Origin of the sequence: Evansella vedderi (assembly GCF_030813435.1) — a bacterium.
GTDB classification, from domain to species: Bacteria; Bacillota; Bacilli; order Bacillales; family Salisediminibacteriaceae; genus Evansella; species Evansella vedderi.
Genome location: NZ_JAUSUG010000027.1, coordinates 1 through 57,671 on the forward strand (window position 1 = coordinate 1; position 57,671 = coordinate 57,671).

General features: G+C 41.3%; 53 protein-coding genes (1 of these 53 running past the window's edge). 19 read left to right on the plus strand and 34 right to left on the minus strand.

Features of this window, described 5'->3' with window-relative positions; all coding sequences use genetic code 11:
• Window positions 1-58 precede the first annotated feature (58 nt).
• Together J2S74_RS23570 and J2S74_RS23575 are read right to left on the minus strand one after the other, a co-directional pair.
• Entirely contained in the window at window positions 59-1,042 is a 984-nt protein-coding gene (locus J2S74_RS23570; RefSeq protein WP_307331000.1) for a hypothetical protein, read from the minus strand.
• The gene (locus J2S74_RS23575; protein ID WP_307331003.1) at window positions 1,026-1,538 is read right to left on the minus strand and encodes an RNA polymerase sigma factor; all 513 of its coding nucleotides are present in this window, start codon (window positions 1,536-1,538) and stop codon (window positions 1,026-1,028) included. Before J2S74_RS23575 ends, J2S74_RS23570 begins: the two co-directional genes overlap by 17 nt.
• A gap of 322 nt (window positions 1,539-1,860) precedes the next feature.
• On the opposite strand from J2S74_RS23575, the gene J2S74_RS23580 reads away from it, so the two are divergent.
• Window positions 1,861-2,376, plus strand: a complete 516-nt coding sequence (locus J2S74_RS23580) for a DUF2529 family protein (protein ID WP_307331005.1) — start codon at window positions 1,861-1,863, stop codon at window positions 2,374-2,376.
• Window positions 2,377-2,629: 253 nt separating this feature from the next.
• On the opposite strand, the gene pyrG is transcribed toward J2S74_RS23580, so the two are convergent.
• From pyrG to J2S74_RS23630, 10 genes are all read right to left on the minus strand, one after another.
• Complete coding sequence (pyrG, locus tag J2S74_RS23585; RefSeq protein WP_307331008.1) at window positions 2,630-4,243, minus strand: CTP synthase; 1,614 nt, start codon at window positions 4,241-4,243, stop codon at window positions 2,630-2,632.
• Window positions 4,244-4,639: 396 nt separating this feature from the next.
• On the minus strand, window positions 4,640-5,146 hold the full coding sequence (rpoE, locus tag J2S74_RS23590; protein ID WP_307331010.1) for a DNA-directed RNA polymerase subunit delta: 507 nt from the start codon (window positions 5,144-5,146) through the stop codon (window positions 4,640-4,642).
• 463 nt (window positions 5,147-5,609) lie between these two features.
• A complete protein-coding gene (gene icmF, locus J2S74_RS23595) occupies window positions 5,610-8,864 on the minus strand; it encodes a fused isobutyryl-CoA mutase/GTPase IcmF (RefSeq protein WP_307331012.1) in 3,255 nt (1,084 codons plus the stop codon).
• Entirely contained in the window at window positions 8,864-9,568 is a 705-nt protein-coding gene (locus J2S74_RS23600) for a TetR/AcrR family transcriptional regulator (RefSeq protein ID WP_307331014.1), read from the minus strand. The genes icmF and J2S74_RS23600 overlap by 1 nt, the downstream gene beginning before the upstream one ends.
• Window positions 9,569-9,570: 2 nt before the next feature.
• On the minus strand, window positions 9,571-10,542 hold the full coding sequence (meaB, locus tag J2S74_RS23605; protein ID WP_307331016.1) for a methylmalonyl Co-A mutase-associated GTPase MeaB: 972 nt from the start codon (window positions 10,540-10,542) through the stop codon (window positions 9,571-9,573).
• An 87-nt stretch (window positions 10,543-10,629) separates the two neighbouring features.
• Window positions 10,630-11,772, minus strand: coding sequence for an acyl-CoA dehydrogenase (locus J2S74_RS23610; RefSeq protein ID WP_307331018.1), 1,143 nt, complete (start codon window positions 11,770-11,772; stop codon window positions 10,630-10,632).
• 294 nt (window positions 11,773-12,066) lie between these two features.
• Complete coding sequence (locus J2S74_RS23615) at window positions 12,067-13,209, minus strand: acyl-CoA dehydrogenase (RefSeq protein ID WP_307331126.1); 1,143 nt, start codon at window positions 13,207-13,209, stop codon at window positions 12,067-12,069.
• Window positions 13,210-13,422: 213 nt separating this feature from the next.
• Window positions 13,423-14,274: a 3-hydroxybutyryl-CoA dehydrogenase gene (locus J2S74_RS23620; protein WP_307331020.1), complete on the minus strand. Its 852-nt coding sequence runs from the start codon at window positions 14,272-14,274 to the stop codon at window positions 13,423-13,425.
• 426 nt (window positions 14,275-14,700) lie between these two features.
• Window positions 14,701-15,879 carry an acetyl-CoA C-acetyltransferase gene (locus J2S74_RS23625; RefSeq protein WP_307331022.1) on the minus strand — a complete coding sequence of 393 codons (1,179 nt, stop codon included), beginning with the start codon at window positions 15,877-15,879 and terminating at the stop codon, window positions 14,701-14,703.
• A gap of 218 nt (window positions 15,880-16,097) precedes the next feature.
• The gene (locus tag J2S74_RS23630) at window positions 16,098-18,176 is read right to left on the minus strand and encodes a (Fe-S)-binding protein (RefSeq protein ID WP_307331127.1); all 2,079 of its coding nucleotides are present in this window, start codon (window positions 18,174-18,176) and stop codon (window positions 16,098-16,100) included.
• 497 nt (window positions 18,177-18,673) lie between these two features.
• Between J2S74_RS23630 and cls the strand changes: the two genes are divergently transcribed.
• Entirely contained in the window at window positions 18,674-19,870 is a 1,197-nt protein-coding gene (gene cls / locus J2S74_RS23635; protein ID WP_307331024.1) for a cardiolipin synthase, read from the plus strand.
• Between the two features lie 442 nt (window positions 19,871-20,312).
• Window positions 20,313-22,265: a heavy metal translocating P-type ATPase gene (locus J2S74_RS23640; RefSeq protein WP_307331025.1), complete on the plus strand. Its 1,953-nt coding sequence runs from the start codon at window positions 20,313-20,315 to the stop codon at window positions 22,263-22,265.
• A gap of 258 nt (window positions 22,266-22,523) precedes the next feature.
• On the opposite strand, the gene J2S74_RS23645 is transcribed toward J2S74_RS23640, so the two are convergent.
• A complete protein-coding gene (locus J2S74_RS23645; RefSeq protein WP_307331026.1) occupies window positions 22,524-23,318 on the minus strand; it encodes an alpha/beta fold hydrolase in 795 nt (264 codons plus the stop codon).
• Window positions 23,319-23,397: 79 nt separating this feature from the next.
• On the minus strand, window positions 23,398-24,363 hold the full coding sequence (locus J2S74_RS23650) for a nuclease-related domain-containing protein (protein WP_307331130.1): 966 nt from the start codon (window positions 24,361-24,363) through the stop codon (window positions 23,398-23,400).
• A gap of 84 nt (window positions 24,364-24,447) precedes the next feature.
• Here J2S74_RS23650 and J2S74_RS23655 point away from each other — a divergent pair, with 84 nt between their 5' ends.
• Window positions 24,448-24,618 (plus strand): hypothetical protein, encoded by a 171-nt coding sequence (locus J2S74_RS23655; RefSeq protein WP_307331027.1) that lies wholly within the window; start codon window positions 24,448-24,450, stop codon window positions 24,616-24,618.
• A 102-nt stretch (window positions 24,619-24,720) separates the two neighbouring features.
• On the opposite strand, the gene argS is transcribed toward J2S74_RS23655, so the two are convergent.
• The 3 genes from argS to speE form a co-directional block, all read right to left on the minus strand.
• A complete protein-coding gene (argS, locus tag J2S74_RS23660) occupies window positions 24,721-26,391 on the minus strand; it encodes an arginine--tRNA ligase (protein WP_307331030.1) in 1,671 nt (556 codons plus the stop codon).
• Window position 26,392: 1 nt separating this feature from the next.
• Entirely contained in the window at window positions 26,393-26,836 is a 444-nt protein-coding gene (locus J2S74_RS23665) for a YwiB family protein (RefSeq protein ID WP_307331033.1), read from the minus strand.
• Window positions 26,837-27,039: 203 nt separating this feature from the next.
• Window positions 27,040-27,867 (minus strand): spermidine synthase, encoded by an 828-nt coding sequence (speE, locus tag J2S74_RS23670; RefSeq protein WP_307331036.1) that lies wholly within the window; start codon window positions 27,865-27,867, stop codon window positions 27,040-27,042.
• A 245-nt stretch (window positions 27,868-28,112) separates the two neighbouring features.
• Here speE and J2S74_RS23675 point away from each other — a divergent pair, with 245 nt between their 5' ends.
• Complete coding sequence (locus J2S74_RS23675; RefSeq protein WP_370876058.1) at window positions 28,113-30,194, plus strand: transglycosylase domain-containing protein; 2,082 nt, start codon at window positions 28,113-28,115, stop codon at window positions 30,192-30,194.
• A gap of 335 nt (window positions 30,195-30,529) precedes the next feature.
• On the opposite strand, the gene J2S74_RS23680 is transcribed toward J2S74_RS23675, so the two are convergent.
• Window positions 30,530-31,057 (minus strand): YwhD family protein, encoded by a 528-nt coding sequence (locus J2S74_RS23680; RefSeq protein WP_370876059.1) that lies wholly within the window; start codon window positions 31,055-31,057, stop codon window positions 30,530-30,532.
• A 394-nt stretch (window positions 31,058-31,451) separates the two neighbouring features.
• Here J2S74_RS23680 and thmT point away from each other — a divergent pair, with 394 nt between their 5' ends.
• Window positions 31,452-31,637 (plus strand): 2-hydroxymuconate tautomerase, encoded by a 186-nt coding sequence (thmT, locus tag J2S74_RS23685; protein ID WP_307331041.1) that lies wholly within the window; start codon window positions 31,452-31,454, stop codon window positions 31,635-31,637.
• Window positions 31,638-31,954: 317 nt separating this feature from the next.
• On the opposite strand, the gene J2S74_RS23690 is transcribed toward thmT, so the two are convergent.
• From J2S74_RS23690 to J2S74_RS23705, 4 genes are all read right to left on the minus strand, one after another.
• A complete protein-coding gene (locus J2S74_RS23690; RefSeq protein ID WP_307331044.1) occupies window positions 31,955-32,146 on the minus strand; it encodes a hypothetical protein in 192 nt (63 codons plus the stop codon).
• A 120-nt stretch (window positions 32,147-32,266) separates the two neighbouring features.
• Window positions 32,267-32,773: a YwgA family protein gene (locus J2S74_RS23695; protein WP_307331047.1), complete on the minus strand. Its 507-nt coding sequence runs from the start codon at window positions 32,771-32,773 to the stop codon at window positions 32,267-32,269.
• Between the two features lie 3 nt (window positions 32,774-32,776).
• Entirely contained in the window at window positions 32,777-34,084 is a 1,308-nt protein-coding gene (locus tag J2S74_RS23700) for an HD domain-containing protein (RefSeq protein WP_307331049.1), read from the minus strand.
• 279 nt (window positions 34,085-34,363) lie between these two features.
• Complete coding sequence (locus tag J2S74_RS23705) at window positions 34,364-34,600, minus strand: YuzB family protein (protein ID WP_307331052.1); 237 nt, start codon at window positions 34,598-34,600, stop codon at window positions 34,364-34,366.
• Between the two features lie 221 nt (window positions 34,601-34,821).
• On the opposite strand from J2S74_RS23705, the gene J2S74_RS23710 reads away from it, so the two are divergent.
• Complete coding sequence (locus J2S74_RS23710; protein ID WP_307331054.1) at window positions 34,822-35,640, plus strand: lipoate--protein ligase family protein; 819 nt, start codon at window positions 34,822-34,824, stop codon at window positions 35,638-35,640.
• A gap of 45 nt (window positions 35,641-35,685) precedes the next feature.
• On the opposite strand, the gene J2S74_RS23715 is transcribed toward J2S74_RS23710, so the two are convergent.
• Window positions 35,686-36,564 (minus strand): polysaccharide deacetylase family protein, encoded by an 879-nt coding sequence (locus J2S74_RS23715; protein WP_307331056.1) that lies wholly within the window; start codon window positions 36,562-36,564, stop codon window positions 35,686-35,688.
• A 301-nt stretch (window positions 36,565-36,865) separates the two neighbouring features.
• Window positions 36,866-37,843 (minus strand): phosphate acetyltransferase, encoded by a 978-nt coding sequence (pta, locus tag J2S74_RS23720; protein WP_307331135.1) that lies wholly within the window; start codon window positions 37,841-37,843, stop codon window positions 36,866-36,868.
• Between the two features lie 274 nt (window positions 37,844-38,117).
• On the opposite strand from pta, the gene J2S74_RS23725 reads away from it, so the two are divergent.
• The 4 genes from J2S74_RS23725 (at window position 38,118) to gerQ (ending at window position 42,358) form a co-directional block, all read left to right on the plus strand.
• Window positions 38,118-40,046: an oxidoreductase gene (locus J2S74_RS23725; protein ID WP_307331058.1), complete on the plus strand. Its 1,929-nt coding sequence runs from the start codon at window positions 38,118-38,120 to the stop codon at window positions 40,044-40,046.
• A 129-nt stretch (window positions 40,047-40,175) separates the two neighbouring features.
• Entirely contained in the window at window positions 40,176-40,919 is a 744-nt protein-coding gene (gene hemQ, locus J2S74_RS23730) for a hydrogen peroxide-dependent heme synthase (protein ID WP_307331060.1), read from the plus strand.
• 337 nt (window positions 40,920-41,256) lie between these two features.
• Window positions 41,257-41,688 (plus strand): cell wall hydrolase, encoded by a 432-nt coding sequence (locus tag J2S74_RS23735; protein WP_307331061.1) that lies wholly within the window; start codon window positions 41,257-41,259, stop codon window positions 41,686-41,688.
• Window positions 41,689-41,779: 91 nt separating this feature from the next.
• Entirely contained in the window at window positions 41,780-42,358 is a 579-nt protein-coding gene (gerQ, locus tag J2S74_RS23740) for a spore coat protein GerQ (RefSeq protein WP_307331063.1), read from the plus strand.
• 62 nt (window positions 42,359-42,420) lie between these two features.
• Here gerQ and J2S74_RS23745 read toward each other — a convergent pair whose 3' ends face one another.
• A complete protein-coding gene (locus tag J2S74_RS23745; RefSeq protein WP_307331066.1) occupies window positions 42,421-42,792 on the minus strand; it encodes a DUF423 domain-containing protein in 372 nt (123 codons plus the stop codon).
• Between the two features lie 93 nt (window positions 42,793-42,885).
• Window positions 42,886-43,212 carry a hypothetical protein gene (locus tag J2S74_RS23750; RefSeq protein ID WP_307331069.1) on the minus strand — a complete coding sequence of 109 codons (327 nt, stop codon included), beginning with the start codon at window positions 43,210-43,212 and terminating at the stop codon, window positions 42,886-42,888.
• A gap of 218 nt (window positions 43,213-43,430) precedes the next feature.
• On the opposite strand from J2S74_RS23750, the gene J2S74_RS23755 reads away from it, so the two are divergent.
• Window positions 43,431-44,057 (plus strand): GNAT family N-acetyltransferase, encoded by a 627-nt coding sequence (locus tag J2S74_RS23755; protein ID WP_307331071.1) that lies wholly within the window; start codon window positions 43,431-43,433, stop codon window positions 44,055-44,057.
• 84 nt (window positions 44,058-44,141) lie between these two features.
• Here J2S74_RS23755 and J2S74_RS23760 read toward each other — a convergent pair whose 3' ends face one another.
• From J2S74_RS23760 to J2S74_RS23785, 6 genes are all read right to left on the minus strand, one after another.
• Window positions 44,142-44,441, minus strand: a complete 300-nt coding sequence (locus J2S74_RS23760) for a YwdI family protein (RefSeq protein WP_307331073.1) — start codon at window positions 44,439-44,441, stop codon at window positions 44,142-44,144.
• 168 nt (window positions 44,442-44,609) lie between these two features.
• Window positions 44,610-46,391, minus strand: a complete 1,782-nt coding sequence (locus J2S74_RS23765; protein WP_307331076.1) for a M3 family oligoendopeptidase — start codon at window positions 46,389-46,391, stop codon at window positions 44,610-44,612.
• Window positions 46,375-47,079, minus strand: a complete 705-nt coding sequence (locus J2S74_RS23770; RefSeq protein ID WP_307331079.1) for an NAD(P)H-binding protein — start codon at window positions 47,077-47,079, stop codon at window positions 46,375-46,377. Before J2S74_RS23770 ends, J2S74_RS23765 begins: the two co-directional genes overlap by 17 nt.
• Before the next feature lie 169 nt (window positions 47,080-47,248).
• Window positions 47,249-48,121 carry an NAD(P)-dependent oxidoreductase gene (locus J2S74_RS23775; protein ID WP_307331082.1) on the minus strand — a complete coding sequence of 291 codons (873 nt, stop codon included), beginning with the start codon at window positions 48,119-48,121 and terminating at the stop codon, window positions 47,249-47,251.
• Window positions 48,122-48,139: 18 nt separating this feature from the next.
• On the minus strand, window positions 48,140-48,817 hold the full coding sequence (locus tag J2S74_RS23780) for a uracil-DNA glycosylase (protein ID WP_307331086.1): 678 nt from the start codon (window positions 48,815-48,817) through the stop codon (window positions 48,140-48,142).
• Window positions 48,818-48,832: 15 nt separating this feature from the next.
• Window positions 48,833-49,510: a DNA alkylation repair protein gene (locus J2S74_RS23785; RefSeq protein WP_307331089.1), complete on the minus strand. Its 678-nt coding sequence runs from the start codon at window positions 49,508-49,510 to the stop codon at window positions 48,833-48,835.
• Window positions 49,511-49,620: 110 nt separating this feature from the next.
• On the opposite strand from J2S74_RS23785, the gene J2S74_RS23790 reads away from it, so the two are divergent.
• Window positions 49,621-49,983, plus strand: coding sequence for a response regulator (locus tag J2S74_RS23790; RefSeq protein WP_307331091.1), 363 nt, complete (start codon window positions 49,621-49,623; stop codon window positions 49,981-49,983).
• A 168-nt stretch (window positions 49,984-50,151) separates the two neighbouring features.
• On the opposite strand, the gene J2S74_RS23795 is transcribed toward J2S74_RS23790, so the two are convergent.
• Complete coding sequence (locus tag J2S74_RS23795; RefSeq protein WP_307331093.1) at window positions 50,152-51,093, minus strand: carbohydrate kinase family protein; 942 nt, start codon at window positions 51,091-51,093, stop codon at window positions 50,152-50,154.
• Between the two features lie 180 nt (window positions 51,094-51,273).
• Here J2S74_RS23795 and J2S74_RS23800 point away from each other — a divergent pair, with 180 nt between their 5' ends.
• From J2S74_RS23800 to bshB2, 3 genes are all read left to right on the plus strand, one after another.
• Window positions 51,274-52,212, plus strand: coding sequence for an ATP-grasp domain-containing protein (locus tag J2S74_RS23800; protein WP_307331096.1), 939 nt, complete (start codon window positions 51,274-51,276; stop codon window positions 52,210-52,212).
• 82 nt (window positions 52,213-52,294) lie between these two features.
• Window positions 52,295-52,645, plus strand: coding sequence for a YojF family protein (locus tag J2S74_RS23805; protein ID WP_307331098.1), 351 nt, complete (start codon window positions 52,295-52,297; stop codon window positions 52,643-52,645).
• Window positions 52,646-52,686: 41 nt separating this feature from the next.
• Window positions 52,687-53,352 (plus strand): bacillithiol biosynthesis deacetylase BshB2, encoded by a 666-nt coding sequence (gene bshB2, locus J2S74_RS23810; RefSeq protein ID WP_307331101.1) that lies wholly within the window; start codon window positions 52,687-52,689, stop codon window positions 53,350-53,352.
• A gap of 112 nt (window positions 53,353-53,464) precedes the next feature.
• Here bshB2 and J2S74_RS23815 read toward each other — a convergent pair whose 3' ends face one another.
• Window positions 53,465-53,980, minus strand: coding sequence for a hypothetical protein (locus J2S74_RS23815; RefSeq protein ID WP_307331104.1), 516 nt, complete (start codon window positions 53,978-53,980; stop codon window positions 53,465-53,467).
• A 475-nt stretch (window positions 53,981-54,455) separates the two neighbouring features.
• Between J2S74_RS23815 and J2S74_RS23820 the strand changes: the two genes are divergently transcribed.
• The 3 genes from J2S74_RS23820 to J2S74_RS23830 all read left to right on the plus strand — a co-directional run.
• Window positions 54,456-55,688: an aminopeptidase gene (locus tag J2S74_RS23820; RefSeq protein ID WP_307331108.1), complete on the plus strand. Its 1,233-nt coding sequence runs from the start codon at window positions 54,456-54,458 to the stop codon at window positions 55,686-55,688.
• Between the two features lie 244 nt (window positions 55,689-55,932).
• Entirely contained in the window at window positions 55,933-57,309 is a 1,377-nt protein-coding gene (locus J2S74_RS23825; RefSeq protein WP_503128594.1) for an alanine/glycine:cation symporter family protein, read from the plus strand.
• Between the two features lie 264 nt (window positions 57,310-57,573).
• On the plus strand, window positions 57,574-57,671 hold the start of the coding sequence (locus tag J2S74_RS23830; RefSeq protein WP_370876062.1) for a YjiH family protein. The gene runs 1,264 nt beyond the window's last position; the window shows 98 of its 1,362 coding nt (coding positions 1-98); the start codon lies at window positions 57,574-57,576; its stop codon lies off the right edge, out of view.

Consider the following 57,671-nt stretch of genomic DNA (forward strand, 5'->3'; position numbering starts at 1 on the left):
ATCCATTGTAAAGGATTTTTTTGTTGTATAACCATTAAAAAATCGAAGATTTTAAGTATTATGAATCATCTGATTTAATTAATGCAATGCTAGTGATTTCATACATTTCAATAATATAAGTTAAATACTCTTCTTCCCATTTAAAGAGGTTGGCAGCACTAAATGCGTCAGAATAAAGGAATTCCATTCCAAAATGCTCTTCTATTACCCATTCCCCAGGATCTACAGCTTGAACTACATCCATATGCTCATTAACTTGTATTCTAAAAGTAAAGGTGTGGACGTCATTATCATCAATATTGTGAATTAGCATTTCTATCGGTTTACTATTGTAGGTCATTATTTCTATGTTAGAAATAGAGTCTATATAGTTAACCGGTACTTCCACATTTTCATGTCCAAAGAACGACAAGGCTTCACCGATAGTATCAAAGGATAATACTTCCTCCTCTGTCTCATCACGATCAGCTTCAAATAGTGGTACAAAACTATTCCATAATGCTTCATTATATTGATAAATCACTTCAGAATCGGCTGGCCAAACATATGAAAATCCACCTTCATACCCTAGTCGGAAAAGTGATATTACTCCGTCTACTTGTTCTACTCGAAGTTCGATTCCAGGATATCCTGGTATGGTGTTGTCTTTTAACGTTTTTTCCGGAGCATTTAATATATCCTTTAACTCACTTAAGAATTGTGGTTGATTAAGAACAATTGCCTCTGAATTAGATCCTTCTAGATTCCAGTCTATTTCTGTCCCTTCCATAACATAAACAACCTCAATGTCGTCTGTAATCAATTCATCCCCCTCATCAACTGCTGGACCTAAAAAATGATTACCAAACCACTGATACGTTAAGAGGAAGCCAATAAACAGGGCTGCCATTAATGCCATTGGAACGCCCAATAGCTTTCTGGAACTTTTCTCCTTACTTCTGCTATATAACTGTGCCTTTGCTTGATGGTACGTCTTCATTTTTGCCTCATCGTCTCGCTGGACGTGACGCAATTGTTTTAGCTGCTCATCTAAGTGGCCCATTTGCTTCCACCTCCCCTTTCATTTGAAGACGAAGCTTTTCCATTGCTCGATGTGTCATCATTTTCACTTTCCCTTCTGACCATCCAAGGATTTCTGCCGTCTCCTTTACTGAGAGTTCTTGAATTTTCCGTAGAATAATCACTTCTTTATGTGAACGCTTGAGAGTTGAAATCTGTTTATATAATTCTTTGATTGTTTCGTCCGTTGTTACTTGCAGCTCAATAGTTTCCGTTGAAGTCACCTGAGAGAATTTTTCAAAGGGCCATAGGAATACAGGCCGTTGTTTCCGCAAATAGTCAATCGTACAGTTCCGAGCTATGCTGATCAACCAGGTGGAAAATTTAGAATCCCCCTCGAATTGATCTAAATTTCTATACATTTTCACGAACGTTTCTTGCGTTAAATCCTCTGCCGTTTCCTTTTCTCCGACCATAAGAAAGATATAGGAATAAATGCGGTCACTGTATTCAAAATAAAGCTCATCAAATTTTTCCATCGATTTCGTCTCCCTCCTTTCTTAACCAATAAGACGAGTGCAAGCCAAAAAGGTAACGTTTTTTTAGGAAAAGGCTGTTTTTAAAAAAATGTTGTTTTTAGAAGAATATAATGTGGCTTGGATACGTCACAGGCGGACGCTTTCCACTTCTCCAAACATTAAAAAAAGTAACTAAGCTTGCGAAAACAACCTTTGAAAAATAGCACTGGCATTTATCTTAATACTTTCATAGTAACTTATAATGGTGGTGATTTGCTGTTGTTTTTCTTTTTGTGTAAAACTATAGGAAGGAAATTACTCAATGGGAAAGGTCGAAATACATATGAAAATATTTCAAACGCAGTTGCAAGGGTTGATTAATAAGTTGGGAGATCATGAAGATGTTATGGAGGATGCAGCACGGGTGATGGCCCAAAGCATTATCAGTGACGGACATCTGTGGATTTTTGCAGAAAAGGATATGAGAGGGGTCTTGTATCAAGCAACTGAGGGGGCTGATAGCTTGCCTTCTGTAGAGGCTGCTACGAAAGAAAGCTCCTTTTCACCAATGGATTGTTTGTTGGTCTTCTCTTCAGATCTGGGAAGCACAGTAGTTTCTGAATTGATAAAGCGTGCACAGGATAATGGTGTTCAAGTAATTGGGGTTTCAAGTACTGGTGATGACGATGGGGTGGTAATGTGCAGTTTTCATATCCCAACCGGTATTAAAAGGGGATTGGTACCAACGGATGACGGCGGTCGTATGGGAGAACCACATCTATTGATGGCCCTGCATATTTATTACTCGTTGTTTTTTACGGTAAAAGAAATTTTAGAGGAATATGAACTTGGTATCTGAACGGGATACCAAGTTTTTTTGCTTTGGCAAAATTTCTGTGAAAGTTGTAGTACACATATTCTTCCTAATAGGGTGTTGCGCTATTTTTAGGGAGGATTGCGCGATTATTGGGTTTGATTGCACCTTTAGAGGGGGTTATTGCGCCAAAACAGTCCTTGGTTGCGTCTAAAATTCAATAAAAGCCCATTTTATCTATTTTAAACTAAAATAAAGCTCCCTTTCCATAAATAAAGGGAGCTGAATAATTATTCAATTAGCTTTCTTCACTACGTCTGTGTAAGCTTGCACGAATAAATTCGCGGAACAACGGCTGTGGACGTGTTGGTCGTGACACAAATTCTGGATGGAATTGAGAGGCCACGAAGAATGGGTGGTCTTCTACTTCCACAATTTCCACTAGGCGGCCATCTGGGCTTGTCCCAGAGAATATGAAGCCTGCGTTTTCCATTTGCTCGCGGTATTCATTGTTAAATTCATAACGGTGGCGGTGACGTTCATAAACTAGCGTATCTCCATATGCTCTAGCAGCAAGGGATTCCTCCTTCAGCTTACATGGGTATAAACCTAAACGGAGGGTACCACCGAAATCTTCTACATCCTTTTGTTCTGGCAGTAAGTCAATAATTGGGTACTTCGTATCAGGGTTTAACTCAGAAGAGTTGGCACCTTCTAATCCAAGTACGTTACGAGCGTACTCAATGGATGCAAGCTGCATTCCTAAACAGATACCGAGCATTGGCACTTTGTTTACACGGGCATATTCAATGGCAGCAATTTTTCCTTCAATACCACGGTCACCGAAGCCTCCCGGTATTAAAATTCCATCTGCCTCACTAAGTAATTCTGCAGCATTCTCACGAGTGACATCTTCCGCATGAATCCAGTCGATTTCAATATCAGAGTCGAAATGATAGCCTGCATGTCTCATTGCTTCCGCAACAGATAAATAGGCATCCTGTAGGGCAACGTATTTACCTACAAGGGCAATTTTCGTTACTTTAGAAAGGTTTTTCACCTTATTCACTAAGGAAATCCACTCTGTCATGTCCGCATCTTTACACTCAAGGCCAAGGTGGTTACATACGTAATCATCTAAATCTTGATCTTGCAGGGCTAATGGTACTTCATACAAAGTCTCTGCGTCACGTGCTTCGATTACCGCTTCCTTCTCGATGTCACAGAAAAGGGCGATTTTATCCTTCATATCTTCAGGAACTGGGCGCTCCGTACGGACAACGATGACATTCGGTTGAATACCAAGGCTACGTAACTCTTTCACGCTGTGTTGCGTTGGCTTTGACTTCATTTCTCCTGCAGCACCTAAGTAAGGAATTAAAGTACAGTGAATGTACATAACATTTTCAGCACCAACATCGCTCTTAATTTGGCGAATGGCCTCTAAGAAAGGTAAGCTCTCGATGTCCCCTACCGTTCCTCCGATTTCCGTAATAACCACATCTGGGTGTCCTTCTTTTCCAGCGCGGAAAACACGATCTTTAATTTCATTCGTGATGTGAGGGATAACTTGAACCGTTCCGCCGAGATAATCACCGCGGCGCTCTTTTTTAAGAACAGAAGAATAAACCTTCCCTGTCGTTATATTACTGAATTTTCCAAGATTGATATCAATGAAGCGCTCGTAGTGACCTAAATCTAAATCTGTCTCCGCCCCGTCATCTGTTACGAAAACTTCACCGTGCTGATAAGGACTCATTGTCCCTGGATCCACATTAATGTATGGATCGAACTTTTGAATCGTCACCTTCAGTCCACGATTTTTTAATAAACGACCTAAAGAGGCAGCTGTAATCCCTTTTCCTAAAGAGGACACAACCCCTCCTGTGACGAAAATATACTTTGTTGCCATGTTTGGTACCTCACTTTATTGGATTTTAATTTAGGTAATGAATGGATTATGGAAAAATTAGTTGAGAAAGTTCCTATTTTCTATGCTGAAATTAATTTTCCCTTTTCATACATTTAAAACCGGTTCATTCTTATTTTTTGCTTAAAAGGGGCGTATAAATGGAAAAATTATTATGACAAAAAATTGGATGCACTTTTCCCATTGGAGTCGTTGCCTTCCACTTCTCCAACCTTTTTAAAAGAGCATTAAATTTTACGAATACAGCCAAAATAAAAAAACAACAGGGCTCCCCAAAAATTGAGGGGCACTGTTGTTTATATATCCATACTATTATTTATTAATTGTGAAGCCCAAAAATGATTTTAACGAGAACTAGTTAAAAAGTCAAGATCCGAATTATAGGATATCCTCTTCTTCCGGTTCTTCTTCTATATCATCATCGAATTCTTCCTCATCTAGATCTTCGTCATCATCAGTTTCAAAATCTTCATCCTCTTCGTTTGCGATCTCGTCTAATTCATCCTCAAGATCTTCAAACTCATCGAAGTCTTCCTCTTCATCATCAAAGAAATCATCGTCATCATCATCTTCGCTGCGTTTTTTCTTACGAGTTTTGTTTGCTTGAGAAAGTTCTTCCTCCGTCTTATCAAACGGATACCAAGAGCGGAGCCCCCAACGGTTGTCACCAATATTTACGAAGCGCCCATCCATGGACATTTCCGTGTAAAGGTGTGCAATTCGTTCCTTTACTGCTTCCTCTGACATACCTTTTGCTGCAGCGACTTCCTTAAGAAGGGAATGATAGTCAGCAGGTGTTTTATTGGATTCTGCTAAAATTTCATAGGCAATTTCTAACATTGCCATTTCCTGAAGTTGCGACTCACTGTATTGTTTGATGCTCACAACTGGCACTTCCTTTCAGTGAAAAGTTTCTATTTAATAGGAGGTTAAAACGTTTTTATAGAAAAAACGATTGGCCTCCTTTAGGAACAGTTCATTAAGTCAATTGATAACAGGTTGTACAAAATGAACATTGTTTAACCTCGTATTCCGTTACCGTTCCTCAGTTAGCAAACCTATTATGTACCATTGAATTCATACCTTTCATTATAAACACATCTACTATAATTATGCCAGTAGATTCCAAAAAATCCTGTAAGTTTTTCCTCATCCAGTCTATTTTAGTATTATTTTGAACAACTTACCAAGGAATTGCGACCTAAAGACTTGTTCCCTTAACCATTGCGGAACCCACATTAAAACGACTTTTCCAACAAAAAAACGATAATTAAAGGAAAGGCGGGTTTAAGCCTTTCCATAGACTGGACTAATAAATATGCACTAACAATCTAATCCATACAAACCTTTACAGATTACGTCGGTATTGTCCCCCTACTTTATAGAGGGTATCCGTAATTTGGCCGAGGCTTGCTACCCGAACGGTTTCCATTAGCTCTTCGAAGAGGTTGCCTCCAGACAACGCTACCTCGCGCAAACGTTCCAATGCTGCAGGAGCCTCCAGAGCGTGCTTTTCTTGGAACTGGCGTAAAGAATGAATTTGTTCTTCCTTTTCTTCTTTTGTGGCTCGGGCAAGTTCCATTTCGAACTCCTCATCAGATGGAGGATTCGGGTTCAAGTAAGTATTTACCCCGATTATAGGTAGCTCTCCACTATGTTTTTTCGTTTCATATAAGAGAGACTCCTCTTGAATTTTGCCGCGCTGGTATTGGGTTTCCATTGCTCCAAGAACACCTCCACGATCATTCATCCGCTCAAGCTCCAACAAAACAGCCTCTTCCACAAGGTCTGTCAGTTCTTCCACTATAAAGGAACCTTGCTGTGGATTCTCGTTCTTCGCTAAACCTAACTCCTTCGTAATGATCATTTGAATAGCCATAGCACGGCGAACGCTTTCCTCCGTTGGTGTTGTAACAGCCTCATCATAAGCATTCGTATGAAGAGAGTTACAGTTATCGTAAATGGCTAATAACGCCTGCAGCGTTGTACGAATGTCATTGAAGTCCACCTCTTGGGCGTGTAACGAGCGCCCTGACGTTTGTATGTGATACTTCAGCTTCTGACTTCTCTCATTTGCACCGTATTTTTCCCGCATGGCCACAGCCCAAATTCTCCTAGCTACACGTCCAATTACTGTGTATTCCGGATCCAGACCGTTACTGAAGAAGAAGGAAAGATTTGGTGCAAAGTCATCCACATTCATACCACGACTTAAATAGTACTCTACGTAAGTAAAGCCGTTGGCCAAGGTGAAGGCAAGCTGACTAATGGGATTGGCACCCGCTTCGGCAATATGATAGCCGCTAATGGATACGGAATAATAGTTACGAACTTTGTTATCAATGAAATACTGCTGAATATCCCCCATCATCCTCAAGGCAAATTCTGTAGAAAAGATACACGTATTTTGCCCTTGATCCTCCTTCAAGATATCCGCTTGAACCGTTCCCCGTACAGTGGACAAAGTCCGGGCTCGAATGGCCGCCCGCTCCTCTTCATTTGGTTCCCGTCCATTCTGCAGAACAAAGGCGTCCAATTGCTGATCGATGGCTGTGTTCATAAACATGGCCAAGATGATCGGTGCCGGTCCGTTGATGGTCATGGAAACGGATGTGGATGGGGCACATAAATCAAAGCCGTCATACAAAAGCTTCATGTCATCCAATGTACAAATACTTACGCCACTTTCCCCTACTTTACCGTATATGTCCGGGCGGTATCCAGGATCTTCCCCGTACAAAGTAACGGAGTCAAAGGCAGTACTTAAACGTTTTGCTTCATCATCCTTGGATAAATAGTGGAAACGGCGATTTGTCCTCTTCGGACCACCTTCTCCCGCAAATTGACGTTTCGGACCTTCCCCCTTACGCTTGAATGGAAAAACTCCCGCTGTGTATGGAAATTCGCCTGGAACGTTCTCTTTGCGAATCCAGCGAACAATCTCCCCATAGTCAGCGAATTTCGGTAACGATACCTTAGGAATGTCTAACCCCGATAGACTGCGAGTCTTCAATTCGGTCACGATTTCCTTATCACGAATTTTCATCACAAATTGGTCTTGAGCATAAGCACCCTTCTTTTTCTCCCAGTTGTCGAGAGTGCGCTTCGTTTCCTCCTGCAAGGACCCTGTGTAATGCTCCTTCAACTCTAGTAAACTGCTTCTATCACCGTTAATCCCCTGCTCTTCTAAAGCCTCCAGAGTCCCTTCAATTTGAAAAACTCGGCGGGCCCTCTGTACTTCTTCCAAGGTTTCCTTATGGTAGTTTCGGATCGTTTGAGAAATTTCCCGTAAATATTGTATCTGCTCTGGAGGAATTATGACCTTCTTCAAGGTGATTTCTTCTCCTTTACCTAAGTCCGTTTCCCAGCCTTTATCTGGATAACGCCCATTCATTATCTGCATCAACTCATAGAAAAGACGATTCGTTCCAGGGTCATTAAACTGACTGGCAATGGTGCCATACACAGGCATTTCCTCCGGTTGCTTCTCAAACAACGTATGGCTCCGTTGATAGGCTTTACGAACTTCACGTAAAGCATCCTCTGAGCCTTTACGCTCAAATTTATTAATAGCAATCAAATCTGCAAAATCTATCATATCGATTTTTTCCAGCTGTGACGGAGCCCCGAATTCGCTCGTCATCACATACATGGACACGTCAGCCACATCGGTGATGGCAGCATCCCCCTGACCTATTCCGCTTGTTTCCACAATGATCAAGTCATATCCCGAACGCTTCACCACCCTGATCGCTTCCTCAACAGCCTTGGAAAGCTCCTGGCGGCTGTCCCGTGTGGCTAAAGAACGCATATACACCCGAGGAGAATGGATAGCGTTCATTCTAATTCTATCTCCTAACAGGGCACCACCTGTTTTTTTCTTCGTAGGATCGACAGACAAAATAGCTAATGTCTTATCCTCAAACGCCCGCAAATAACGGCGAACTAATTCGTCAGTCAACGAACTCTTCCCTGCACCACCAGTTCCTGTAATCCCTAATACAGGAACGTCTGGTAAACTTGGGCCTGCCACCTCCCTTTCAAATAATGCAGATGCTTCCTCTGAAACTTCCTCCGCAAAGGCTCTTTTTTCCGCAATACTAATGAGGCGTGCCACCGCTCCCATTTCTTTTTCGGCCACAGCCTCCGTTGTCACACCCTTTACATCGTCTAAAGGAAAATCACAAAGCTGAATCATTTCATCGATCATCCCTTGAAGGCCTTGCTGACGGCCATCCTCAGGAGAATAGATTCTGCAAATCCCATATTCTTGCAGTTCTTTTATTTCTGGAGGGATAATAACCCCGCCCCCACCGCCAAAAATTTTAACGTGAGACGCCCCTCGCTCCTGAAGTAAATCATAAAGATATTTAAAGTACTCCACATGGCCACCTTGATAAGAGGAGATGGCTACCCCTTGCACATCCTCTTGAATGACAGCCTGTACTACCTCATCCACAGAACGATTATGTCCTAGGTGAATCACCTCTGCACCGGACGCCTGCAGCATTCGCCGCATAATATTGATGGAGGCATCATGCCCATCAAAAAGACTTGAAGCCGTTACAAAACGGACTGGGTTTCTTGGTTTATATTTACTCATTAGGCTCTTCCCTCCGTATTCACTGACGTCTGTAAGCCAGCCCCTTGCTTAATTTCCCATTTCCCTTCAACACCCTCCGTTCCTCGAACACGAAAGCCGTGAAAAAGCTGGGAAATTTGCATTTTACAATAAGTATCAATGTCGTATTCCTTTTGGACGATCCAACGGCGGAACGTCCACATATGACCGGCAACTAATATGTTATGGCATGCTAAGGCTAGCCCTTCCTCTGTCAGCTGCAGTAAACCTTCTTCCATGCACACCCTTAATTCTTTTTCAAACATGGACTTCATCTTCAATTCTTTACCTAACACATAATTTAGGGCATCATCAGGGAGTGATTTCGTTTCCTGATACATAACAAGCACCTCATTTTGCATATCATCCACTACGCGAATATAGGAATCTATTACTTGATGAAGCCGATCTAAACCTTGTAGATTGGTATCCATGAGCCGCTCCCATTTCTCCACGACTTCGTCATAGACGGCATCGCAAACAAGATACAATATATCTTCCTTTGATCCAATGTATTCATATAACGTTCCGATACTAAAACCTGAAGCTTGTGCCACTTCCCTAGTGGTCGTACCGTGATAGCCCTTTTTATTAAAAAGCTTAACGGCAGCACTCACAATTTGTTCCCGGCGCTTTCTCACAAGCTGCTGGTCCTTCACCATAGACGGAACCTGTTTCTTTTTCACAATCAGCCCTCTCCTCTCTCCTCCGTGTTTCCCTTCCTCCACTGACAAAAAATAACCTCCGCAAGCCCATAAGGGTCTATTTCTAGAAGTCTTTCGTACGGGTCACTAGCATTCATCTCCAATGCTTTTTCAACTATTGGTCGCACTTCTTCTGTAAAACGTTCGTGTAATCGACGCATCACTTCCAGCTCTTTTTGACTGAGCCTTCGTTCCAGCCTTTTCCCCGTGGATACTAGGTAATCATAATGATCGCGAATCCCAGTAACAACAGCTGCCATCCCCTTTTTTTCCGTAGATATGGTCTGTAAAATGGGCGGCTCCCATTTTCGCCCTTCACTAGTAATATGGAGTAAATCTTGAAGCTCCCCCTTCAGCTGCTCCACTCCGGGGAGATCTGCCTTATTTATCACAAACAGATCGGCAATTTCCATAATCCCCGCCTTAAAGGCTTGTATGAGGTCACCACCAGACGGATAAAGGACGAGGGCCACCGTATCTGCCGTCTTCATAATATCCAACTCTGACTGCCCTACACCAACCGTTTCTACTACTACGAGATCAAAGCCCGCTGCGTCCATTAAGCGAACAACATCTTGACACGCTTCCGACAAGCCTCCTAAGCTGCCCCTCGTACCCATACTCCTGATAAAAATATGATCATCCTCTTCCAAATCCCGCATACGAATCCGGTCCCCTAAGAGAGCCCCTCCAGAAAAGGGACTGGTTGGATCCACCGCAATAATTGCCACCGATCTCCCCTGATTACGCCATTCTTTGACGAGACCATTCACCAATGAGCTCTTTCCCGCTCCAGGTGACCCGGTAATTCCAACGATTTGCCCCTTTCCAGCATGAGGATAAAGGCGGGACATTAAGTCTCGGTGCTCCGGCTTCCGATCCTCGATGAGTGAAATAGCCTTCCCTATAGCACGCTGCTCCCCATTTAAAATTCGACTGGCCATCTCCTCCACCATACTGTCCCACCTCCGAACAATTTTTTAAATTTAATCATTTGTACGCTCTAAGTGTTCAATAGAATGAACGGGCCATAGTAATGATAATTAATCCTTCAGTAACATCTTCGAAATTACCAACCTTTGAATCTCATTTGTACCTTCATAGATTTGCGTAATCTTCGCATCTCGCATATATCGTTCAACCGGGTATTCCTTCGTATAGCCATATCCACCAAAGACTTGGACAGCCTCCACCGTCACTTCCATTGCCGTATCTCCAGCAAATAGCTTCGACATGGCCGACTCCTTACCGTAGCTCAAGCCCTCACTTTCCCGCCAAGCTGCTTGATACGTCAACAACCTTGAAGCCTCCACCTTAGTAGCCATATCAGCAATCTTAAAGCCAATTCCTTGATTAGCCCCAATCGGCTTACCAAATTGCTTGCGCTCCTTCGCATACCCAACAGCAGCGTCCAACGCCCCTTGGGCAATACCAACAGCCTGGGCAGCAATCCCATTACGCCCACCGTCCAGGGTCATCATGGCAATTTTAAAGCCATCTCCCTCTTCCCCAAGGCGATTAACCGCAGGAACACGGCAATTATCAAAAATAATTTCCAACGTAGGTGATGAACGGATCCCTAACTTACTTTCCTTCTTCCCCATTGTAAACCCTGGAGTATCCTTTTCCACAATAAAGGCCGAACATCCTTTATGTTTTTTCTCCGGATCCGTCAATGCAAAAACCACATAAATCTCCGCTTCCCCAGCATTCGTTATGAAAATCTTCGACCCATTTAAAATATAGTCGTCCCCATCCCGCTTCGCCATCGTCTTCATATTCGCCGCATCACTTCCAGACCCGGACTCCGTCAAACCATAAGCACCCAACTTTTTCCCCTCAGCCATCGGACGAAGGAACTTCTGCTTCTGCTCCTCTGAACCAAACTTATAAATCGGCCAGCCAGCCAATGAAATATGGGCCGACAACGTCACTCCAGTCGAAGCATCCACCCGCGACAGCTCTTCCACCGCAATTACATAGCTCAAATAATCCGCACCAATTCCACCATACTCCTCCGACCACGGAATCCCCGTCAACCCAAGCTCCCCCATCTGGTCAAAGATAGCCCGATCAAACCGCTGCTCCTCATCCCGCTCAGCCGCCGAAGGTCCAACCTCATTCTCCGCAAAATCCCGCACCATCTTCCGAATCATCTCTTGCTCATCCGTCAATAAAAAATTCACCCTAGTCTCCTCCTTTAAGTAATCTCTCTCTTTTGGAAAGGCTGCTTTCTAAAAAGATTTTTGTATTAAATAAGATTAACTCTCGAATCCGTTACAGGTGGACGCTTTCCGCGGGCAACGCTGGAGTCGCCACCTTTCACTCCTTCGAGTTATGGAAAAATAACATTTAATTCAATACTAAATTTTATTGAACTACATTTTGTTTCTCTAACCTTTTTGCGGTACAGTTTCTACTCCAGACTTCCGCGTCTCCAATTGGATCCTGACATAGCTTCAACAAAAGATTGGAAGCTATTAATCTGCTAATAAATGCTTTCCTATCACGATCTTTTGAATTTCATTGGTTCCCTCGTAAATTTGCGTCACCTTTGCATCACGGAAGAAACGCTCCACAGGATATTCCTCCGTATAGCCATAGCCACCGAACACTTGAATAGCTTCCGTTGTTACCACCATCGCTGTATTAGAGGCAAACATTTTCGCCATGGAAGCCTCTTTCCCACAGGAAAGTCCACGCTCACGCATGTCTGCCACACGGTAGGTTAGGAGCTTTGCCGCTTCCACCTTTGTAGCCATGTCTGCTATCTTGAAGGCAATCCCTTGATGTGCCCCTATGGCTTTTCCAAACTGCTTTCGCTCCTTCGCATAGGCAATGGAAGCATCGAGGGCCGCTTCTGCAATCCCTAACGACTGTGCCGCAATTCCAATTCTTCCTACGTCCAATATGGATAGGGCAATTTTAAACCCTTCTCCCTCTTCTCCAAGGCGGTTTTCCACAGGAACTTTTGCATCATGGAAAGAGATACCCCGTGTATAGGAGCCATGAAGTCCCATTTTTTTCTCCTTCGGTCCTATCTCGATGCCAGGGGTATTCTTCTCCACCACAAAGGCCGTTACCCCTTTACTTCCTTTCGAAGAGTCCGTTTTCGCAAAAACAATGTACGTATCAGCTGCTCCAGCATTGGTAATAAATAACTTTTCCCCGTTGAAAACATAATGATCACCTTGCCTAACAGCCGTCGTTTTCATAGCAGCGGCATCGCTACCTGAACCAGGCTCTGTAATGGCAAAGGCTCCTAAATACTCTCCAGTTGCAAGTTTCGGAAGGAAACGCTCCTTTTGTTCTTCATTACCAAAATATAGAATCGGATTCGAACCAACGGAGGTATGGACAGAAAGAATAACCCCTACTGTAGCACTGACCTTTGATATCTCATGAATCGCTAATATATAAGACCGGAAATCCATTCCTGCACCACCGTACTTTTCAGGAATAGGGATCCCCATCAAACCTAGCTCCCCCATCTGTTTCATCAGTTCGAAGGGAAACTCATTTGTCTCTTCCATGTAGTTCACTGTTTTTGCCACCTTTTCCTCAGCAAACTGCCGGACCATTTTCCGCATCATTTCTTGCTCTTCCGTGAAGGTTAAATTCATCGATGCCACCTCAGCTTTGTATTTATGAAAGGCTGTTTTTAAATTGTTGTTTTTAGGAAAATATAGTATGACTTGGATACGCTTCATGCGGACGCTTTCCGCGGGCAACGCTGGAGTCGCTGCCTTCCGCTTCTCCAAGCTTTCAAAGTTTGAGAAAATAGCCTTATAAAAAGTGACTGACTGCTCGCTCATATGTTATTGGGAGTTATTAAACTATTCGTATGTGTAAAATCCTCGGCCTGATTTTTTACCGAGCCAACCTGCTTTTACATATTTTCGCAGGAGAGGGCATGGGCGGTATTTGTCGTCTCCGAAGCCTTCATGAAGTGTTTCCATAATATATAAACAAGTATCTAGTCCAATAAAATCCGCTAATGTAAGGGGGCCCATGGGATGATTCATACCGAGTCTCATCACTTCGTCTACATCCTTTGGAGAAGCAACCCCTTCATAAACCGTATAAATGGCTTCATTAATCATAGGCATGAGGATACGGTTCGACACGAAACCAGGAAAATCATTCACTTCCACCGCTATTTTTTTCAACGACTCTGCCATATTTTTTACAGAGATAAAAACATCCTCTGACGTTGCGAGCCCTCGGATAATCTCCACTAGCTTCATGACTGGTACTGGGTTCATGAAATGCATTCCAATAACCTTTTCTGGACGTTTCGTTACTGCAGCAATCTCCGTTATTGGGAGGGACGACGTATTTGTGGCAAGAATAGCATGCTCTGGGGCAAACTCGTCCAACTGTGCAAATAGGTTCTTCTTTACTTCCATGTTTTCAACAGCAGCTTCGATTACAATATCTACATTTTCTGCATTTTTCAACTCAACAGAAGTACTAATACGACTTAGGAAGGTTTCCATTTCGTCATTAGTGATACGCCCCTTATCTACTTGTCGCTTAAGCTGCTTGCGAATTCCAGTTATACCCCTTTCCACGAACTCTGCTTTTAAATCATGAAGGGTCACGTCGTAGCCGTTCATGGCACAAACTTGTGCAATCCCTGATCCCATCTGACCTGCCCCAATCACCATTACCTTTTTTATAATCATCTTCCTTTTTAACCTCCTCTTTTTGGAAAGCCTTTTTCTAAAAATTGTCCTTTCAGGTGAATATAATATAGCTTGGATACACTACAGGCGGACGCTTTCCGTGGGCAACGCTTTAGCCCCCTCGGGAAAACCGCCCTCTGGTGTCTTCAGCAGTTGCTTTTCCCGCTGGAGTCGCCATCTTCCGCTTCTCCAAGCTTCTCCAAAAACAACAGAGTTTGCGATAACAGCCTTTTGAAAAATAAATTTGATGAATATAAAAAGTTGAGGGAGGCTGGGACATAACTAAAGTGTTTAATCGGAAATACGAACAATACACTACCTTAGGGAAGTATATTTTCGAAGCGGGTAGATTGCACCTACATCTAGCTTGTTCGGATTTCTTATTAGTAAAAATACTTTTGTCCCAGCCTCGTTCCATTTATTTTTTTACACTTGAATCATGATGGCGTCCCCTTGGCCTCCGCCGCTACAAATGGAAGCTACACCAATTCCACCGCCTCGGCGCTTTAATTCATAGGCTAGGGTGAGGATGATCCTAGTTCCGCTGGCTCCAATCGGGTGGCCTAATGCCACGGCTCCACCGTTTACATTTAGCTTCTCAGGATTTAAGTTTGCAATTTGCCCGCTTGCAAGGGCCACCGCAGCAAAGGCTTCATTTACCTCAAAAAGGTCAATATCCTCCACAGTTTTACCTGTTTTTTCAAGGAGCTTATTAATTACTAATCCCGGCGTCTTCGGGAAGTTCTCCGGCTCTACCGCTAATTGTGTATGTCCGATAATGGTTGCCAATGGTTCGAGACCCTTTTCCTTTGCGTCCTCTTCACTCATTAAGACTAGGGCTGCAGCACCGTCGTTTACCCCAGGGGCATTTCCAGCAGTGATCGTACCACCCTTACCAAATACGGGCTTCAGCTTTGCCAGCTTTTCGACCGATGTGTCTGCACGTGGGGACTCGTCGTCTTTTATGATTAATGCATCTCCTTTACGTTGTGGAACTTCCACAGGAACAATCTCTTCCGCAAATTTTCCTTGAGTCATTGCTTCCGTTGCTTTTTGGTGGCTTCTATAGGCCCAATTGTCTTGGGTTTCACGGGTAAGCTCATGATTCTTGGCAACGTTATTTCCATATGTGCCCATATGTACACCTGTAAAGGTACAAGTCAGGCCATCGTGGATCATCATGTCATGGAATTTCTGCTCACCCATTTTGAAGCCAAAGCGAGCTCCTTTCACAAAATAAGGTGCCTGACTCATGGATTCCATCCCACCTGCTACAACCGTTCCTTGCTCCCCTGAACGGATTAGTATATCTCCTAATGTGACGCTCCGCATTCCAGAAGCACATACTTTGTTGATCGTCTCCGTTTCTGTATCCCAAGGGATTCCCGCTTCATGCATGGCTTGGCGAGACGGCAACTGACCTTGCCCCCCTTGGAGAACAGTGCCCATTATGACATGATCAACATCCTTAGGTTGGAGGTTTGCCCTGCTAAGTGCTTCCTTAATGGCCTTCCCTCCTAATTGAGAGGCAGTAAAACCAGAAAGTGCTCCTCCTAATCTGCCAATTGGCGTCCTTGCCCCACTAACAATAACTGTTTTCCCCATATCTACATCCCCCTTATATTTATAGTGCACTTTGGCACTTTGTTGTACATTCTATAAAAAGCGATTGAACGCTCGCTCAGATCAAAACGACCACAATATTAAAACGCTTTCAATTATTCCTAAAAAAAATTAGTCCTCTCTATTTACATACCTATTCGGGTGTCTGTTCTGACATACCAGACACCCGAATATTAAAATTTTCATACTACTCCATTTCGTCAAACAGTTTCTAATTCCTTTTTTACTTCCAAAGATTTTTCAAGAATTTCTGCGATATCTAGTGTCTTTACGTCGTCTTCTACTTCTTTCGCCTTTGTTCCGTCACTTAACATGGTTAAGCAATATGGACAGGCGCTTCCGATAACAGATGGTGAAACGGACAAGGCTTGCTCTGTTCGAGCTTCGTTAACGCGGGTTCCTGTGTCCTCTTCCATCCACATCATTCCTCCCCCTGCTCCACAGCACATACCATTCTCCCGGTTTCGTTCCATCTCTACTAAATTCACTCCAGGGATGGCCTTCAAAATTTCTCTCGGTGCATCATATACATCGTTATAACGGCCGAGATAACAGGAGTCGTGGTAAACAATCGTTTCATTCACTTCCTTCTCCGGTTTGATACGTCCTTCCTGGAGCCATTTAAAAATCAGCTCTGTGTGGTGGTATACTTCCGCTTCTAAACCGAATTCCGGATATTCATTTTTGAATGTATTATACGTATGAGGGTCTGTTGTAACGATTTTCTTCACTCCATTTTTCTCAAACTCTTGTATATTGGCCGTTGCCAGCTCTTGGAAGAGGAATTCATTACCGATACGACGAGGCGTATCTCCAGAGTTCTTTTCCTTGTTTCCTAGAATGGCAAACTTGATACCAGCTTCATTCATAATTTTTGCAAAGGACTGGGCAATTTTTTGACTACGGTTATCATAAGAGCTCATGGACCCGACAAAGAATAAGTATTCAAACTCTTCCCCACGCTTTTTCATTTCCTTTACAGTAGGGACGTCAATATCGTCTCGACCATCACGCCAGTTTTCTCGCTCTTTACGGTTAATTCCCCAAGGGTTCCCCTGCTTCTCTATGTTTTTCATGGTGCGCTGTGCTTCCGGATCCATTTTTCCTTCTGTTAAAACAAGGTAGCGGCGCATGTCAATAATTTTGTCTACATGCTCGTTCATTACCGGGCATTGGTCCTCACAGTTCCGGCATGTAGTACATGCCCAAAGCTCCTCTTCCGTGATGACCTCCCCTATTAAACTCACATCGTACCCTTCCGCTCCTGCCGTTGCCAGCTGGTTCCCCTTTGTGTTGTTAAAGGCAAAAGCTGGCATCCACGGTCTGCGGGAGGTAACGGCAGCTCCCTTTTCCGTCAGGTGATCTCGCATTTTAACGATAATGTCCATTGGGGAGAGCATTTTTCCTGTACCAGAAGCAGGACACATATTCGTACAGCGACCGCACTCCACACAAGCATATAGATCTATTAATTGCTTTTGATCGAAATCTTCAATAAGATTTTTTCCAAATTTCTCAGCCTCTTCATCCTCGAAGTTGATGGACTGGAGTTGTCCCCGCTTATGTGTTGGTCCAAGCCATACATTGGCCGGTCCGGCAATTAAGTGAGCGTGCTTCGATTGTGGAATATACACTAAGAAAACCAATAGGAATAATAAATGTATCCACCAAAATGCGAAGAAAGCAGCACCTGCTACCGTCTCACCGGCAAAGTTGAAAGCGGTTGCAATAGTGGATGCAATTGGCTCCGCAGCTGTCGTTGATTTCCCTAGCCAAATCATTTCCATACCCTTCGCAAACAGCTTGGAAATCATTAAACCGCCAATAAAAATAAGGACAAGACCTGCTTTAAAGTTGCGCTTTAATCGAACTAGTTTCTCCACATAACGTCGGTGGAAAGCCCAAAGGACAGCGACTAAGATCATGACAACAACAATTTCTTGGAAAAACGTAAAGAACGGATAAATAGGTCCTAGTGGTAAATGCCCACCTGGTGAAAGACCTTTCCAAATGACATCAATGGCACTGAACTGTACAAGGATAAAACCATAAAACAGCATGACATGAATGATACCACTTTTTTTATCCTTCAATAGCTTTTTTTGCCCAAAGACCATAACCCAAAAGGCTTCCCATCTTTCCTTTGCAGTTAGAATGAAGTCAGCTTTCTTACCAAGCTTGATGTACTCTATCCTTGTTTTCACAAGGGAAGCAAATAAATATAATGCGTACCCTGTTACAAGTAAAAACAAAATCCAATTGATGATAATAGGTTCCATGTAATGCGCTCCTTTCTCTTGGTTCATTTTTTATTAGTCTCTTAAACTACCTTCCATTACCTCCACTTCTAACAAACAGCACAAATAATTAAGCCTATTCAGAATATATTAAGATTTTCGTTTTTTTATTATAGCACACATTTAAATGAATGAGCATTCAGTCATGATAATTTTTTTAAAAGGATATTTTCGTAATCTTTTTTGCTATTATTTGAAAAGCTTGGAGAAGCGGAAAGCGTCAACCTGTAGCGTATCCATGCCACTTTATATTCTCCTCAAAACAACAATCTTTAAGAACAGCCTTTTTAAAAGTTTCGAATACGCTCCTATCCATAATATATTTGCATTTTTGTTGCTTATGTCATGCCTTAATATAGAGTGTTTTCACGCCTTTTAAATTACGGGAATACTTTATATGAGTAGACTAGTTTTTGGTTAAAAACGTGATTTTTGGCAAAGATAAATAAGCATGTAACAATCTATTTGGAGGGATTCCATTGCTGACCATATTAATTATCATTGCCATTGTGGCAGTCTGGATGACTTTGGACCTTTACTTTGGGAAAAAGGCTCATCTTGCCACTTTACCACCACATAAGGAATCCCCAGTACGAAAAAGCGAGGCACATTTTTTTTCCCATGGAGATAAATTATTTGATCATATGTTTCAGCATATTGACAAAGCACGAGACCATATTCATATGAATTTCTATATATTCAGGGATGACAGTATCGGTTCAAAAATGCTCCATAAATTGAAGGTAAAATCCCGTGAAGGTGTCACTGTACGTCTCATGGTGGATTGGGTTGGGGCCAAAATTTCTCATAAAGAAAGGAAAGCATTGAAGGCTGCCGGTGTGATTCTTGCATATTCCCATCCTCCAAAGTTTCCTTACCTATTTTTTTCCTTAAACGAACGTAACCACCGGAAAATAACCATCATTGATGGAAGGATGGCCTATATTGGAGGATATAACGTAGGTGACGAATACTTAGGAAGGGACCCAAAAATGGGTCGTTGGCGAGACTATCACTTATTTATAACAGGTGAAGCTGTAGGAGAGCTGCAAAAGCAATTCCTTAAGGACTGGCAAGGGGCATCTGGAGTGAAAGTGAAGGAAAGTCCCGCTTTATATCCGAAGCTGAAACAAGGTAATTTGGACATAAAGATCGTACCTACAGATGGCGCTTACGTTAAAGAAAAAATGATTAATTTGATTAAGGACGCCAATGATTCCGTCTTCATCGGCACTCCTTACTTTATACCTGGCCATGAATTGCAGAATCTATTAATAGACACTGCTCGGAAAGGGATCAATGTCCACGTACTGATCCCTAAGTATCCTGATCATCCCTTAGTAAAGGATGCAGCATTCCCATATGTTCGGTCGTTAATTAAAGCAGGTGTGCAAGTACGACAGTTTTATGAAGGCTTCTACCATTCAAAAGTTGTGATAATAGATGATGAAATTATTGATATTGGCACCGCCAATTTTGACAAGCGTAGTTTCCACTTAAACCATGAGATAAATTGTATTATTCACAATGATGAGTGGATCCGTCCTGTTAAGGAAGAAATATTAAAAGATTTCTACGAAAGCAGCGAACGAATTACACTAAAGGAAGCGAATAGCCGCAGCTTTTTCGAACGGATAAAGGAATCCTTTGCAAAATTAGTTTCACCGTTTATGTAGTTTTACCCTCTCCTATGTTTTCGTGCTTCATATACACATTAATTGATGAGGCACGAAACCCTATTTCCTATTCCACTTGTGTTCCCCTAACTATCACCTATTTATATTGGCTATATTCGTAAACTTTGTTACTTTTTTAGAAAAGAGCCTTTATGTTTCCATTTCATATATTTTGGGAAATAAATTATAAATCCAATAAATTTCAAGATTAGAATGATTTTAAGTAACAATCCCATTATTAATTCATATAATTAAATATATTAAACATAAAGATGTCCCTTCTTTATTATGTAGTATTGCTGACGCCCTTCAATGGTGTCAGCAATTTCTAGTTTATAAGGGGAGTGATGATGATTATTTTTCTCAATTAGAAACCTTAATTGAGATTTTTCGTTACAAATTTCAGAATGAAAAAATGAATTTTAATAAGGAGCTGATTGAGATGCAGGTTCAGAGGGATTCCATTCATTCACCATCATTTTTCGTTAAATGCTGTCATCAAGCCACTTCCAGTATATCGAAACATCGGGAACTTATTTTTTCCATAACAGGAGGTCTCTTTCTTTTATTTGCATACTTAACGGAACGCTGGGAGCTTGCCTCCCCCTCGGCGGTTATCTTTCTGTACGCCATGTCGTATATCATTGGAGGGTATTACAAAACAAAGGAAGGCCTTATGGACCTTATCCAAGACAGATCCCTAAATGTAGAAATACTTATGATACTAGCCGCCATTGGGGCTGCATCAATCGGTTACTGGAGCGAAGGAGCCATACTTATATTTATATTCTCCATGAGCGGTGCTTTAGAGACCTACACCTGGCAAAAAAGCGAGAAGGACCTTTCTCGATTAGTGGAACTTGCCCCAAATGAAGCCACCATTCTTAATGATCAAGGAGATATCCATACCATTCCCGTTGATGAAGTTCAAATCGGTGACCACGTCCTTATCCGACCTGGAGAAAGGGTCCCAGTAGATGGATTAGTTTTATCTGGGGAAACGACAGTGGATGAATCTACCATAACCGGTGAGGCAATTCCCGTTTCTAAGGAACAGGGCAGCAAGGTTTTCAACGGCACAATGAATGGAAAAGGCTCCATGACAGTAAAAGTAACGAAAAGAAACGCCGACTCCCTTTTCCAGAAAATGATCCAATTAGTCCAGCAAGCAAAGTCAGAGCGCCCCCCTACCCAGCAGTGGATCGAAAAGGTGGAAGGTCCCTATGTCATTATCGTGTTGACCTTCGTCACCCTCATGATTATCATTCCCTACACCTTTCTGGGATGGAGCTTTGAAGAAACATTCTATCGCGCCATGGTGCTCCTAGTAGTTGCATCCCCATGCGCCGTCGTTGCATCCGTTATGCCAGCCCTGCTGTCAGCCATTTCCACCGGAGCCCGTAACGGCATTCTCATGAAGGGCGGCGTATTCCTTGAGCAGCTCTCGAAAGCCGATGCCATCGCCTTTGATAAAACAGGAACCATCACCACCGGCAACCCAGAAGTGACAGACTATTATGTAGGAGCAAACATCCCTACTGAAGAAATATTCGGAGCCGTAACAGCCATTGAAAGACAATCCAATCACCCACTAGCAAAGGCCCTTGTTTACTTTTGTGAAAAAAAATTAGTGGGACCTCTTCCATCTGTTCAATCGATTCAAGACATTACCGGCTATGGGGTACATGGTTATATTGGACAGTTTGAATCATATTGGACTATAGGCAGTGTTAGTTTTATGGACCGGGATCATGTAAACCCTCTAGATGAAACATGGCTGGATCTGCAAAAAGCATGGCAAGCCGAAGGGAAAACGGTTGTTTACGTAACAAAGGATAGCCAAGTGGTTGGGGCATTTGCAATCAAAGATAAAATCCGATCATCAGCAAAGGAAACATTGGCAGAACTCCATAAGCTTGGTATTAAAACCATCATGATTACCGGTGACCATGAAGCAACCGCCGCCTCCATTGCAAAAGAAGCTGGCGTGGACACTTGGATTTCCGAAAGCCTCCCTGAACAAAAAGTTCGGGAAGTGGAACGGCTGAAGGAAAAATATCGTTCCGTCATTATGGTTGGGGACGGCGTCAATGATGCCCCTGCTCTTGCTAAAGCAGACATCGGTATTGCCATGGGATCCGGCACAGATGTAGCCATCGATACAGCAGACCTCGTATTAATGCGAAGCGAACTAGATAAAATTCGATTGTCGTTGAGGTTGTCAAGGCGTTTGAATCGGATCATAAAGCAAAATTTAGTATTCTCCATTTCCGTCATTGTGTTTTTAATTGCAGCAAACTTTGCCCAAAGCTTAACACTACCATTAGGAGTAATCGGCCATGAAGGAAGTACCATCCTCGTTATCCTAAACGGATTACGGCTGTTGAAAGCGTAGTAGAGACTATTGAATTGGTTCCACTTTTTTAGGTAAAAAGGTATTACTCGAATCCGTTACAGGCGGATCAATTATGCCTAAACAGCCCACATCTTACCTCTGCAATTACTCGACGCAAACTATCCAAAGTGGAAGAGACAATCTCATCGGGTTCCTGTCTCTTCCTCTACCAGTCTTGCTCTGTAGAAGACAACTCGTAGCTGTTTCAAGATGCAAGGCTCGTCGCTGGAGTCGCCGCCTTTCACTTCTTCAAGTGATTTAGCTGAAGCTCGGGAGTTGTTCTGTTTTTGCCACAAATTGTTTAAGGATCTGGTTTAAGGCATTTACCTTTTTCGTTGGTATTTGATGTGCCACATTGCCGACGAGTATCATGGAGACGTCTCCTGTAATATATTTGTCGAATAGATCTTTATAATGATGAACATAGTCATCCCTCTGTCCGTATATGAGCAGCACCGGGCAAGTAATTTCCTTTAGACGGTCGGTGACGTTATAGGCTAAGCCCAACCTGTAATACTCTTCTAGGAACTCTGGAGAGACATACTTTATATATTCCTGCAGCTCTTTGCGATTTTCTTGCCTCTTTTCGTGAGCAAAGGCAAGGACGTTGGAAACGAGCCCCATTAATTTTTGACTAGTTGCCCAAATCCCTAGCTTGAACTCATTTCTCAAGATGAAGCTGTTTACTTCAGGGAATCCCCCAATGATAATCATTCCCCTTACTCGGTCCGGGAAATTGATAGCCATTTCTAGGACAACGGAACCGCCGTTAGAATAACCACATACGTACGCTTTATCAATTCCGCAATCATCCAGCACTCGCACAACATCCTCTGCCACCACGTGCATGGTCAGTTCCCGGTCATCTGTCCCGCTTTTACCGTTTCCACGAAGGTCAGGGGTGATAACTGTAAAAAGGGATTTCAATCCATCCTTTTGCCCCCTAAAGGTAACATGTCCCATACCCGGTGGATGGATAAACACGATTGGAGGACCGCTCCCCTCCACCTCATAATAAATATCCGCCTTATTTTCGTCGTTCGTCCACGGCATCTCATCTTCACCTACAATCTGACTGTTTTTATACTACAAATAGTTTGTACTTATGCCTTGTGAATCATGCTATAATTTTTTACTCAAGCAAAGGGAGGATGTAAATAGTTTGACTGTTTTTACCTGAAGAGTTTACGCAGTTTTCCTGGAGAATGTCTTTTGCTACGTACCTTGAGGAAATTTGAAAGAAATCTCTTAATTGTTTATTAGTTATTTCTTGGCCATATAAATAAACATAATCTTTTATACCTTTTAAATACGCATTTTTAGATAAAGTCGAACAGTTGGTACACTTCCAGTAACCTTTTATTTTTACCATTGGTTTGAAGGAACACTTGGGACAAGAAATACCTTTAATAATATCTTCATCAGGGATTTGATAATATTCCAAGACATTGGGTAACTCTGTAACATGATTTTTCAAAAGGGAATTAGCTAATTTACGAAGCTCTTTATTGGAAAATTTGGTCTCCATGTGTTTAGAATTACACCATTCTACCTTTGATAGGATTCCAGTAGGACGAATTACTTTTTGTCTTGCTGTGGGATGATTGGGTGAGGTCGTAATAAGGCATTTTGAATTTGAGATGACTACAAATTCCTCCATTGGGATAAACATGGTAATCTTATTTTTGTTTAACCAATTTATTAGTAGGATTTTATGCCGCTTTGCCTGTAATAGCGGGTCATCTATTGTTTCTCTTTGACCATTTATTGTTCGGGTGCACTGATTAAAGTAATTTTCGAAAGAAATCTCCTCTCCTCTATAATTTTTCACTTGGAAAATTAAAAAATAATAGGAGGTGAGAATCAGGGTGTCAATTTCAAAGAAAGTATCCTTTATTTTTAGTCTAAGATTATTAAAAATGTAGAGGTCTGAGTCGTCAATGAGCTTTAAATAATACTGAATTGCTTTTTCCCCACGATAACCTCTCCATCTTTTGGCTAAATCATATTCAATTTGTGGCAATTTGGGGTGATTTTGATATAAACGTTGTTTCAGTGCTTCTAACTGTTTAATAATTAAAGGGACTTTAAGAGGCATCTTAATCAAAATCTCACTTCCTATCCTGTTTTCTATATAATTCGACATAATTTATGGGTTACCTTCTAATTTTTGGAGGTAATTGTGAAGGAATTTGGAACTTGTTGGAGGGGGATTGAAGAGGATGGGGGGATTATTGAAGTAGGTTGGGGTTTAAAGAGAGGGGATTGGGGTTTAACAGCTATAGTTTGGGGGATTATCGGTTTAGTATGGGGTTACATTTACTTTCATCCCCACAAAACCCTTTTACTGTAAAAACTCAACCTCCTCGCCCCTCCTAACTCTCCACCAAAATCAATATTAAAACGCCAAAGGGGCTCTTCTCTCCCCTTTGGCGCAAGGTAATATTATTTTCGTTTACATTTTCTCCGGTGCTTCTACTCCTACAAGCTTTAACGCATTGGAAATGGTATTCCTCACTGCTTCCATCAACCCTAATCTTGCTTTGGTTAACGCTGCATCTTCTTCGTTTATTACCTTCTCCGCATTGTAGAAGCTGTGCAACGCTTGTGCTAAGTCATAAACATAGTTAGCCATGCGGTGCGGCGCACGCTTTTTCGCCGCATCCGTTACCGCTTCCGGATACTCCCCTAATTTTTTCATCAAATCAAGCTCTTTCTCCGAAACGAGCAACCCAAAGTCCGCACCGCGATCCACTTCATACCCAGCTTCAAGAGCCTGCCTTAACATACTGCAAATCCGCGCATGGGCATACTGTACGTAATAAACAGGATTCTCCGTCGATTGGGACTTGGCCAAGCTCATGTCAAAGTCTAAATGAGTATCCGCAGCGCGCATAGCAAAGAAATAACGAGTAGCATCGATACCTACTTCTTCCATTAAATCACGCATGGTGACAGCCTTTCCTGTACGCTTACTCATCTTCACCTTTTCGCCGTCTTCAAAGAGGTTCACCATCTGAATAATCTGAACGGACAATTGATCCGCCGAGTATCCCAGCGCTTGAATAGCAGCCTTCATTCGAGGAATGTAACCATGATGGTCCGCTCCCCAAATGTTAATAAGCTCCTCAAAACCACGGGCAAACTTGTCCTTATGATAAGAAATATCCGGCGTCAAATAAGTATACGACCCATCACTCTTCACCAAAACCCGATCCTTATCATCCCCATACACCGTGGAACGGAACCATAAGGCGCCCCCTTCTTCGTACGTTTCACCACGATCCTTAAGCTCATCAAGAACCGCCTGCACCTTCCCAGACGTATATAAAGAAGTCTCGGAATACCAGTTATCAAACGTCACACGGAAATCGGCCAAATCCTCCTGCAATTTATCTAACTCCCGCTTCAAACCATACTCCCGGAAAAAGGCCAACCGCTCCTCTTCGGAACCCTCTTTAAATCGATCGCCGTAAGTATCCACTATTTCCTTCGCAAAATCAATAATATCTTGACCATGGTAACCGTCCTCCGGCATTGCCACGTCCTCACCTAACTCCTGGAAATACCGAGCATCAATGGAGCGAGCCAAGTTCTCAATCTGATTTCCAGCATCGTTAATATAATATTCCCGAGCCACCTCATAGCCAGCTTTCTCCAAAATATTACACAATGAATCACCTACAGCAGCTCCACGGGCATGTCCTAAATGCAGCGTTCCTGTTGGATTTGCCGAAACAAACTCCACTTGAATTCGCTTGCCGCCACCAAATTCAGTATTCCCATAAGCATCACCCTGTTCCAGAACAGTCGCTACCACATCTGATAAATAATCCTGCTTCATGAAAAAATTAATAAATCCTGGACCCGCAATTTCCAACTTATCCACGCTAGCTGCAGCACGATCAAAATTCGCCACAATTTCATCGGCAATAGCCCGCGGCGCCTTTCGAGCAACCCTCGCCAGTTGCATGGCCATGTTCGTAGCATAGTCCCCATGCTCCTTTTCCTTCGGCGACTCAATCACCACATTCGGCAGCTCTTCCTCCGCAGCCAAACCTGCCTTCAACACCGCAGCAATAATTTCACTCTTCAACTGCTCCTTAACCTGTTCCACTTGACTCATCTTATCCCGAAACCTCCCTAATCGTTACATGCATATCATAATCCCCAGCAATAGAGCCCTGCAGATGGAGAGAGTAGCGAAGTCGCAGCGTCCCCACCTTAAGAAGCTCATTCCATTGGAAATCCATATCCTTCGTATCCGTCCGCATCGCCATTTGACCATAAGGACTATGAAACATCCCTTCCGTCACCGTACCCGGAATAAAACGCTGATTCATCGTCAACGCCCCCTTACGAGACACGGACATTTCATTCTCCTGTATCTTCAAAGTCTGCATCGTCGCCCTCCCATCATCCTCAACAGGCTCCTCAAAACGGACAAACGTCGTCACCCCACGCTTAAACAAAAGCCCCGTTGCAGACAACTCATTCGACTCCTTATGCACACCATCACGAATCGTCGTTTCCATATGTATCGCCACAGGAATGCCCCTTGTACCTTCCATAAAACCAAACCCCTACTATATTAATAACTAATCTATTATATCGAAGTTCCCCTACTTCCTTCAAGCCTAACCCATTTTCAACCCTTTTTTACATTTTCCATGAAAAAAATTTTTTTACCCGATATCAATATAGTTCTTATTTAAAATAAAAAGCCGCCTCCACTAACAGGAGACAGCCTTCCAAACTATTCTTTTGCCGTGCCCTATTCTGTCAAATCCTTCACGAACTTTGGAAGAACAAAAGCCGCTCGGTGAAGCTCCGGAGTATAATACTTCGTCTCTATATCATGAAAGCGATCCTCCGTAACCTCCAGTGGATCATATTTTTTTGAACCTAAAGTAAAGGTCCAAAGGCCACTAGGGTAAGTAGGGATGTTTGCCGTATATAAACGAGTAATTTGGAACGTTTCCTTTACATCACGAAAAGCGTTTCTTATGAGATCCTGATGAAACCAAGGATTGTCCGTTTGAGCTACAAAAATACCATCATCTTTTAAAGCCTTGGAAATCCCTTCATAGAAACCCTTCGTAAACAGATTAACGGCAGGTCCAACTGGCTCTGTGGAATCTACCATAATCACATCATACTCATTCTCGCTTTTGGCAATATGCATGAAGCCATCGTCCACTTGAACATCTACACGGGAGTCATCCAACTTTCCAGCAATAGACGGTAAATATTCCTTGGAGTATTCAATGACTTTTCCGTCAATATCCACAAGAGTTGCCTTATCTACCTGTGGATGCTTTAAAATTTCACGAATCACTCCCCCATCACCTCCGCCCACAACAAGGACCTTCTTCGGATTCGGATGGGTAAATAATGGTACGTGTGCCACCATTTCATGGTAAACAAACTCATCCTTCTCTGTAGTCATTACCATGCCGTCCAACAATAGCATATTGCCAAATTCCTCCGTCTCCACCATATCTAATTTTTGAAAATTCGTTTGTTCACTGACATATGTCCTTTTTACTCGCATCGTAATTCCAAAATCCTTTGTCTGCTTCTCTGTAAACCAAAGTTCCATCGTTTTAAATACACCTCTTCTTTCTCGCCTGCTATGTACAAAATAAATCTTTATTATTCCTTTCCCTTATCTTCAGCGATTTCAACCAATTTTATCCGATAAATGGAATACTTTAAAACCCCAATCCCTAGTTCCCAATAATCTTTCTCATTATGCAAGTATAATGATCTTTTTGTTGTGGAAAACTGTGGTAATAATGACAGACGAAAATTTAGTTCTGTGAGACATCGGGGGGTGGATTACAATTGGAAGTGTTAACGAGAACGGCATATAGAAAGCGTAAGCGGCTATGGCGGCGTTTATTTTTCAGCAGTATTTTGTTTTTAACGTTAGGTCTTGGAGCTGTGGCTGCAGTTGTATCCTACGCCTATCATTTGGAAGCACCATCGTTGTCCGTACCTGAAACAACGGTTATGTACGCCTCCAACGAAGAAGTTATTGGAGAATTTCATCATGGGCAAAATCGTCATTGGATTCCCTTAGAGCATATGAGTGATGCCATTGTGGAAGCAACCTTAGCGATTGAGGATCGCAGGTTTTTTGATCATCTCGGCTTCGACTTTTTTCGAATTGGTGGAGCGGTCGTAGCCAATTTACGATCTGGATCTATGGCACAAGGGGCAAGTACGATTACACAGCAATATGCGAGAAATCTATATTTAAATCATGATAAAACATGGTCAAGAAAAATGGATGAGGCATTCTATGCCCTTCGATTAGAGCTCCATTATACTAAACGAGAGATTTTAGAGGGGTATTTAAATACGATTTACTATGGTCATGGGGCTTACGGCATTGAAGCCGCTGCTAACGTTTATTTTCAAAAGAATGCCGAGGAGCTAACGAAGGCTGAGGCTGCGATGCTTGCTGGAATTCCAAAGGGACCAAGTATCTATTCCCCATTCATTAATCCTGAACGAGCAAAGCAACGACAGGAAACGGTATTGTATACAATGGAAGAAGCGGGGTTCATAACGTCTGCACAGCGAAACGAATATGCAACAGAGGAATTAACCTTTGCGATCGATGATGATGTGGTTGCAAAGCAGGTGGCACCTTATTTCCAAAGGACTGTAATAGAGTGGCTGAGAGATGATTTAGGGATTGACCCTCTTGTTCTAGAACATGGAGGCCTTGAAATACACACGACGTTGGACTATGAATTACAAAACAATGCCGAGCGATTTGTGGAGGAAGAGTTGGCTGACAGGGGAGAATTACAAACTGCTTTAGTGTCTATGGACCCAAGGAATGGTGCTGTCAAAGCGATGGTTGGTGGAAAAAATTTTGAGGAAAGCAACTTTAATCGGGCAACCCAGGCTAGAAGGCATCCCGGTTCGGCCATTAAGCCAATTTTATATTACGCTGCATTAGAACACGGATTCCGTCCTAACTCCATGCTATTAAGTGAAGAAACTAAGTTTCTTTATAATGATGGTGCCGATGACTATAATCCCACAAACTTTGATAAATACGCAGATGATTATGTAACAATGCTGCAGGCACTGGCAGTTTCTGATAATATCTATGCGGTGAAAACCCATTTCCTATTAGGATTTGACACGTTGAAAGAAACGGCACGGAGATTTGGTATCGAAAGTGAGATGGATACTCGTAACCCTTCCCTTGCATTAGGGGCTTTCGATGTGGGCGTTTTAGAAATGACAAAGAGCTATAGTCCTTTTGCTAACGGAGGCCATATCGTTGAACCTCACTTTGTGGAAAAGGTAGTTGATCGGGACGGGAACATCCTTTATGAAGCAGAAATGGTTGGCGAACCGGCATTAAACCCAGAGTTAACTGCAATCATGACAAACATGATGGAAGGAATGTTTGAACCTGATTTAACTAGCTATGCTGCTGTCACTGGTGGTAGTCTTACCCATATGGTTGACCGACCAATAGCCGGAAAAAGCGGTTCCAATGAATTTAACAGCTGGATGATTGGCTATACGCCACAGCTATTAACCGGCGTTTGGGTCGGTTATGACTATGGCCAAGAACTTCAATCAGGTGACGCCAATTTCTCTAAGGTTATTTGGGGAAAATTTATGGAAGAAGCATTAAAGGATCAAGAAAAGCTTGAATTTGATGTACCAGATAATGTTGTGGAGGTAACCATTAATCCATTTAACGGAAAGCTGGCAACGGAAGAATGTCCTGTACAAAGGCCTACTCTATTTTATGCCGGAACGGAGCCGACAGAGCATTGTACGGAACATCTCCAAGATGAAGCAAGCGTGGAAAAGGAGCTTGACCCTCATCAAAAAACAGAGGAAGAGAAAAAAGATAAATGGCTGGATAAAATTTTCGACTGGTTAAGTTAATGTTTTGTACAAAATATGATCGAGATTAAACAAAGGCAGGCGAAGGATAGAATCCCTCGCCTGCCTTTTGTCTTAGTATTTCTTTGTGTGTCGGTTTCAGTTTACGATGTAAACCTCCCATTTGCAAGGAGTTACAAAGTCTGTTCACACTTTGTTCACATTTTAAAACTTTCTCGCTATTTTTATAAAGGCTGTTTTCTAAAAGATGCTATTATTAAGTGTATATTATATAACTTGGATAAGCTACAGGCGGACGCTTTCCCCTTCTCCAAGCTTTTCAAAAATGCATTAAAGTGTGACGAAGTCAGCCTTATATAAAACCTTGACGAACGGACTTAAACGGATAGATCCTCTTTTAATTTGTCATCAGAGCGATTCCACATTTCTTCATTAAATTTTTTTAAGTAATCCCCTAATATTTTTTTGGAAGTATCGTCCATGTGATCAACTATAATTCGACCTTTTAAGGAACGATCCATATTATTTACATGCTCTGGGAAGTTTTTGTAACCGCGGCGGATAGAACGGTCAACCGTTAGCTCACAAGCTGCCACTCCAGTATATGCTGGACCTCCGTTTCGTTGATCAACCGTTACCCAAACTAGCCAATATGGTCTTCCATTAGGTACCTCATCCTTATTAGGGAGGAATTTAATCCCCTTTTCAACCACACTGCGGGCATGAAGCGCCCCCATATCTACAAAGGCTTCCCCTTCTTCAATGTCAACAAAAACTGGAGAAACATTATTTAAATTCAGGGTACCAGCACCGTAACCACCATGACCATCTGTGGAATCGGAGGTCAAAATATTAAATCCTTGACCCTTTTTTCCACCTGTTTTCTTTTTAAACAAATCGTCCATCCTTTACCCTCGCTTTCAAAATCCAAATATCATTTTTTTCAGTTTATCACAGAATGTTTTCACCATGCACATATGAGAAATTAGTTTTTTGAAAAATACAGTGTCACAAAATTACAAAAGCTCATTTTCAAAAGAGGTGCTCTTGCAATTACTCGTCCCATAAGACCATGTTCCTTTTCCCGCTGGAGCCACCGCCTCCACTCCTTCAATTTTTGAAAAAATAGCACTAGGCGAAATTAGCAAATTGTAAATATGTATTTTTTGTTGTTGCTGTTATTTGTGGCTACCTTTGGTATTTGCAAAACTGTTACAATTAGGTAGGAGAAGTATGGTTTGTGACTTCTCTATTTTTCACATATTAAGCAATACATATAACTGAAAGGGGGAGATTTATATGCCAATTGTAACAATAAAAATGCTTGAAGGTCGTACTGATGAGCAGAAGAGAGAGCTTGTGGAAAAGGTGACTGATGCCGTTTCAGAAACAACGAAGGCTCCAAAGGAAAAGGTAGCTGTTATTATCGAAGAAATGTCACCAAATCACTATGGTGTAGCTGGAAAACGGGTAAGTGATCAGTAATTACAAAACAACTAAAATAAGAGGCTGGGACATAACTAAAGTGTTTAAATGAAAATACGAACAATGCAATACCATAGCGTAGGAAATATACGTAGACTCCAGCGGGAGCAAAGGCGAGGCCACTGAAAAAGATCGCTTTTTATCTTTTTCAGTGGCCACAGCAAAGGCAAAGGTGAGACCTCACAGTGCGTATGCACGAGGAGGCTCACCAGCTACCCGCGGAAAGCGAAATATATTTCCGAAGCGATTTATAGGCTCCGTTCGGATTTCTCATTGGAGAAAACGCTTTTGTCCCAACCTCTTATTTTTATGGACGTTTAAGTTAAGAATGCTTTACATTCTGGGCATAATGACTTTGTATAATTATCTGGAATGACTGCATTACAGCTTTTGCATGTTACTTTATTATCCTCTTCATTCAACGCTGAACTGGACCCTTTGGTTTTTACTAAGACAACAATGATGGCAAGGACGGCTACTACTAAGACTACAATTAACCATGTTGGCATTAGGTACACCTCCTTGTGTATTAGGAAACAAATTCCTTCTCTTTATATGTACTCCTTTTACATTCCTGATAGAACAGAAAATTAAAAACGCCCAGTTACTGTAACCGGGCGTATCTTGTATTATTGTACTAACATATTTCGAAGACTATCAATGTATTTATATGCATTTTCCACTTCTTCGTCTGTATAATTTTGCTTTGCTTTAAGGGTAAAAACCTTCTCTTTTACCTCTTCCTTCGATAGATCCTCAAAAAATAGGACAGTAGAGACAAGCTCTAAGAAACGAGAGCTTTGCTGATTCATATTTTGAAAGACACCCTTCGCTTCTGGCAGTTCATATTCCGATAACTGTAGAAATTCCTCCCCCTTCTTAGAAAGGGAATAGCGGTATTGATAATAGCCGCCCTTGTTTTCTTTTACCTCTTCCACAAAGGTAAGATGAGACATTTCCTCTACTCGAAGATTTAACTCCTCAGAGTATGGTCCATAAATATGGAATTGATATTTTTCATAAAATGGAAAATGAAGCTTTTTTGCTATATAAATAATCTTTTGCAGTTTTTTTCTGCCTACAATTTCCCCAGTTTGTTTAAATAAGGCTAATAGTTTACAGTGCTCTTGTAACACCCGTTACCCCTCCTGTGCCATGAGTAGCTCTAAAATTCTTTGTTTCTCTTCCGCAAATTTGCTTTTGTCTTCCAGTAAATCTTTTGGGAAGTATAGCTTATGGTCAGTACGCTTTTTCCCAGATATGGCTTCCACAATGTCTGACTCCCTTGAAAGCTCTCGTAAATCTCCATTTGGTTTCAATAGATGTATTGGTAATCGTTCCTCTTCTTCCCCTGGTCGATAAAAATCGTATGGTAAATCTGATGAAGAGTCGATTACAAGATAGTAGTTCGGCTCCAGCCCGATTTTTGTAAATAATTGATTTAATTCAGGCCAAATTTCCATTTGAACACTAGGGTCGCATTCAATATATTTAAATAAACGGCGATCCATAAACCTGCAGCAAAGGTCCTGTAAAATAGGGTCCTTCTCCTCCTGCCATTCTTGAAAATAGTAAAGAATGACGGACTCGTCCAATTTTAAGTAGTCTTCCAACGTCATTTTTCCAGCAAAAAGGGAGGAAAAATGCTTTGGTTTATCCTGAAATTCATAGCCCTTCTCGTAAAGCTCCTTGGCGCGGTGAAGAATTTTGCTTAATATAACCTCTGCACTTCTTGTTACAGGATGAAAATATACCTGCCAGTACATTTGATAACGGCTCATTATGTAATCCTCTACAGCATGCATACCGCTAATTTTAAATACAGCTTGGTCCTCTGTGGGACGCATAACTCTCAGAATTCGCTCCATATCAAATTGTCCATAGCTTACCCCAGTATAAAAGGCATCTCGCAGCAAGTAATCCATTCGGTCAGCATCAATTTGACTGGAGATTAAACTCACTACGAGCTTATTCGTATAGGTTTTCGCAATAACGTCTGCTACCTTTTTTGGGAAGTCTGCACCCATTCCGGATAAAACTCGGTTTACCTCCGTGTCACCTAGAATGATCTCCCTGGTCCATTCCTCATGGTCCGTGTGAAATACCTTTTCAAAGGAGTGGGAAAATGGACCGTGACCAATGTCATGAAGAAGGGCTGCAGATAAGCAGACAAGACGTTCTTCCGGATCCCATAACGGCTCCTTCTTCTCCATATTTTCAATCATACGGCGCATGATTTCATATACTCCTAACGAATGATTGAATCTTGTATGCTCTGCCCCATGAAATGTTAAGTAAGTGGTCCCCAATTGTCGAACTCTCCGCAAACGTTGAAATTCACGGGTCCCTATGAGCTCCCAAATGAGCTCATCACGAACATGTATGTAGCGGTGTACAGGATCTTTAAACACTTTTTCTTCATCTAAAATGCCAAATCGCCCAGCCATCTGAGGCTCCTTTCCTCTTTAAAAACTCATTGTGAAGATACCATTCACTGTATCCTGTTTGTTATCTTTTATTATACTAAAAATAATGACGAAAAACATCGAGTAAATTTCCAAAAGTTGAGAATTTTTTAATGTAAAATGTAGTTTTTTGCTAAAATGTGGAGAATGCAGTCTTCGAAGAGAAAAGCTACTTCTAACAAGGAAGTTAGAAATAGCTCATATAATAGACCTAATTTAGCTTATAAAGGTGAACTAAAAATGCTTAGTAGAACCTTTAAATCAAACCTTGGCCACTTTTTTCATTCGTTTTTGTACTTTTTCAAGGAGTTGTTGTTCATCAGGAGCGCTGACAGGACGGTCGTTCACAAAGGCAAATGCTTTCTTTCGACCTGGCCCACAATAGGATTGACATGCAATTTTTATTTCAGCGTCCGGATCTAACTTCTTTAGCTGTGGTACTAACGTATTTATATTTGTGGCCTGGCAATCATCACAAATACGAAATTCATTTGCCATCAATCACCACATCCTTCTAAGTCCGTTGTGGGACGTACTAATTTTTTTCACTATCGAGTATTTTACAACGATTTGGCTTCTAATTGCAACGGTAAGGTTGTCCAATTTTTCATGAATTATGATATACTCATGAAGTTTAGTTGTAAGACCCTCTTATTTCTTGTATAGACTGGAAAAAGTTGTTTTAATCCAATTTTTATTTTTTAAAAGGAGTTTCGATCATGTCTGACCTTTATCGTAAGCAATGGTTTTTTCTTGATCAATCTGTTACAGGGCTAGGAATGAATCCGATGCAGTCCTTTGCCATAGATGATACATTATGCCGGAGAATTTCTGAGAAGCCTGATTGGGGAATCGCCAGGACATGGGTACACGAAAAAACAGTTGTACTCGGTATTCAGGACCACCGGCTTCCACATATCGAAAATGGTATTGCCTTTTTACAGGGACAAGGTTATGAGGTGATTGTCCGGAATTCAGGGGGATTAGCAGTTGTTTTAGATAAGGATGTCCTTAACATATCCCTCGTTTTTCAAGATAATAAAGGAATGTCTATCGATCACGGCTATGAATTGATGGTATCTATGATCCGACTATTATTAGGAGAGCTTGGAAATTCGGTTGTGGATGGGGAAGTGAAAGAGTCCTATTGCCCTGGGAGATACGATTTAAGTATTGGAGGAAAAAAATTTGCTGGAATTTCTCAACGACGCCTCCGTGGCGGAGTAGCTGTTCAAATATATTTAGCTGTTAACGGCAGTGGTTCTCGACGGGCAACATTAATTAAGGAATTTTATGGACAGGCTATTCAAGGAGCCCCGACAAAATATGAATATCCAAAAATTATCCCTGCGAAAATGGCTTCTATTTCAGAATTAGCTGAGAAGGAATATTCAGTGGAAGGACTCATCCATTCTTTACTTCTGCATCTAGCTTCATTAAGTGATCGTCTTGATACGTATCAGCTTACTGAACAGGATTTGGAATGGTATGAGGATAATTTAGCACGGATGATTAAACGAAATGAGAAACTTAATTAACTGACCCCGGGGTAGGTGACCCGGGGCCAAAAAAACCCTACCTAATTAAAGTTGAAAATGCTGCTTTGGTGCATCCTTGGATAATGTTTTAAAGCTGTAGCCCCACTTAGCCAATTGATCGAGGATGGCTGGCAGTGCTTCCACGGTACTTTCTTTATTTGGCCCATCGTGAAATATAACAATAGCTTGATTCTTTCCTTTTACTTGGGCCAATGTTTCCTGAATGATAACTTCCTTTGATTGATTTTGCACGGCGGAATCCCTTGAATCTACGTTCCAATCAAAGAAAACATAGCCGTTATTATCTAAAAAGCTGCGGATTTCCCAAAGTATTTGTTCTCCACCGTGTTGATGAGCACGTGTTGAGTTGGAACCCCCTGGAAAGCGAAAATATTTCGGTTCGACTCCTGTTGTTTCTTTCAGGAGCGCTTGTAGTTCATAAAAATCAGCTTTGAAGTTGGAAAGGTCAGAATAGATTATCTCATATTGGTGGGAATAAGTATGGTTCCCTAAGGCATGCCCATTTAGAACAATTTGCTGATATATTTTTTTTGCAAAATCAGATTCACGTCCATTAACAAAAAAAGTTGCTTTTGCATTAAAGTCTTTTAAAATTGATAAAATACCTTGGGTATTTTCTGTAGGTCCATCATCAAAAGTTAAGTAGACGATTCGATTTTTCCCTTCCGTTTCACCTTCATTCGGACTAGTACCACGATTATTTTCATCTTGAAATCGGGCAAAGTAATTTATTTGTTCCCGCTCCACTATCTTTATATTATCTCGTTGGATCAGTTCCCTAGCAGAGCGCTCTTTACCACCCCAATTCAGGCCCATTCCACATCCAGTTATTATAAAAATGGAGAAAATGAAAACTGTCATTAAGACAATTTGCCGCTTCATGCCATCACCAACTTTCCTCACCCTCTAAGTTTCCTAACCTAACTTAAAAAAGCACAAGACTACATGAATCTTGAGCTTTCTTTTATTATCTTTCGATAGTTTTACTTGTACCATGTGAAGAAAATGTTGGTGATTTTAAAGAAAAGAAAGGGTTTGCCTTAATAAAGGAGGCTGGGACAAAAGTATTTTTACTAATAAAAAATCCGAACAAACTCGATGTAGGTGCAATCTACCCGCTTCGGAAACATACTTCCCTAAGGTAGTGTATTGTTCGTATTTCCGATTAAACACTTTAGTTATGTCCCAGCCTCCTCATTAAATACTATTCTGTCATTCCTTGCATGGCTGTGATTAAGGCTAGCTTGTACACGTCCTCTGCATTACAACCACGGGATAAATCATTTACTGGTTTGTTTAAGCCTTGGAGGATTGGTCCAATGGCTTCGAACTCCCCTAAGCGTTGGGCAATTTTATAGCCAATATTTCCTGCCTCAAGGCTTGGAAAAATAAATACATTTGCTTCCCCTTTTAATGGAGAGTCTGGGGCTTTCTTCTCTGCAACCAAAGGAACGAATGCTGCATCAAATTGGAATTCTCCATCTAAGACAAGCTCCGGGGCCTTTTCCTTTGCAATTCTTGTTGCTTCCACTACTCTTTCCGTTTCCGGGCTCACTGCAGATCCTTTTGTTGAGAAGCTTAGCATGGCAACTTTCGGATCAATGTCGAATACGCGGGCTGTTTTTGCTGCTTCCACTGCTGTTTCTGCAAGGTCATTTGCATCTGGAGCAATATTAATAGCACAGTCGCCAAAAATAAAACGCTGGTCTCCCTTTACCATGACGAATACTCCTGAAGTTTTCTTAACGCCCTCTTTTGTTTTAATAATTTGCAGGGCAGGTCGAACAGTGTCCCCTGTGGAATGAATCGCACCACTTACAAGACCTGCAGCTTTATTTAGGTATACAAGCATTGTTCCGAAGTAATTTGGGTTTTGTAGAATTTCCCGCGCTTGTTCAGGTGTTACCTTTCCTTTACGACGTTCTACGAAAGCTTCTACTAGCTCTTCATAGTCGGGGTAATCTTGAGGATCAATGATTTCCAAATCGGAAATGTCTAATCCAAAATCCGATGCCTTCGGCTCCATAACTTGGTGTTTCCCTATTAGAACAGGATTCAATATCCCTTCTTTTTTCAGTCGGACAGCAGCCTCCATAATCCGCTCATCTGTACCCTCTGGAAAAATAATGGTTGGGTATGCTTCTTTCACTTTCTTTGCAATGGCAGTAAACATGTCACTCACTTTCATTTCCTCCTTTAATTCCAGTACTTCTCTTTTACTATCCATAAGGATACTCTTTCTTCATGAAAAAATAAATTATTCCATGGTAAAAATGGGAAAGTTTAAATTTTCTGAATGTACACTTTTTCACAATCGCTCCATTTCCCATTAAAAACAGTATTTACGTTTCCCTATTTTTGTAATCTTTAGTATAATTAATGAATAGTCATTCATTTTCTAACTATTATGATAATAGAGTGGTTTACACATAAGATTTTTTAAAAGGGGGAAAATCATGAGTTGTGAAGCACTGTTTAAGCCCATATCCATCAACACACTTACCTTAAAGAATCGTGTCATTATGGGATCTATGCATGTTGGCTTAGAAGGTTTAGAAAATGGAGTGGAAAAATTAACAGAGTTTTATAGACTGCGAGCCAAGTACAATGTTGGCCTAATTGTAACTGGAGGTGCAGCTGTTAACAAAGAAGGCAGCGGTGGTTTAGATTTCATGACTATATATGAGGAAAAGGATGTGGAAAGGTGGAAACCATTAGCGGCAGCAATACATAACGAAGGGGCTGCCATCGCTCTCCAGCTTTTTCACGCAGGTAGATATGCCTATAAGACCCTTACAGGCATGGACCCAGTGGCCCCCTCTTCTCTAAAGTCACCCATTAATCCTGACGTACCTAAAGAATTAAGTCACGGTGATATTTTAAAGACCATTGAGGATTTTGCAACAGGAGCAAGAAGTGCAAAAGAAGCAGGGTTTGATGCTATAGAAATTATGGGGTCGGAAGGATATTTAATCAATCAATTTGTTTCTCCCGTAACGAACAAAAGGAAAGATGCTTGGGGAGGCAGCTTTGAAAATCGCATCGCCTTTTCCTTAAACATTGTAAAGGCAGTTAGGGAAGCAGTTGGGCGTGATTATCCAATTATTTTTCGCATGTCTGGTTTAGATTTGATTGAAAACAGCACAACTGAAGAGGAAACCTTTCAATGGGCTCAGGCATTGGAAAAAGCAGGTGTGGATCTATTAAATGTAGGAATAGGCTGGCACGAATCCCGGGTACCTACCATATCCATGAAGGTACCGAGAATGAACTTTGTCCCCGTGGCAGAAGGAATAAGACAGCACGTGAATATTCCCGTTGTGGCCAGTAATCGGATAAACGACCCACGAGATGCCAATCGGATTTTGGAAAAGGGTACGGTGGATTTAGTATCTATGGCCCGGCCTTTTTTAGCGGATCCGAAAATTTTAGCAAAGTCATTGGAAGGCAGATTTGATGAGATCAATACTTGTATTGCTTGTAATCAGGCCTGTCTCGATCATGTATTTGAAGGACAGCCTGCCTCCTGTCTTGTGAACCCAGAAGCAGGGCGAGAAACGGAACTTTCTTTAAACCCTACCTTCCACCCCAAAAAAGTACTGGTTATTGGAGGGGGTCCTGCCGGGTTAGAAGTGAGCCGAGTGGCTGCAGAAAGGGGGCATTCCGTAACCCTTGTTGATCAAAACGGGGAGATCGGCGGACAACTCAATTATTCTAAGCGTATTCCAGGGAAAGAGGAATTCTATGAAACATTACGTTACTATCGAGTACAGTTAGAACTCCTTGGTGTAAAAGTAATATTAAATAAACAAGCAACTGCTAACAGCTCCTTTGTTCATGAGGCAGACGAAATTGTGATAGCAACGGGCATAAAGCCGAGGATTCCCAATATTCCTGGCATTGACAATCCTTCCGTAGTATCTTATCGGGATGTTTTTGAGGGGATTGCTCCTTATGGCAAGGAGGTTGTCATTATTGGTGGTGGTGGTATTGCCTGTGACTTAGCTTTGTTTTTAAAGGAAAAAGCTACAGAGAAGATTACTCTTCTTCAACGTGGAAAATCCTTTGCCCGAGGTATTGGGAAAACAACCCGCTGGGCTACGTTAATGGAGTTACGGCAAAAGGGGGTTGAAATGATTGGCGGGATTGAAAGTTATAACAAAATGGAAGGTGCTACTGTATTTTTTTCACGTGAAGGAAAAGAGCATATTATTTCCGGCGACACCGTTATTCTCGCTTCGGGCCAATTAGTAAATAATGAGCTTGCAGACCAATTGAAACGGCTGGGAAAAAGTATTCATGTTATTGGCGGAGCAAAGCATGCCTTAGGCTTGGATGCGAAAAATGCTATTTATGACGGAGCTATAGTAGGTAGGAAAATCTAAGCAATTTTAAGGGGGGCTTTTTAGGCCCCTGGTTTGGTTTTTCCGTGTGGAACAAGTATAATGTAAGGAGAAAAATATATTTTTTCAGGTACATACCGTTAATGATTATCTTGAATGGAGTGAAGGTTAATGAGTGAACCGGCAAAAACGCTAGAAGGATGGTATTGTCTTCATGATTTCCGTACGATGAACTGGGCAGCATGGAGAAAGCTTGATTCAGAAGAGCGGGAAACGATTATGGGTGAATTTCTTCATTTACTAGATAAATGGAATACGACGCAAGCGCAGTTTGAAGGAAGCCATGCGTTATATACGATTGTTGGACAAAAGGCGGATTTCATGATTATGTTGCTGCGTCCAACAATGGATGAACTTAATGTGCTAGAAAATGAGTTTAATAAAACACGATTTGCAGAATATACTATTCCGGCAAATTCCTATGTGTCTGTTGTGGAATTGAGTAACTACCTTCCTGCTGATAAGGATCCAAATGAGGATCCAGAAATTCAAGCTCGCTTGAAACCAATTTTACCAAGATGGCAATACGTTTGCTTCTATCCAATGGACAAGCGTCGTCAAGGTAATGACAATTGGTATATGCTTTCTATGGAAGAACGTCAAAAGATGATGCGCAGCCACGGAATGATTGGCCGTGGTTATGCTGGTAAGGTCCGTCAAATTATTACGGGCTCTGTAGGCTTTGATGACTGGGAATGGGGAGTTACTCTCTTTGCACACGATGTGCTTCAATTTAAAAAGCTTGTTTATGAAATGCGATTTGATGAAGTAAGTGCCCGATTTGGTGAGTTCGGTTCCTTCTTCGTCGGTACGCTTCTAGAGGATTCTAAAATAAAATCTTTTTTACACATTTAAAACTGTCCAACCGCCTTTTATAAAAAGGGCGGTTTTTTTATGTAGCCCTCCTCGCAAACGAAATTTTCACTATGGAGTATGATAATTCCCCACCACTGAGTATGAAAATTTAAAACTGCATTGGAATGAGTGAAGCTCCGCGAGACTCCTGTGGGATTTTTCTTTGGAAAAAAGGATGGGTATTTTTATCAGTTTGTCTTGTGTCATAGGCACCTTTCTTTAGTCATAAACATACAATAGTGATTGTAGCATTGATGATTATAGGCGGTATATTTACGTCTTAAATGCTCCTGCTTCAACATGATTTTGCATCGATTTGTTCAAAGGGGGTGTTTTGATGGCTGTAATTAAGGCTCGGGAAAAGGATGTTAAGTTGTTGGGCCGTTTGATGAGGGCTGAGGCTGAGGGTGAAGGCGAACTTGGAATGCTTAAGGCTGGAAATGTAATGGTGAATAGGGTTCGGGCTAATTGCCTTGATTTTGAGGATATTATCAATGTGGAAAAGATGGTCTTTCAGTCTCCTGGTGGTTTTGAGGCGGTTCAAAAGAGTTATTTTTATCAGCATGCTCGGGAGAAGGATATGCGGTTAGCTCGGAAGCTTATTAAAGGTGAGCGTTATCATCCTGCAGAGTTTGCATTGTGGTTTTTCAGACCTGAAGGGGCTTGCCCTGCTCAGTGGTGGGGTCAATGGAACTCGGGCCGGTATAAATTGCATTGTTTCTATACTCCGTTAGCGAGTGAGTGTCCGTCAGTTTATTCTACCTACTAGGTAAAAAGAGATTTATGTTACTTTTTCATTAAAAAAAAAAGAGAGCATCAGTTTTAAGGTTGAATTTTAATTAAAAAGAAGGAGTGATCGTATGTACTCACAAGGTTTTCCACCATACGGAGGATTTGGTACTGGAGGTTTCCCAACTGGAACAGGAGTCCCTGCAGGTGCTGGCGCAGGTTTCCCTACCGGAGCCGGCTTCCAACAACCAGGAACTGGCTTTCCACAAACAGGAGCGGGCTTTCAACAACCTGGGGCTGGTTTTCCAACGCCAGGATTTGCTCAGCAGCAGCCTGCACCTCCACCACCGGCAGAAGGTCAGCTTCCATTAGAGCAATCCTTTATTGAAAATATTCTTCGTTTAAATCGAGGAAAAGTTGGTACATTCTACATGACTTTCGAAAATAATGAGCGTTGGAATGCAAAGGTATTTAAAGGAGTTGTAGAAGCAGCTGGTAGGGACCATATTATTTTAAGTGATCCTCAAACTGGTAAGCGATTCTTATTACTTATGGTTAACCTTGATTATGTCACCTTCGATGAGCCTTTGAAGTATGAGTATGATTGGCCTGGAGCAACTGCACAGAATAATTTTGCAGAATATTACGGCCAACAGCAAGCTGCTCCACAGACAGGATTAGCAACATACGCTCCACGGGATGATGAGTAGGCAATAAAAAGGAGGATGACCCAAAAGGAATACACTTCCTTATTGGGGCATCCTCTTTTCATTTATATTTGGAGCGCAGCAATAAACAGTAGTACCCATCCGATTAGGAATGCTAGTCCTCCTAAGGGGGTGATGGCACCTAGAACTGAAATCCCCGTTAAGCTCAGAACGTAAAGGCTTCCTGAGAACAAAATTATCCCTATAAAGAACGCCCATCCTGCTCCATTAAGGAGTCCTAAAGATGGAAGGAATTGTGTCAAGATTGCAACAGCAATTAGGGCAAGGGCGTGTATCATATGGTATTGTACCGCGGTCTGAAATGTTTCTAAGTACCCCGCCGATTCAAGTCTTGGTTTCCATGCATGAGCACCGAATGCTCCTAACGCTACAAATAAAAAAGCACTTAAGCTCCCTAGTATTAAAAACAATTTCATACATGTCGTCTCCTTTGATCAAATGTAATTTACGTCTGATCAAAGGATAGCATAGAAAACCGTATTTTTCCAAAAACATGAGTGGCATTAATTTTATCTGTTTGCGGAAAAAACCCTTAATGCCTTTTCCATTTGTTGCGCTTCTTCCCGAGAATCTGTATGAATAATGATGTGGTCTCCGGTAACCTCTAAATTAACATGCTTAAAGCCTTGTTCATGTAAAAAATCCGATACAATGGATGCATCTTCTTTTGGTAAAAGCATAGTGTGAGTGCCCACAAAATGATTATTAACAAAAAGCTCGTAGCGATCGTCATTCAATTTCATATTCCTATCCGTTACGTTGTCCAAGTTATCTGTTGGGACTAAAAATATTGGAAGTCCTGCTGTCCAACTAGCTTGCCCATTGATAAAATTCATAGTACTAAACCTCCTTTCTCTCTATTTTTTCCGAACTTTTTTAAAGAATGTATTCCTTTTCTTTGCACGCAAAAACTTTTATGGACTATAATTATTTATATTTAAGGAGGCTGAAGCGTAAAGCAACTTCCAAATTTAGCACTGCCAAAAGTAGTTTTCATTTATCGTGGTGTCTAATAAGACATGGGAGTTTTGAAAAAATAAAAGGAGTGGTTCTGATGCAGGAAAAGGTAACGGTCCGTACATACACAATGGATGACTTTAATAAGCTTTTAACCATCCAAAAAGAAGCATTTCCACCTCCCTTCCCTGAGGATCTATGGTGGAATCGGGAACAAATTCAAGCCCATGTGGATACGTTCCCACAAGGGGGCATGATTGCAGAGTATGATGGGGCGCCTGCCGGTTCAGCAACCTCCCTTATAATTAAATACGATGGTTCTCCCCATACTTGGGAAGAAGTGGCCGATAACGGATATATAAAAGGAAGCCATGAACCTGATGGTGATTCCTTATACGGAATTGATGTGTGTGTACGCCCGAAGTTTCGGGGGCAGGGAATTGCAGGAGCATTATATGAAGCGCGGAAAAAATTAGTAGTGGAGCTTGGATTGAAGAGGTATTTAGCGGGATGCCGAATTCCAAATTTTCATGAGCATGCTGAGGACATGTCCGTTGAAGAATATGTGGAAAAGGTTGTGTCTGGGGAGATTAAAGACTTGGTATTATCGTTTATGCTTCGCCAAGGGTTGAAGCCAATCCAAATCATGGAAGGATACTTAGATGATGAAGAATCATTGAATTATGCGGTTATTGTGGAGTGGCGGAATCCCGAAATAGAATAGGTTGCATATTTTAAGTACAAGATCGGTAACTTAAACTTGCTTTAGGTTACCGTTTTTTCATTATCTTCTTAAGCTAATTTTTCATTAAAAATCAAGCAAGCTGTCACTTTCCGGTTTTTCATCTTCGTCATAAACTGTTAGACGTTCTATTTCGTCTGTGATAGAACGTGATTTTTTACCTGTAACATCTTCAACTGTTGCATGCTTCACTTTTGGAGCTGTTGTTCCTGCAGACTGTGAGGAAGAAAGAAGCAATTCACAATAGGTTTTAATTGCCATTGCTTGATCACGATAAGCTGAAGATGATTCATCCTCCAGTGTTGCTTTTAGCTTAATTAATTCTTCTTCCATTTTTTCAACTACAATTCTTGCTGGTATATTCATCTTTGTCTACACCTCTTATATTAGGTCTTTAAAAATAGGATGTGCCAAAAGGTCAATGTTAAGACAGACATCAGTAATAATGGTAATGGCTCCATTGGCCGTGCGTCTCTATGAGAAGAACACTCATAGAGACTTTTAAAAGATTACGGCCATTCCGCTCATTACAACTTACTTATCAGTAAGTTCCATAAATGTGTCTACGTCTGCTTTTACTTGGTCGATGGCTTTTTGCCAGAATTCTGGTTGAGTTAGGTCCACATCTAGGTGTTTTTTCGCTAGTTCTTCCACTTCTAGGCGACCAGTGTCTCTAAGAAGTTCGATGTAGCGGTCTTCGAAAGCTTCTCCTTCTTCTGCGGCCTTTGCGTAAATTCCCATGCTGAACAGGTACCCGAATGTATATGGGAAGTTATAGAATGGTACCCCTGTAATATGGAAGTGAAGCTTTGATGCCCAGAAGTATGGTGAGTACTCGCTAAGGCCGTCACAGTATGCCTCCTTCTGCGCTTCCACCATTAATTCATTTAAGCGTGGTACACTAACAAGACCTTTTTTACGTTCCTCATAAAATCTTGTTTCAAACAAGAAGCGTGCGTGAATGTTCATAAAGAATGCTACGCTGCGATTCAATTTATCGTCTAATAATTGAATCTTCGCTTCATTTGTTTTTGCCTGTTTCACTGTAGCGTCAGCAACAATCATTTCAGCGAATGTTGATGCTGTTTCTGCTACGTTCATGGCATAGCGCTGGGACATTTGCGGAAGATCATTCATGACATATTGGTGATAGGCATGGCCAAGCTCGTGAGCTAAAGTTGCTACGTTAGATGCTGATCCGCTGTATGTCATGAAAATACGGGACTGCTCACTTACTGGAAAGCTTGTACAGAATCCACCTGGGCGCTTTCCTGGGCGGCTTTCTGCTTCAATCCACTCTTTATCAAAAGCCATTTGTGCAAAGTTACCCATTTTGGGACTGAACTTATTAAATTGCTCCACGATCATTTCCGCTGCTTCATCGTAGCTTACTTCTTCAACGTTCTCAGAAAGTGGTGCACTTACATCATACATAGCCAATTTATCAATGCCTAATAGCTCAGCTTTACGCTCCATGTATTTGACGAAGGTATCTTTGTTTTTCGTAATCGTATCCCACATGACATCAAGTGTTTCCTTCTTCATGCGGTTAATTTGTAGTGGCTCCTTCAATACCTCGTCCCAGCCCCTTGCTTCGTATGTTTGAAGACGGAAGCCTGCTAAATGATTTAATGTGTTACCAAAAAGTTCAGATTCTTGTTCCCATGCTTTTTCTGATTGGTCAAAAACATGTTTACGGAAGTTACGATCAAAACTGCTCATTTTGTTTGCTGCCTGCCCTACAGAGTATGATTTCTTTTCGCCATCCTCTTCAATCTCAACGGACATGCGGCCAACGATGGTGCTATATAAATCACCCCAAGCGTGATAACCATCTACACCTAACGCTTGAATAAGCTTTTCTTTGTCGGCTGGAAGCTTATCCTTTGCGTTTTCACGGCGCTCATTTAAGTTAAAGACAATTTCCTTCATATCCCCTAAAGCAATGAATTGATTCCACTCCTGTTCAGAGAATGCTAAAAGTTTTTCATCGATAGTCGTTAAAATGGAAGCATAGTTAGAAGCAAGCTGTTTTGTTGTTCCACCTAATAATTTTGCCTTATCATCCTTCACATTTTGAGCTAGCAAGCAGCCCACAAATGCCCCAACTTCCCTAACCTTTTTTCCAACCTCTTGGGCACGGTTTACTAATCCTGCCCATTCCTCAACACTATCTGAAGCATTGTCTGCGTCTGTTTGAAATATTTTTAATTCCTTTTCTAATTCTGCAATGGCTGCTTTTAATGCTGGAGACTCACTAGTTCCCCCTTCAAAAATTGCATCTAAATCCCAAACCTGTTTATACTTTGCCGTCATCCCGAACCCTCCTGTAACTATGTTGTATTTCTTCTCCTAATAGACGTATTTGGTCTGACTCGTAAATATGGACACCGCTGCTTTCCTCCTGTGCCACCATGTACATCGCCTTTGCCAAGTACGTTCCCTTTACTGGTTTATACTTTCCATACGGTCCTACGAGGAATATGGATAAGGGTTTTCCTATGACCTCTGCTGCTTTTTCTCCAATTCGGAGCTCTTCCCTTTTTCCAACAAGAAGAGACGGGCGAAAAATATGTAAGGAACGAAGCTCTAAAGCAACAAGTGCTTCTTCAAGCTTTCCTTTTACACGGCTATAAAAAAATGCTGCATCACGATCTGCCCCAATAGACGTCACGATTAAAAACTGTCTCACATTTGCTTCCTTTGCCAGTTTCCCCAGCTTCAAAGGATACGTATAATCTACCTTCATGAATTTCTTTTTAGATTTTGCTTTCTTCATGGTGGTTCCTAAACAGACAAAAACATCCTCAACACCGTGAAGTAGTTCCGAATGCTTCTCTAATTGGTCAAAATCTATCACATACTCTTTCACGATAGGTTGGTCAATATTGGTTTTCCTCCGGGTTACGATTCTTATTTCATCATATGACCCACTTTGGACAAGCTCCACAAGGACATTTTTACCAATTAACCCTGTAGCACCAGCAACCAATGCCTTTTTCAAGCCATTTCACCCCTGATTAATAACCGTATTATTATCAATGTATCATGAATAATGCGAAAAATGAAAGGATTACTATTTCGAAACCCGAAAAATTTTTTCCTGTAAAAAACATCTCTTTAACGTCTAAATCGAGTAATCAAAATAAATAACATTATATGCGAAAAAGCTTTTACTGAAGGTAATACTTGTATAGGGCTTGGGTTCCGGAGTTCTCCTCTCCTTGCTCTGCCAATTGCTCATATAACCCCTTTGCTACGGTTAATCCTGGTGTCTTTAAGCCTAATTCCTCTGCGGAGTCTATAGCTATTTTCATATCCTTTATGAAATGTTTAATGTAGAAACCTGGTTCGAAATCTCCGTCAATCATTCGCGGAACTAATTTACTTAAGGTAAAGCTGCCTGCGGCACCCGTTTCAATACTTTTTAGGACTTCCCTTTGATCTAACCCTGCTTTTTTAGCGTAAACAATGGCTTCACATGCCCCCATCATGGTACTAGCGATGGCAATTTGGTTGGCCATTTTCGTATGCTGCCCTGATCCTGCTGGTCCTTGTAAGCGAATGTTTTCACCCATTAATGAAAAGATTGGGTGCATTTCGTCAAAGGCTTCCTTTTCTCCCCCAACCATAATGGCTAGTTTTCCGTCACGTGCGCCAATATCGCCTCCAGAAACTGGGGCATCTAAGGCAAAAATACCTTTCTTTTTCGCTTCATCACTGATTTTCTTCGCCAAAAGTGGCTTGGATGTTGTCATATCAATCACATAGGAGCCTGGACGAGCATGGTTTAGAATACCATTTAACCCCAAATAAACCCCTTCCACATCAGATGGGAAGCCAACTATCGTAATAACTACATCCGATTTCTCCGCAAGCTCTGCTACCGTTCCACACCAATTCGCACCGTTATTCAGCAACTCTACAGCCTTTTCCTTTGTACGGTTATAAACATTGAGCTCATGTCCACCGTTCATGAGATGCTTTGCCATGCTTTTCCCCATAACTCCTGTACCGATAAAACCGATTACCTTCTTTTCGCCCATTTTATTTTCCTCCTCTAATTATAGTTCTACTGGAAGCTCCCAGTTGATTTCTGTTATTTCATTTTTTCGTAAAAACTCATTGGTCCTTGAAAAAGGCTTACTTCCGAAAAAACCCCGATTGGCAGAAAAGGGGCTTGGATGGGGGGAGGTTATAATGTGGTGATGGGAAGCGGTTATTAGCTCCCTTTTTTCTTCTGCATGCTTGCCCCATAAAATAAATACAACAGGTTGTTCCCGTCGGTTTAACGCCCTAATAACCTCATCTGTAAATTTCTCCCACCCCTTCCCTTTATGGGAGTTGGGTTCATGGGCTTTAACGGTTAACACGGTATTTAACAGAAGCACTCCCTCCTCTGCCCAACTTTGCAAATAACCATGGTTTGGGATTGAGTGGCCAAGGTCTTTGTGAAGCTCCTTATAAATGTTTTTCAAGGATGGTGGTACTTTCACATCTGGTTGGACAGAGAAGCTAAGACCGTGGGCCTGACCCGGACCGTGATACGGATCTTGCCCTAGGATTACGGCCTTCGTATTTTCATAGTTAGTTGTATGTAATGCTTGAAAGATATTCTCCCACTTAGGAAAAACTAGATTACTCCCTTCCCTATATTCCTTTTCTAGAAACTGCTGTAGCTCTAGAAAATAAGCTTTCTTGAATTCCTTGCTGAGCTCTTTTTCCCAATCATTTGTTAACATTCTATTTCTCCTCACTTAAGCTCTCTCCCTAATAATATGCTTCATCCCTTCCCGAACACTTAAGGGAGATAAATCCTCCGAGCGAATAAACGCTTCTACACTTTCAGGGTCCGTTTTAGAATATTCCCTCAAGGCCCAACCAATTGCCTTTCGGATAAAAAAATCTTTATGATCCTTATTATCACGGATTAACCCATAAAGAAGGTCTGCATTTGTTTCACCTTTATATTTTAATTGAAATAACAAAGCTGTTCGCCTTAACCATAGATTTTCATGGTTTCTCCAAACTGGAATATACAAGTCTAGTAGATGGGACTCCCTGGCGAACAGCTCTCCTACTATGTTTGTAGCAATGGTATCTACCGTATCCCACCAAGATTTAGTTGTAATTAATTCCTCTATCCAAGGGACATGCTCCGGAAGAATCCAACGAGGGCGCCTCACCATCATACTCAGAACAGCATATTGATATTCCCTTTCTGGCAAATTCCAAGCCCCTTGTAAAAAAGTTAATGGTAACTCTTCTAAGTTAAGAATATCTGTATTGCAATAAAATTGTTCCAATAACCTCCTTCTTTCTGGGGTCTTTATACCCAGAAAGGAGAAATGATTTTTCATATAGGCAGTCATTGGAGTGGCATTTTCTTCATTTTTATTAGCTTCGAATAGCTCTTTCAAGACTTCCAAATACATACATTCCACCTCCAGTTTCCACTTTCTGAATTGACTTAATGAGCCATTAGTACTATATTAAAATAAATGGTAAATTGTGAGAGTTTATTTACTCAAGAGGGGGCTCCATGATGGCAAAAATATTAATAACTGACGATGCAGCATTTATGAGAATGACATTAAGTAAAATGATTACAGATGCAGGACATGAAGTTGTTGCGGAGGCTGCGGATGGATACGAAGCTGTAGCACTGTACAAACAACATCGTCCTGACTTAGTAACAATGGATATTACTATGCCTAATTTAGATGGGGTTGAAGCCCTCAAACAAATTAAAGAAATAAACCCTCTGGCAAAAGTACTCATGTGCTCAGCCATGGGGCAGCAAAACAAAGTGGTGGATGCTATTCAATATGGCGCCATCGATTTTATCGTAAAACCCTTTGATGAAGCTCGAATGAAAGAAGCCATAGAAAATGCATTATCACGATAAATTGAGCAGGAAAAACCTACTGGTTTTTGCATAGGTTACTCCTGCGATTACTCGTCGCAAGAAAAGATTTGTTGCTTTTCCACTGGAGTCGCCGCCTTTCGCTTCTCCAAGCTTTTAAAAAAAAGCAACAAAGTTTGTGAAAACAGCCTTGAGAAAAAAGTTAAAGTGTTACAAAAGTTTCTTTACTTCTTCTAAGGTTGGCAAGGCTGACATGGCACCCTTTTTAGAAGCGGCTAATCCCCCTGAGACAGCTGCAAAATGGGCAATTTCCTCCACTTCCTTTAAGGTAAGCTCCCCAAGATTTTTCTCCAATGCCTGGAGATGATAGAGAATTCCGGAAACATAGGCATCACCTGCTCCTGTTGTATCTACAGCCTCTACCTTCATAGGGGACACCTTTACATAACCTTCCTTTAAAAATACATAGCTGCCCTCTGCCCCTAAAGTAACGATAGTAACGGGAATATTATAATTGGTTAGCTTTTCTACTCCTTGAATAACGTCCTTTTCTCCAGTGAGAAACTCTAATTCCTCTTCTGATATTTTCAAAACATCCGCCTCTGTAAGCATGGAAATAATCGTTTCCTTAGCTTTTTGTTCGTTTTCCCACAAGTCTAATCTCAAATTGGGGTCATAGGAGACAATTAATCCATTTTGTTTTGCTAGCTCCACTGCTTTCTTTGTTGCTGATCGAGAAGGTTCACCGATTAAACTAATGGAACCAAAATGTAAGACTCGATAATCCTGGAAAGGGACATTCTGTACTTCTTCACTATCTAAAAAGCGATCTGCACTTGGATTTATGTAAAATTCAAAGCTTCGTTCTCCACCTTCTCCTAAGGTCACAAACACAAAACCAGTGCGGACTTCCTCTGTCTCATACATATAAGTTGTGTCTACATTATAGCTTTCGAGAGTTTCCTTTAAAAATCCTCCTAAAACATCCTTACCCACTTTTCCTAAAAAGCATGTTTTCACGCCAAGCCTTCCTAACCCAACCGCCACATTGGCTGGTGCTCCACCAGGACTTTTTTGATAGTTAAAATTATTTTCATCTAATGGAATAAAATCGATTAGTGCTTCACCTAAACTGATTACACCCTTTTTCACTATTTTTTCCTCCTAAACTATTGCTATTGTTCCTCATTATACTTTTCCATATCTCAGAGGGCAATACCAGTCTCCCTCTATTGTAGTTTACATAAAAACTGTTAAAATAAAGTTATTCGTTTTAAACGGAATTAAACCCGATTTAATCTATCGGAAATATATATTTAGGGTGGGATACATGTGAAAAAAGTATATATTATTCACGAAAATGACGAGTGGACAAAACCACTTTTGGAAGCTTTAGAAGAAGAAGAAGTTCCCTTTGAGGATTGGCATTTAGATGCAGGATCGGTGCCATTAGATGAAGCCCCTCCAGAAGGAGTTTTTTATAATAGAATGAGTGCTTCCTCCCATACTCGGGGACATCGCTTTGCCCCAGAATTGACCCATGCTGTTTTAACATGGCTAGAAGCCCATGGCCGAAGGGTCTTAAACGACAGAAATGCCCTACAATTGGAATTAAGCAAGGTTGCACAATATGAAGCATTAAAACGATTTGGAATATTAACACCGAAAACCACTGCTGCCGTTGGAAAAAAAGCGTTACTAACTGCTGCAGAAAGCTTCCCAACTCCATTTATCACGAAGCATAACCGTGCTGGGAAAGGGTTGGGTGTTCATAAGTTTGATTCGGTGGAGGCATTACAAGCTTGGATTGAAACGGATCAATTAGAACCTTCCGTAGATGGTGTCATGCTCCTTCAAGATTATATTTATGCACCCACACAAACCATTACTCGTTGTGAGTTCATTGCAGGGAAGTTTATGTACGCCGTTCAAGTAGATACGTCAGAAGGGTTTGAGTTATGCCCTGCAGAAGCATGTGTAATCGGGGATCAGTTTTGTCCAACAGACGGCTCAGAGCCAGCTTCACCAAAGGCTAAGTTTCAAATTATCGAAAACTATAACAACCCTGTAATAGAAAAATATGAAAAGTTCCTCCAAACAGAAGGGATATATTTTGCTGGAATTGAAAATATTACAGATGCTGAAGGTCGAGTATTTACGTATGACGTAAATACAAATACGAATTATAATCCTCAGGCTGAGCAAAAGGCTGGTATTTTTGGAATGAAGGAAGTTGCCCGTGCTCTAAAAAGAGAGTGGGAAAATCTATAAGCAAGTTACACGACAATTCTGTTCGTTTTTAGTATGATAAAACTACTATTTTTAGTTTAACGTGCTTCAGGAGGGGTTAAGTTTGAAACCAATTGATCCGCAAAAGGTGCAGGAAAGCCTTTCAAGTTTAATAAATCAAAAATTGTATGTTCATTTGGAAACCACGAATGGAGCCTATGCCTCCCATAAAGATGAATCCTTCTTTTCAGCAGGTGCCTTTATTCGAAATGCCCAGCTCACTTTTTTGCAAGGAAAAATCAAGGGCAACGGCCCTTATCGAATCGGGCTTGAAACAGAGCTTGGCTGGTTATATGCCGAAGGATTGACTGATTGGGAAATAGATGAGCAAAACAGGTTATTATTTGCCGGACATGACTCAGAGGGAAAATTAGCTATCGCATTTGAGCTCAGTACGGCTCCTTTCCCTAAATAATTGTTGAATAGGTAAAATAATTTTCAACTGGAAGTGATCTTATGAAACAGCACGTATTAGTTGTTTTTCCCCATCCTGATGATGAAGCATTTGGGGTAGCTGGAACGATTATGGCTCATACAGATGCAGGTGTCCCAGTAACGTATGTATGTTTGACCCTTGGAGAAATGGGACGCAACATGGGGCGCCCCCTAATCGCTAATCGGGAAACATTACCTGAAATCCGTAAACAAGAATTGAAAAAGGCTTGTGAGGTCTTAGGAGTTACGGATTTAAGGATGTTTGGAATGCGGGACAAAACAGTGGAATTTACGGACCAAGAGGTGCTCATTAACCGCCTTTTAGAGGTAATCAACGAGATTGAGCCATCTCTAGTCATTACATTTTATCCGGGGTATGCTGTACACCCGGACCATGATGCCACAGGTGCAGCAGTTATTCAAGCAATTAAAAGATTACCCCAAGGGGAAAGACCTACTTTATATGCCCTCGCCTTCTCAAAAGGAGCAGAGGATATATTAGGTCCACCAGATGTGGAAATATCCATTGATAAATTTGCTGAAAGAAAAATTAAGGTATTAGAAGCTCATGAATCTCAAACAGCCGGCTTCGTAAAAGGTATGAAACAGCGTTATGAAGAGAAGGATGAAGCGGTTGTAAAACAATTAACCCTTGAAAGATTTTGGACGTATCCAATAGATGAGTAGAAGATTGAAGAATGATTGTAGGTAAGCGAGCATAGTCTACGGAATGCTCGCTTATTTATTGACTGAAAGAAACTATTTTTTTCATGAAAAAACTGTGTCCTTTCCATATAAATTAAAGGCTGTTATTCTCCAACTTTTCATGCTTATAGGGCATTGACTCACCGGACATTACTTGTAGATTTGCTAAAACTTTATTCGGGGACAGAACTTGGAATGAGAAGGTGCGATACTGATTTGGAAATTTTGCAGTTATCTCTACAATAAGGCCTTCCACTTCATATCGAACAATTTGATCTGCTTCAATAACTGTCTTAATTTTTCTAAAAACAGGAACGAAGAGAACAAACTTTTCTGTTATAACTAAAAATCCCCTTCTCTCCAACCGCAATCTTACTGCATCTGTAATCAAAACGGGTTCCTCTTTTACCATTGCCCTAACTTTTTGTTTTACGATAAAACGGAAAAGATAATCCACACCAAAGGTCAGGACAAATGCAGTCAAAATGCATATTAATGCAAAATACCAGCCCCATTGCCAGAAGAGAAGTCCCCCTGCTACACCAAATAAGAGCCAGGAAATAACATACCTGAAATACTTATCCGTTATTGGTCTTGATCGTACATTCATTTTTTCACCACCTTTGTTATTTGGAATATTTAGTTACTTAATATAACATAATATATGAGTATAGAAAATAGTTTTTTACTGATTTTTTAAACTTTTCAAAAATCTACTGAATTCCTTGAAATTCAACCGTTTTCCCAGACATTTTTCTACAAAACCTTCGACTTATTTCTACTTAAAACGGAACGAGCTTCTATATATTATTTTGTTAATGTAATAATCAAGAAAACACTTCTTCCTATTTCCTTTCTTTTATTTCGCATATATATTCCCTTCTATGATGATATTTCCGTTGCAGAATCCTTTCGTTCCTTTTTGGTAACATTAAAAGACTGATTTTTTTCATATTGGGAAAAATAGTGACGCACGGCCCAACAGCTTAGTATCGGGAAGCCCTTCCCACTAAGATATTTCAAACTTTCCCTGTAAACTGTTACAATATGGTTGACGTCTAATGAAAAAGAAAAGGGAGAATGTTATGAAACAATTTGAACAGAAATTAGAAAAATATGCTGAATTAGCTGTAAAAATTGGTGTGAATATTCAAAAGGACCAAACCCTTGTAGTAAATGCCCCTATTTCATCTGCTGACTTTGTTCGACTTGTTGCAAAAAAAGCATATGATGCTGGTGCTAAAAACGTTCATGTGGAATGGAACGATGACGAGCTTACACGGTTGAAGTATGACATGGCTCCTTTTGAAGCCTTTAAAGAGGCTCCAGTTTGGAAGGCAAAGGGTTATGAAGAAATGGCCGAAAATGGTGCAGCTTTTATGACTATTAAATCCACAGACCCAGAGCTATTAAAGGGTGTAGACCCAGAAAAAATAGCTGCTGCAAATAAAGCTGCAGGTCAAGCGATGGATACGTTTAGAAGTTACATACAATCAGATAAGGTTAGCTGGTTAGTTATTTCTGCCCCTTCTAAATCTTGGGCAGCAAAAGTGTTCCCAGATGCTGCAGAAGAAGAGCAGGAAGCTAAGCTTTGGGAAGCTATGTTTGAAGCAACTCGTGTAAATACAGATGACCCAGTTGCTGCTTGGGAGCAACATGACCAAAATTTACGGGAGAAAGCTGCATTTTTAACAGAGAAGCAATACAAGCAGCTGGCGTTCAAAGCACCTGGGACAGATTTAAAAATTGATCTTCCTACAGGTCATATTTGGTTAGGCGGCGGTGGTCCAAACCAGGACGGCGTTCATTTTGTGGCTAATATGCCAACAGAAGAAGTATTTACTGCTCCTAGCAAAGATGGAGTAAACGGAACTGTTCGTAACACTAAGCCGTTGAACTATGGTGGAAATACGATCGACGGATTTACATTGACATTCGAAAATGGTAAAGTGGTGGACTACTCCGCTGAGGTAGGTGGAGACACATTAAAACACTTATTAGATACGGACGAAGGTGCCCGCCGTCTAGGCGAAGTAGCCCTAGTTCCACATAGCTCGCCTATTTCTCAATCTGGAATTCTATTCTACAACACGTTATACGATGAGAATGCATCTAATCACATTGCATTAGGAAGCGCTTACTCCACCTGCTTAAAGGACGGGGCGAAGATGTCTAAGGAAGAGCTTTCTAAGAATGGCTTGAACACAAGTATTACTCACGTTGACTTCATGATCGGGTCTCGAGAAATGGATATCGATGGTGTATTAGAAGACGGAACAACAGAAGCAATCTTCCGTGATGGAGAATGGGCAATTTAAATAGTTCTTAGATGTGTGAAAATTGGAAGACCTTGATGAGCTGGTTTGCATCGAGGTCTTTTTTTGACCTACAGTTATCCCCCCTACTTCAGACTACTTCGTTTTCCCTTTTGCTTTTGACACCCATATTACTCAGGCTTGTACGTTATCCCTATAAAAATTTCCATTTTTTTAATAAAACGTTTCTATTTTTTCAGAAAATTATATATAATAAGAACAATTAAATGTACAAGGGGGTATTAAATTGGAAGCTTTTGAAAATTTCATTGGCGCGGTTAATGATGTCGTATGGGGTCCACCGATGCTCATCTTAATCGTAGGAACAGGTATATTTTTAACGTTTCGTCTTGCATTTTTACAATTCCGTACTTTACCTTACGCGTTAAAACTTGCCTTCAGTCCAAAAGCTCAAGACAAAAAGTCACCTGGGGATATTTCGCATTTCCAAGCATTAACGACAGCATTAGCAGCAACAATAGGTACTGGTAACATTGCCGGGGTAGCAACTGCAGTGGTTCTCGGGGGTCCTGGTGCTGTTTTTTGGATGTGGATTTCAGCTTTATTTGGTATGGCTACGAAGTACGCCGAGGCTATTCTTGCCGTTAAGTACCGTGTGAAAAACAGTCGTGGTGAGTACTCTGGTGGTCCGATGTATTATATAGAAAAGGGATTGGGGTGGAAGTGGCTTGCTGTATTATTTGCTATTTTCGGAGCCTTTGCTGCCTTCGGTATCGGTAACCTTGTACAATCCTTTAACGTATCGGATACGTTAAATGTTAACTACAATATACCTACATTTATAACTGGTATCGTTTTAACTGTTTTAGCTGGCCTTGTTATTCTTGGTGGAATTAAGAGTATCGGTAAGGTAACATCTTATATCGTTCCGTTTATGGCACTATTCTATGTTATTGCAGGTCTAATCATCATTGTTACAAACTTAGATCTTGTAGGTAGTGCAGTTAGTACTATATTTACGGAAGCCTTCTCACCTGCTGCTGTCATTGGGGGTGGAATTGGTGCGGCTATCCGTTACGGGGTTGCCCGTGGGGTATTCTCCAACGAGGCAGGTCTCGGGTCTGCGCCGATTGCTGCAGCAGCTGCAAAAACAGACTATCCTGGACGCCAAGCCCTTGTTTCTATGACACAAGTATTTATTGACACCATTATCGTGTGTTCCATTACTGGTATTTCCATCGTTATGGCGAACCAGTATTTCGATGGAATGAACGGTGCAGCCTTAACGTCTGCTTCCTTTGAATTCTTCTTAGGCGGGGCCGGCGCTGCAGTTGTAACAATTGGTCTTACTTTCTTCGCCTTCTCAACCATCTTAGGTTGGTCCTACTATGGAGAGAAGTGTTTCGGTTACCTCTTCAAAGAAGAGAACGTAAAATACTATCGAATTGCCTTCGTACTTGCCATATTCATTGGGGCTATTGCATCTCTTGACATCGTATGGGGAATGGCAGACGCTATGAACGCCATGATGGCAATACCGAACTTAATTGGCCTACTTGCACTTTCTGGTGTAGTAGTTGCTGAAACAAACCGTTTCTTGAAGGTCGCTAAAGCAGAAAAGGAAGGAAAAGATGTAGATCCACCACAGTCAGTGAATAAATAAAATTAAACTCTGTTAACTTAATAGCTAAAGCCCGTTGTTTCCCCAACGGGCTTTGTTCAGGATAACAAATTATGCATAAATCCTATTAAAATATGAATAAAGTATACCTTTATAATTAATTTATTTATGGATAGAGTATTAGACTGTCTGTAAACATAAATAATAGTTTTTTTAGTATAAGTATTAAAATAACACTTGTGGAATTCTATTAATTACATTAAAATTAACGCTAGTGAATTTTTATTAACTTTCGAGGTGGTTATTTTGAATTCAAATAATAGTGACCAAACGTCACAATCAGCTATATGGAAGTTTCTCCTACCTTCATTATTAGGTATAGGATTATTTATGATTCCTTTCCC

Bases quoted from the DNA above. Each gene is read 5' to 3' on its own strand.
- J2S74_RS23780 (WP_307331086.1), bottom strand. From the start codon at position 48,817: ATGTTAACAAATGATTGGGAAAAAGAGCTCAGCAAGGAATTCAAGAAA.
- J2S74_RS23820 (WP_307331108.1), top strand. From the start codon at position 54,456: ATGAAACAATTTGAACAGAAATTAGAAAAATATGCTGAATTAGCTGTA.
- speE (WP_307331036.1), bottom strand. From the start codon at position 27,867: ATGGAACTTTGGTTTACAGAGAAGCAGACAAAGGATTTTGGAATTACG.
- icmF (WP_307331012.1), bottom strand. From the start codon at position 8,864: ATGAGTAAATATAAACCAAGAAACCCAGTCCGTTTTGTAACGGCTTCA.
- J2S74_RS23630 (WP_307331127.1), bottom strand. From the start codon at position 18,176: ATGGAACCTATTATCATCAATTGGATTTTGTTTTTACTTGTAACAGGG.
- J2S74_RS23650 (WP_307331130.1), bottom strand. From the start codon at position 24,363: ATGCCTCTTAAAGTCCCTTTAATTATTAAACAGTTAGAAGCACTGAAA.
- J2S74_RS23735 (WP_307331061.1), top strand. From the start codon at position 41,257: ATGGCTGTAATTAAGGCTCGGGAAAAGGATGTTAAGTTGTTGGGCCGT.
- J2S74_RS23665 (WP_307331033.1), bottom strand. From the start codon at position 26,836: ATGGAAGGTACAAGGGGCATTCCTGTGGCGATACATATGGAAACGACG.
- J2S74_RS23690 (WP_307331044.1), bottom strand. From the start codon at position 32,146: ATGCCAACATGGTTAATTGTAGTCTTAGTAGTAGCCGTCCTTGCCATC.
- J2S74_RS23645 (WP_307331026.1), bottom strand. From the start codon at position 23,318: ATGCCGTGGACGAACGACGAAAATAAGGCGGATATTTATTATGAGGTG.
- J2S74_RS23755 (WP_307331071.1), top strand. From the start codon at position 43,431: ATGCAGGAAAAGGTAACGGTCCGTACATACACAATGGATGACTTTAAT.
- J2S74_RS23570 (WP_307331000.1), bottom strand. From the start codon at position 1,042: ATGGGCCACTTAGATGAGCAGCTAAAACAATTGCGTCACGTCCAGCGA.
- J2S74_RS23615 (WP_307331126.1), bottom strand. From the start codon at position 13,209: ATGAATTTAACCTTCACGGAAGAGCAAGAAATGATGCGGAAAATGGTC.
- J2S74_RS23640 (WP_307331025.1), top strand. From the start codon at position 20,313: ATGCAGGTTCAGAGGGATTCCATTCATTCACCATCATTTTTCGTTAAA.
- hemQ (WP_307331060.1), top strand. From the start codon at position 40,176: ATGAGTGAACCGGCAAAAACGCTAGAAGGATGGTATTGTCTTCATGAT.
- J2S74_RS23765 (WP_307331076.1), bottom strand. From the start codon at position 46,391: ATGACGGCAAAGTATAAACAGGTTTGGGATTTAGATGCAATTTTTGAA.
- meaB (WP_307331016.1), bottom strand. From the start codon at position 10,542: ATGGTGGAGGAGATGGCCAGTCGAATTTTAAATGGGGAGCAGCGTGCT.
- J2S74_RS23775 (WP_307331082.1), bottom strand. From the start codon at position 48,121: ATGGGCGAAAAGAAGGTAATCGGTTTTATCGGTACAGGAGTTATGGGG.
- J2S74_RS23785 (WP_307331089.1), bottom strand. From the start codon at position 49,510: ATGTATTTGGAAGTCTTGAAAGAGCTATTCGAAGCTAATAAAAATGAA.
- J2S74_RS23575 (WP_307331003.1), bottom strand. From the start codon at position 1,538: ATGGAAAAATTTGATGAGCTTTATTTTGAATACAGTGACCGCATTTAT.
- J2S74_RS23680 (WP_370876059.1), bottom strand. From the start codon at position 31,057: ATGGACGATTTGTTTAAAAAGAAAACAGGTGGAAAAAAGGGTCAAGGA.
- J2S74_RS23725 (WP_307331058.1), top strand. From the start codon at position 38,118: ATGAGTTGTGAAGCACTGTTTAAGCCCATATCCATCAACACACTTACC.
- bshB2 (WP_307331101.1), top strand. From the start codon at position 52,687: ATGAAACAGCACGTATTAGTTGTTTTTCCCCATCCTGATGATGAAGCA.
- pyrG (WP_307331008.1), bottom strand. From the start codon at position 4,243: ATGGCAACAAAGTATATTTTCGTCACAGGAGGGGTTGTGTCCTCTTTA.
- thmT (WP_307331041.1), top strand. From the start codon at position 31,452: ATGCCAATTGTAACAATAAAAATGCTTGAAGGTCGTACTGATGAGCAG.
- J2S74_RS23815 (WP_307331104.1), bottom strand. From the start codon at position 53,980: ATGAATGTACGATCAAGACCAATAACGGATAAGTATTTCAGGTATGTT.
- J2S74_RS23700 (WP_307331049.1), bottom strand. From the start codon at position 34,084: ATGGCTGGGCGATTTGGCATTTTAGATGAAGAAAAAGTGTTTAAAGAT.
- gerQ (WP_307331063.1), top strand. From the start codon at position 41,780: ATGTACTCACAAGGTTTTCCACCATACGGAGGATTTGGTACTGGAGGT.
- J2S74_RS23710 (WP_307331054.1), top strand. From the start codon at position 34,822: ATGTCTGACCTTTATCGTAAGCAATGGTTTTTTCTTGATCAATCTGTT.
- argS (WP_307331030.1), bottom strand. From the start codon at position 26,391: ATGAGTCAAGTGGAACAGGTTAAGGAGCAGTTGAAGAGTGAAATTATT.
- J2S74_RS23745 (WP_307331066.1), bottom strand. From the start codon at position 42,792: ATGAAATTGTTTTTAATACTAGGGAGCTTAAGTGCTTTTTTATTTGTA.
- J2S74_RS23620 (WP_307331020.1), bottom strand. From the start codon at position 14,274: ATGATTATAAAAAAGGTAATGGTGATTGGGGCAGGTCAGATGGGATCA.
- J2S74_RS23790 (WP_307331091.1), top strand. From the start codon at position 49,621: ATGGCAAAAATATTAATAACTGACGATGCAGCATTTATGAGAATGACA.
- J2S74_RS23760 (WP_307331073.1), bottom strand. From the start codon at position 44,441: ATGAATATACCAGCAAGAATTGTAGTTGAAAAAATGGAAGAAGAATTA.
- J2S74_RS23750 (WP_307331069.1), bottom strand. From the start codon at position 43,212: ATGAATTTTATCAATGGGCAAGCTAGTTGGACAGCAGGACTTCCAATA.
- J2S74_RS23625 (WP_307331022.1), bottom strand. From the start codon at position 15,879: ATGGGGAAAACAGTTATTGTTAGTGGGGCAAGGACGCCAATTGGCAGA.
- J2S74_RS23705 (WP_307331052.1), bottom strand. From the start codon at position 34,600: ATGGCAAATGAATTTCGTATTTGTGATGATTGCCAGGCCACAAATATA.
- J2S74_RS23580 (WP_307331005.1), top strand. From the start codon at position 1,861: ATGAAAATATTTCAAACGCAGTTGCAAGGGTTGATTAATAAGTTGGGA.